Annotated in this window: 39 protein-coding genes; 29 read left to right on the plus strand and 10 right to left on the minus strand. The window is 64.7% G+C overall.

Features of this window, described 5'->3' with window-relative positions; genetic code table 11:
• The first annotated feature begins 280 nt into the window (after positions 1-280).
• Complete coding sequence (gene dnaE / locus B4C31_RS04070) at positions 281-3,835, plus strand: DNA polymerase III subunit alpha (RefSeq protein ID WP_291531439.1); 3,555 nt, start codon at positions 281-283, stop codon at positions 3,833-3,835.
• Positions 3,836-4,137: 302 nt separating this feature from the next.
• Positions 4,138-5,064: an AbaSI family restriction endonuclease gene (locus tag B4C31_RS04075; protein WP_291531440.1), complete on the plus strand. Its 927-nt coding sequence runs from the start codon at positions 4,138-4,140 to the stop codon at positions 5,062-5,064.
• 144 nt (positions 5,065-5,208) lie between these two features.
• Here B4C31_RS04075 and B4C31_RS04080 read toward each other — a convergent pair whose 3' ends face one another.
• Both B4C31_RS04080 and B4C31_RS04085 read right to left on the minus strand, forming a co-directional pair.
• The gene (locus B4C31_RS04080; protein ID WP_291531441.1) at positions 5,209-6,120 is read right to left on the minus strand and encodes a GIY-YIG nuclease family protein; all 912 of its coding nucleotides are present in this window, start codon (positions 6,118-6,120) and stop codon (positions 5,209-5,211) included.
• A 329-nt stretch (positions 6,121-6,449) separates the two neighbouring features.
• Entirely contained in the window at positions 6,450-7,088 is a 639-nt protein-coding gene (locus B4C31_RS04085; protein WP_291531442.1) for a TetR/AcrR family transcriptional regulator, read from the minus strand.
• Positions 7,089-7,206: 118 nt separating this feature from the next.
• On the opposite strand from B4C31_RS04085, the gene B4C31_RS04090 reads away from it, so the two are divergent.
• The 10 genes from B4C31_RS04090 (at position 7,207) to glnA (ending at position 17,914) form a co-directional block, all read left to right on the plus strand.
• Positions 7,207-7,866: a sugar O-acetyltransferase gene (locus B4C31_RS04090; RefSeq protein WP_291531443.1), complete on the plus strand. Its 660-nt coding sequence runs from the start codon at positions 7,207-7,209 to the stop codon at positions 7,864-7,866.
• A gap of 74 nt (positions 7,867-7,940) precedes the next feature.
• Entirely contained in the window at positions 7,941-8,531 is a 591-nt protein-coding gene (locus B4C31_RS04095; protein ID WP_291531444.1) for a DUF1349 domain-containing protein, read from the plus strand.
• Positions 8,532-8,846: 315 nt separating this feature from the next.
• Positions 8,847-10,772: a histidine-type phosphatase gene (locus B4C31_RS04100; protein WP_291531497.1), complete on the plus strand. Its 1,926-nt coding sequence runs from the start codon at positions 8,847-8,849 to the stop codon at positions 10,770-10,772.
• A 278-nt stretch (positions 10,773-11,050) separates the two neighbouring features.
• The gene (gene hisD / locus B4C31_RS04105; protein ID WP_291531445.1) at positions 11,051-12,442 is read left to right on the plus strand and encodes a histidinol dehydrogenase; all 1,392 of its coding nucleotides are present in this window, start codon (positions 11,051-11,053) and stop codon (positions 12,440-12,442) included.
• A complete protein-coding gene (locus B4C31_RS04110; RefSeq protein ID WP_291531446.1) occupies positions 12,439-13,605 on the plus strand; it encodes a histidinol-phosphate transaminase in 1,167 nt (388 codons plus the stop codon). Before hisD ends, B4C31_RS04110 begins: the two co-directional genes overlap by 4 nt.
• Positions 13,606-13,725: 120 nt before the next feature.
• Positions 13,726-14,325, plus strand: coding sequence for an imidazoleglycerol-phosphate dehydratase HisB (gene hisB, locus B4C31_RS04115; RefSeq protein ID WP_289604256.1), 600 nt, complete (start codon positions 13,726-13,728; stop codon positions 14,323-14,325).
• Positions 14,325-15,014: a hypothetical protein gene (locus B4C31_RS04120; protein WP_291531447.1), complete on the plus strand. Its 690-nt coding sequence runs from the start codon at positions 14,325-14,327 to the stop codon at positions 15,012-15,014. The genes hisB and B4C31_RS04120 overlap by 1 nt, the downstream gene beginning before the upstream one ends.
• Positions 15,015-15,070: 56 nt before the next feature.
• Entirely contained in the window at positions 15,071-15,718 is a 648-nt protein-coding gene (gene hisH, locus B4C31_RS04125) for an imidazole glycerol phosphate synthase subunit HisH (RefSeq protein WP_291531448.1), read from the plus strand.
• A gap of 66 nt (positions 15,719-15,784) precedes the next feature.
• Positions 15,785-16,513, plus strand: coding sequence for a bifunctional 1-(5-phosphoribosyl)-5-((5-phosphoribosylamino)methylideneamino)imidazole-4-carboxamide isomerase/phosphoribosylanthranilate isomerase PriA (gene priA, locus B4C31_RS04130; RefSeq protein WP_291531449.1), 729 nt, complete (start codon positions 15,785-15,787; stop codon positions 16,511-16,513).
• Positions 16,514-16,576: 63 nt separating this feature from the next.
• Positions 16,577-17,914, plus strand: coding sequence for a type I glutamate--ammonia ligase (gene glnA / locus B4C31_RS04135; protein WP_033507609.1), 1,338 nt, complete (start codon positions 16,577-16,579; stop codon positions 17,912-17,914).
• A 14-nt stretch (positions 17,915-17,928) separates the two neighbouring features.
• Here the strand turns inward: glnA and B4C31_RS04140 are convergent, their stop codons facing one another.
• The 4 genes from B4C31_RS04140 to B4C31_RS04155 all read right to left on the minus strand — a co-directional run bounded on the left by B4C31_RS04140 (position 17,929) and on the right by B4C31_RS04155 (position 25,385).
• Complete coding sequence (locus B4C31_RS04140; RefSeq protein WP_291531450.1) at positions 17,929-19,518, minus strand: DUF5067 domain-containing protein; 1,590 nt, start codon at positions 19,516-19,518, stop codon at positions 17,929-17,931.
• A gap of 70 nt (positions 19,519-19,588) precedes the next feature.
• Entirely contained in the window at positions 19,589-20,380 is a 792-nt protein-coding gene (locus B4C31_RS04145) for a hemagglutinin (RefSeq protein ID WP_414631840.1), read from the minus strand.
• A gap of 135 nt (positions 20,381-20,515) precedes the next feature.
• Positions 20,516-24,652 carry a DUF3418 domain-containing protein gene (locus tag B4C31_RS04150; RefSeq protein ID WP_291531452.1) on the minus strand — a complete coding sequence of 1,379 codons (4,137 nt, stop codon included), beginning with the start codon at positions 24,650-24,652 and terminating at the stop codon, positions 20,516-20,518.
• Positions 24,653-24,731: 79 nt separating this feature from the next.
• The gene (locus B4C31_RS04155) at positions 24,732-25,385 is read right to left on the minus strand and encodes a class I SAM-dependent methyltransferase (protein WP_291531453.1); all 654 of its coding nucleotides are present in this window, start codon (positions 25,383-25,385) and stop codon (positions 24,732-24,734) included.
• 249 nt (positions 25,386-25,634) lie between these two features.
• Between B4C31_RS04155 and hflX the strand changes: the two genes are divergently transcribed.
• The 3 genes from hflX to B4C31_RS04170 all read left to right on the plus strand — a co-directional run bounded on the left by hflX (position 25,635) and on the right by B4C31_RS04170 (position 29,525).
• Positions 25,635-27,134, plus strand: coding sequence for a GTPase HflX (gene hflX, locus B4C31_RS04160; RefSeq protein ID WP_291531498.1), 1,500 nt, complete (start codon positions 25,635-25,637; stop codon positions 27,132-27,134).
• Between the two features lie 202 nt (positions 27,135-27,336).
• Complete coding sequence (locus B4C31_RS04165) at positions 27,337-28,299, plus strand: L-lactate dehydrogenase (RefSeq protein ID WP_291531454.1); 963 nt, start codon at positions 27,337-27,339, stop codon at positions 28,297-28,299.
• A 278-nt stretch (positions 28,300-28,577) separates the two neighbouring features.
• A complete protein-coding gene (locus B4C31_RS04170; protein ID WP_291531455.1) occupies positions 28,578-29,525 on the plus strand; it encodes a cation diffusion facilitator family transporter in 948 nt (315 codons plus the stop codon).
• Between the two features lie 80 nt (positions 29,526-29,605).
• On the opposite strand, the gene lexA is transcribed toward B4C31_RS04170, so the two are convergent.
• The gene (lexA, locus tag B4C31_RS04175; protein WP_291531456.1) at positions 29,606-30,310 is read right to left on the minus strand and encodes a transcriptional repressor LexA; all 705 of its coding nucleotides are present in this window, start codon (positions 30,308-30,310) and stop codon (positions 29,606-29,608) included.
• A 156-nt stretch (positions 30,311-30,466) separates the two neighbouring features.
• Here lexA and B4C31_RS04180 point away from each other — a divergent pair, with 156 nt between their 5' ends.
• Both B4C31_RS04180 and nrdR read left to right on the plus strand, forming a co-directional pair.
• Complete coding sequence (locus B4C31_RS04180) at positions 30,467-30,853, plus strand: LysM peptidoglycan-binding domain-containing protein (protein ID WP_291531457.1); 387 nt, start codon at positions 30,467-30,469, stop codon at positions 30,851-30,853.
• Between the two features lie 42 nt (positions 30,854-30,895).
• A complete protein-coding gene (gene nrdR, locus B4C31_RS04185) occupies positions 30,896-31,348 on the plus strand; it encodes a transcriptional regulator NrdR (protein WP_291531458.1) in 453 nt (150 codons plus the stop codon).
• A 20-nt stretch (positions 31,349-31,368) separates the two neighbouring features.
• Here nrdR and serA read toward each other — a convergent pair whose 3' ends face one another.
• Together serA and B4C31_RS04195 are read right to left on the minus strand one after the other, a co-directional pair.
• A complete protein-coding gene (gene serA / locus B4C31_RS04190; protein ID WP_291531459.1) occupies positions 31,369-32,568 on the minus strand; it encodes a phosphoglycerate dehydrogenase in 1,200 nt (399 codons plus the stop codon).
• A 9-nt stretch (positions 32,569-32,577) separates the two neighbouring features.
• Entirely contained in the window at positions 32,578-34,857 is a 2,280-nt protein-coding gene (locus tag B4C31_RS04195; RefSeq protein WP_291531460.1) for a HelD family protein, read from the minus strand.
• A gap of 313 nt (positions 34,858-35,170) precedes the next feature.
• Between B4C31_RS04195 and mraZ the strand changes: the two genes are divergently transcribed.
• From mraZ to B4C31_RS04255, 12 genes are all read left to right on the plus strand, one after another.
• Positions 35,171-35,629: a division/cell wall cluster transcriptional repressor MraZ gene (mraZ, locus tag B4C31_RS04200; RefSeq protein WP_051912030.1), complete on the plus strand. Its 459-nt coding sequence runs from the start codon at positions 35,171-35,173 to the stop codon at positions 35,627-35,629.
• Positions 35,629-36,651 (plus strand): 16S rRNA (cytosine(1402)-N(4))-methyltransferase RsmH, encoded by a 1,023-nt coding sequence (rsmH, locus tag B4C31_RS04205; protein ID WP_291531461.1) that lies wholly within the window; start codon positions 35,629-35,631, stop codon positions 36,649-36,651. The genes mraZ and rsmH overlap by 1 nt, the downstream gene beginning before the upstream one ends.
• Positions 36,651-37,106: a hypothetical protein gene (locus B4C31_RS04210; protein WP_129238272.1), complete on the plus strand. Its 456-nt coding sequence runs from the start codon at positions 36,651-36,653 to the stop codon at positions 37,104-37,106. The genes rsmH and B4C31_RS04210 overlap by 1 nt, the downstream gene beginning before the upstream one ends.
• Positions 37,103-38,914 carry a peptidoglycan D,D-transpeptidase FtsI family protein gene (locus B4C31_RS04215; protein ID WP_291531462.1) on the plus strand — a complete coding sequence of 604 codons (1,812 nt, stop codon included), beginning with the start codon at positions 37,103-37,105 and terminating at the stop codon, positions 38,912-38,914. Before B4C31_RS04210 ends, B4C31_RS04215 begins: the two co-directional genes overlap by 4 nt.
• A gap of 25 nt (positions 38,915-38,939) precedes the next feature.
• A complete protein-coding gene (locus B4C31_RS04220; protein WP_291531463.1) occupies positions 38,940-39,818 on the plus strand; it encodes a UDP-N-acetylmuramyl peptide synthase in 879 nt (292 codons plus the stop codon).
• Between the two features lie 33 nt (positions 39,819-39,851).
• Positions 39,852-41,333 (plus strand): UDP-N-acetylmuramoyl-tripeptide--D-alanyl-D-alanine ligase, encoded by a 1,482-nt coding sequence (locus tag B4C31_RS04225; protein WP_291531499.1) that lies wholly within the window; start codon positions 39,852-39,854, stop codon positions 41,331-41,333.
• 49 nt (positions 41,334-41,382) lie between these two features.
• On the plus strand, positions 41,383-42,483 hold the full coding sequence (gene mraY / locus B4C31_RS04230; RefSeq protein ID WP_033509762.1) for a phospho-N-acetylmuramoyl-pentapeptide-transferase: 1,101 nt from the start codon (positions 41,383-41,385) through the stop codon (positions 42,481-42,483).
• A gap of 44 nt (positions 42,484-42,527) precedes the next feature.
• Positions 42,528-43,967 (plus strand): UDP-N-acetylmuramoyl-L-alanine--D-glutamate ligase, encoded by a 1,440-nt coding sequence (gene murD, locus B4C31_RS04235; RefSeq protein ID WP_291531500.1) that lies wholly within the window; start codon positions 42,528-42,530, stop codon positions 43,965-43,967.
• Positions 43,954-45,198, plus strand: a complete 1,245-nt coding sequence (locus B4C31_RS04240; protein ID WP_291531464.1) for a peptidoglycan glycosyltransferase FtsW — start codon at positions 43,954-43,956, stop codon at positions 45,196-45,198. The genes murD and B4C31_RS04240 overlap by 14 nt, the downstream gene beginning before the upstream one ends.
• An 80-nt stretch (positions 45,199-45,278) precedes the next feature.
• A complete protein-coding gene (gene murG, locus B4C31_RS04245; protein WP_291531465.1) occupies positions 45,279-46,463 on the plus strand; it encodes an undecaprenyldiphospho-muramoylpentapeptide beta-N-acetylglucosaminyltransferase in 1,185 nt (394 codons plus the stop codon).
• A gap of 46 nt (positions 46,464-46,509) precedes the next feature.
• A complete protein-coding gene (murC, locus tag B4C31_RS04250) occupies positions 46,510-48,075 on the plus strand; it encodes a UDP-N-acetylmuramate--L-alanine ligase (protein WP_291531466.1) in 1,566 nt (521 codons plus the stop codon).
• Positions 48,075-49,049, plus strand: coding sequence for a cell division protein FtsQ/DivIB (locus B4C31_RS04255; protein ID WP_291531467.1), 975 nt, complete (start codon positions 48,075-48,077; stop codon positions 49,047-49,049). Before murC ends, B4C31_RS04255 begins: the two co-directional genes overlap by 1 nt.
• Positions 49,050-49,127: 78 nt before the next feature.
• On the opposite strand, the gene dtd is transcribed toward B4C31_RS04255, so the two are convergent.
• Positions 49,128-49,613: a D-aminoacyl-tRNA deacylase gene (dtd, locus tag B4C31_RS04260; protein WP_291531468.1), complete on the minus strand. Its 486-nt coding sequence runs from the start codon at positions 49,611-49,613 to the stop codon at positions 49,128-49,130.
• Between the last annotated feature and the right edge of the window lie 40 nt (positions 49,614-49,653).

Raw genomic sequence — 49,653 nt, forward strand, 5'->3', positions numbered from 1 at the left:
GCACGAACGTGTCGAACGTCGCATTTTTATTCAAATGCGTCTGCGGATCCATGGGCGACCATGGATGGGGATCGGGGACGCTCCCGTGTTGATTCATAGGTGCCGTCGTCATCGTGACCAACTCCTTTCCGTTTTGCCGCATGCCCGCGGTTGTGGCGCTGTATGGTGCGCACCATTGTTGACTCACGCACGCGGAATCGGTACATATCTACCATCGGTGCGTGTCGGGTGGAGGCTGGAGAAACGGTTATCGTGGACCTACTGAGGTAAGGTGGAACTTATGGCTGGATCAGGTAGTGACTTCGTGCAACTGCACAACCATACGCATTATTCGTTGCTGGACGGTGCGTCCAAGATTCCCGACTTGGTGCGGCGCACCAAGGAGCTGGGCATGACGGCCGTCGGCATCGCCGACCATGGCAACATGCACGGTGCGTATGAGATGTGGAGCGAAGCCGTCAAGGTCGGCGTCAAACCGATCATCGGCATCGAGGCCTATACCACGCCGGAAACCGCCAGACAGGATAAGACCCGCGTGCATTGGGGCACCGAGGCGCAGCGCTCAGATGACGTGTCCGGCGGCGGCCTGATCGCCCACCTGACATTGTGGGCGGAAACCGATGAAGGCTTGAAGAACCTGTTGAAGGCATCCTCGGTGGCCAATCTCGAAGGCCGCGTGATGCGCTATCCGCGTATGGACAACGAGGTGCTCTCCACCTATTCCAAGGGTGTGATCTGCGGTTCGGGCTGTCCGTCGGGCATCATCCAGACCCGTCTGCGCCTCGGTCAGTTCGACGAGGCATTGCGGTATGCCGGCGAGCTGCAGGACATCTACGGTCGCGACAACTTCTATATCGAGCTGATGGACCACGGTCTGAAGATCGAGACCCAGGTGACCAATGAACTCCTGGAGATCGCCAAGCGGCTCAACGCGCCGCTGTTGGCCACGAACGACTCCCATTACGTGTTGGAGGAGGACCGTGGCGCACAGGACGCCATGCTGTGCATCAACTCCGGTTCGCGGCTGGATGATCCCGACCGTTTCAAATTCGACGGTTCCGGCTACTACCTGAAATCCGCCGAGGAGATGCGTGCGCTGTTCAAGGAACTGCCGGAGGCCTGTGACAACACAATCGAGGTGGCCGAACGCTGCAACGTGATGTTCGACGACGGCGAGGACGGCGCTTTCATGCCGCAGTTCGCCTGCCCGGAAGGCTGGGACGAGACCTCGCTGTTCCTCAAGCAGGTGGAGGAGGGCCTGGAGAAGCGCTACAAGGGCAATGTGCCGATGGATGTGCTGAAGCAGGCCGACTACGAGTGCGGCGTGATCTGCCAGATGCAGTTCTGCGGCTACTTCCTGGTTGTCTCCGACTACATCAACTGGGCGAAGAACAACGGTGTGATGGTCGGCCCCGGCCGTGGCTCCGCCGCAGGCTCGATGGTCGCCTACGCCATGGGCATCACCGAACTCGACCCGTTGCAGCACGGCCTGATCTTCGAACGGTTCCTGAACCCCGAACGTGTGTCCCTGCCGGATATCGATACCGATTTCGACCCAGAAGGACGCATGCGTGTGCTGGAATACGTGGCCGATAAGTACGGTCATGACAAGGTGGCCCAGTGCGTGATCTACGGCACCATCAAGACCAAGCAGGCGTTGAAGGATTCGGCTCGCATTATGGGGTACGAGTTCTCCGTCGGCGAGCATGTCACCAAGGCGCTTCCGCCGAGCAAGAACGGTAAGGACGCCAGCCTCAAGGAGATCTTCGACCCGACATCGAAGCGGTACGCGGAGGCTCGCGAGTTCCGTGAGATGTACGAGTCCGAACCGGACGCGCACCGCATCATCGATGAGGCCAAAGGCATCGAGGGCCTGATCCGTCAGACCGGTGTGCACGCCTGCGCCACCATCATGGGTTCCGAGCCGATCACCGACACGTCCCCGTTGCTGGAACGCACCGACGGCACGGTCACCACCACCTTCGAATACCACACCTGCGAAACGCTGGGTCTGGTCAAGATGGACTTCCTGGGCCTGTCCAATCTCACGGTCATCCGAGATACGCTGCGCAACATCGAACGCAACGGCAAGCCGGCCATCGACTACCGAGAGATTCCGCTGGACGACAAGGAGACCTACCAGCTGCTGTCGCGCGGCGATACGCTGGGCGTCTTCCAGCTCGATTCCGACGGCATGCGCTCGCTGCTCAAAAGCCTCAAGCCGGATAACTTCAACGACATCTCGGCACTGATCGCCCTATACCGACCGGGCCCGATGGATGTCGATTCGCACAACAACTACGCCAAGCGCAAGAACGGCCTGCAGAAGATCACGCCGATCCACCCGGAGGTGGCCGAGGCGTTGGCCCCTGTGCTGGACGAGACCTATGGTCTGATCGTCTATCAGGAGCAGGTGCAGTCGTCCGCGCGTATTCTGGCCGGATATTCACTCGGACGAGCCGACGTGCTGCGCCGAGCCATGGGCAAGAAGAAGCCCGAGGTGCTGGCCAAGGAGCAGGTGCCGTTCTTCGCCGGTATGAAGGAACACGGCTATTCCGAGGAGGCGGCGCAGGCCGTCTGGGACATCTTCGTGCCGTTCGCCGGGTACGCGTTCAACAAATCGCACTCCGCCGCCTACGGTCTGATCTCCTATTGGACCGCGTATCTGAAGACCCACTATCCGGTGGAGTTCATGGCGGCCCTGCTGCAGAACGAACGCACCAACAAGGACAAGACGGCGCTGTATCTGGGCGAGGCCAGGCGTATGGGCATCCAGGTGCTGCCGCCCGACGTGAACGAATCGGTGCTGGAGTACTCCGCCGTCGGCGATGTCGTGCGTTTCGGCCTGGGTGCGATCCGCAACGTCGGCGACCAGCCGGTGGCCGACATCATCGCCGAACGCAGCGGCCCGCGGGGCAAGTTCGTCAACTTCATGGACTTCATCCGTCGCGTACCGTTGAGCGCGTTGAACCGGCGTCTGGTCGAATCCCTGATCAAGGCCGGCGCCTTCGACTCCATCGACCCGAACCGCAGGGCGCTGTACCAGATTCATGAGGCGGCCATCGACTCGGTGGTCGGGCTCAAGCGCAAGCAGGCGGAGGGTCAGTTCGACCTGTTTTCCGATGTCGACGGTGGCGATGCCGAGGACATGGGCGATGCCGGCGTCACCGTGCCGGATGTGGAGGAGTGGGACAAGAAGACCAAGCTCAACTTCGAGCGCGAGATGCTGGGTCTATACGTCTCCGACCATCCGCTGAGCGGCATGCAGGCCGTGCTTGCCAGCCTGCGCGAGATGTCGATCGCGCATCTGATCGACCGCGCCAAGACCATGCCCGACCGCATGCAGGTCACCATCGCGGGCCTCGTGACCGGCGTGGACCGGCGCGTGTCCAAAAAGGGCAACGCGTGGGCCATCGTCACGATCGAGGACATGGAAAGCTCGATCCAGTGCATGTTCTTCGGCAAGGTGTACGAGGCGGCGGCCGCCGATCTGGCCATCGACACCGTGGTGCGCATCCGCGGCATGGTGGAGGTGCGTGACGAGAGCGTGAGCCTGCGAGCCACCGAGATGGATGTGCCGACGTTGGAGGCGGTGGACGAACGTCCGCTCGTCATCACGCTGCCGCAGGTGGCGCTCAACCGCGCCCATGTCATGCAGCTGGGGCAGATCCTGACCAATCACCCCGGCTACTGCGAGGTCAAGCTCGCCATCGTGGACGACAAGGGCAACGCGCAGGTGCTGACCTTCGGCGACCGGTTCCGCGTCAAACGCGACACCTCGCTGTTCGCCGAGATCAAGATCCTCTTCGGTCCCAGCTGCCTGCCTGCGGCGTAGCTGTACATGGTTTAGTTTGTTGGCGCAGATGCAGGTCTAGAGGGTCTGCATCTGCATTGACGGATACCTGATGGTTTGGCGTGGGGCATTATGGAACTCATCGCGTGGTGAACATAGACGCTTACTGCGGAAGCTTTGCAGTCGGTATACGGAATCGAATATGGCGTTGAAGTGTAATGAGGGATAGATTTGGTGCAATGACCGGAAAGATATCTGGTGTGCTGTTTGAAGCTTTTCTTCAAGCTGATACTAGAGTCTAATTTCTGAGGTCTATTTTTCGATGTTGAAAGGTCGTAATCATTATGGATGTTGCTGACTACAAATTGACATATCTGGTTCGCACGCTTTCTCGCACGAAGCGTAAGGATTATGAAAACTACGTCATCAATGCGGTGTGGAACCGACTCGGCATTCCCGATCTTAAGCCTGTCAGCCAGCAGCTGATTCGCAGAGACAACAGGCACCATTATTTGATTGATTTGTATTTTCCTCAGATCAATGTCGGCGTGGAGTGTGATGAGGCCTACCATCAAGGGCAACGGGAAGCGGATGATGCTCGCGATTACACCATCGGCAGGATTCTGTCTTCAATCACCGATGATGGGTATGAACCTAAACGCATTGATGTCTCTCAGCCGTATGAGGTGGTCGAACGGAAGATTGATGAGACGGTCGCGTTCATTCGAAGCAAGGTTGATGATGCACGGGAACGGGGGACATTTACGCCGTGGACGGGAGAGACACCTCGACGTGAGGATTTTCTTGACAAAGGTGTGATTGATATCAATGACGACATTTCGTTTCGAACTATAGCTGATGCCGTTAATTTCGTATGTGATACGGATATGAAGAGATACCAGATGTCAACTCCTCCGGCGAAATTGCCGGAAATGTATGATGGCCGATACAAATTCTGGTTTCCAAAGCTCGTGATTGACGGACATGCGGTGGCTGGTGGATGGAACAACCAACTTTCGTTTGATGGCGAGCGCATTTACGAGTACAACGAGAACATGGATGCGGTTGATGCTTTTACTCCTGACGATAACTCGGAGCGTCGCGTCACATTCGCAAAAATGCATGATGTAGTTACCGGCATGGAAAGATATCATTTCGCAGGAATTTTCGAGCGAACCTGGAACGATGCCGATGACGATGGTACTGCAAGAAAGGTTTGGCATCGCATCGCAACAACATGTAGGATTCGGAGCGGAATCTCATACATGTAGTTTCTGATCATAACCGGAAACGTTTATGGGCATATGTTGGCCATCGAAGAAACAGCTGCACGCCGTATGGCTGTGATGTTTAACGGGCAGTTGTGTTGACGCGGTGCCTTCCGATAGGTCACCGCATCAACACAGCCGGTTTCGCTAGTTGGCGTTCTTGCCCCACGGAGTTTTGTGGGTATCTTGGTAATCGTCCTCGTTGAGTCCTCTTGCGTAGGTGCCAAGTTTGTGTTTGAAGTTCGCTTCTATACGAATAACCGCATCACGTTTCAGGCGTGGATCCAGAATTTGCAGGACTGAGAAGCGGAACGAGTGATAGGCTTCCGGGTGTTTGGCTAGCAGCTCGTCTAGGAGCTTGTTGCCGTTCGTCTTGGTATCCGCATACCCTTTCCATCGGCTCCACAGCCCCTCTTCGGCGGTGGCCGATCCGATATAAATGCCTCCGTCCTCACCGGCGCAGGTGATGGCATAGATGGCGGCAACTCCGCTCATTGCTTTCTTCCATCCGCTGTAGAGCCATTCTTCATCCACGATGGACTTCAGCCTGTCGTAGGAAAGCACTAGGTCGTCAAATCCCGGGAATTTCTCGCCTTCGTCGATGCGAAGGATATGGCCGATTCTTTCGGGGGCTTCTTCGGCAGGATGCTTCCAGCCTTGCCGTCCGCCGCTTCGCCATTCAACAACCAAACGTCCTTGTAGTTCCTTGAAATCGTCCAGTTCCTCAAGGTCGTACAGGTAATCTTTGCTGGGATTCCATTCGACGGGGTACCCCTCCGGCAGATTCTTTTCAGTCAACAGTTCTGATCCGTGTTGCTTGAAGAACCAGAGCAGTCTGGCACCGTTTGTCCCCTCTTCATCGAACACCGCCCAATAATCGCGATTCTTTCCTCCGAATCTGTCGTCCGGTTGGACTCGTGTGAAATTCAGCAGTTGTTCCAGTCCGTGTTCACGGCAGATGCGGGCTTTATCGTTTCCTTTCACGTGTTTGATAAGGAATACGTGGTTGGGGTCGTATCCATTGGCCTTCAGTAGATCGTTGAAGTGCATCCCATTCATCACTTGCCTCCGTGCACGATGTATGTTGGACTTTTTTATTATTCGCGGGGAGGGGGACGTCTTGTTGCCGGTTTTCTGAGTGAGACAGAATTTTGCGCTTATCATCGACCATCCCTGGCGGCCGGTTGGACAATTCAATTGCAAGCGTGACTGCAATTATTCGCGAATATGTGCCGGAAGTCCTCTTCATTTGGGGGATGAGTTTTGACGATCGGAGTGAACAAATTCGACCTACGGCTTTGTTCAGCTTTCCTCATGAGTAAAGCTTCGACAGTCTGAATATTGTTCGGCCCCAGCTGTCTGCCCGCGGCGTAGCCGGGTGCTAACGATCAGACGGCTCTGGTGAGGATACGTGCGATGGCGTCGCGCGCATCCTCACGCGTGCGTTCCACGGAGGGGTGTGGGACGGCCATCGCTCGGTGGATGGTGATGCCTTCGATCACGTCATCCAAGAGTTTTGCCGTTTGCGGGTCGAAGAACGACGCCATGGAAGTCAGGACGGTTTCGGTCCACTCTGTCATGATGTCACGGAACTGCGGTTTTCGCGCGGCGACGGCGTAGAGTTCCAGGTTGATGACCATGTCCCGGTGGGTGCCCAACAGGTCGTCGGCGATGGTTTCGGCGATCGCCTCGCAGGCGTCGTCCCTGGTGCGCGCCTGTTCCATGCGTGTGCGGAATCGTTCGGCCGCCTGCCGTGCGTAATGGGAGAACGTCTGAAAGATCAGGTCGTCGAATCCGTCGAAATGGTAGGTCATCGACCCCAGCGGCACGTCGGCCGCTTCGGCGACGATGCGGTGCGAGGTGCCCGCCACGCCGCGCTCGGCGATGACGTCAAGGCAGGCGTCGATGATGCGCTGTTTACGATTCGGGTCGGAGCGTCGCGCACGGCGAGCGGATGTGGCCGTGTGACGTTCTGCTGCGGGAATCGTTGCGTGATTATCGGTTGTCGGCGTGTCCTGACGTTGCATAAGTACAATCGTACACAACAGATTATGTACGAACGTACATAACTGGAATGCAGTGATATGCCGGACGGTATGTCGATACATACGTGACGGCGGTGTGAACGTTGTGATGGAGGCAACAATGACGCAGATGATGGCTGATACCGCCGATATGACCGAAATCGGCCGCGGCGAGTGGATGCGGATGGTCAATGGCGAGGTCTATGAGGATACGAATCCGGAGATTGAGCGCAAGCGCGCTCAGGCCAAGCGTTTGTTCACCGAGTACAACCGCACCGATTACGAGGAGGTCCAGCATCGTCGGGAACTGATGGAGAAGCTGTTCGCCTCCGTCGGCGAGGACGTGTTCATCGAGCCGAATTTCCGCTGCGAGGTCGGGCGCAACATCACCATCGGGTCGCATGCCTACATCAACTACGACTGCGTCATGCTCGACAACGGTCCGATCGCCATAGGCGATTACGTGTGGATCGCCCCGATGGTCGGACTGTTCGCTGTGAACCATGCCCTCGACTTCGAGGAACGAAAGGCGGGCGCATGCCGGGCCAAGCCGATCGTTATCGGTGATGGTGTCTGGCTCGGCGGGCATGTGACGGTTCTTGGTGGTGTCGCCATCGGCGAGGGGGCGGTGATCGGCGCCGGTTCCGTCGTCACGCGCGACATCCCGCCGCACACCATCGCCGTGGGTAATCCGGCTCGCGTGGTCCGCGAGATCACCGAAGCCGATCGCACGGGGTACATCGAGCGGCTTCGCGCCCGTGACGCGGTGGTCAAGGACTGATTGGCGATCATCACCTGTATGGCTCGGCCTTGATGCAATGTGACCGGAATATCAGTGATAGGGAGGACAACGCAATGGAATTCCAGTGGCTCAACGAATCGGAGATGACCGAACTGGACGACGTGATCAGCATCTTTGCCCCGGAGCACACCGATTTCTTCTGCAACAGCGGCGCCGAGGCGGAGGAAGGCGATGCGGTACCCGACTCGCTGTGCAACGCGCCGTTCTACTACACCGAGGTCGAGGGCGATTTCGTGCTGCGCGTCAAGGTATCGCACGATTTCAAGCAGACCTATGACTCCTGCTCGATCATGGTGTTCAAGGATATGACCCATTGGGCCAAGGCCTGCTTCGAGCTGACCGACTTCGGCACCCGCGCCATGGTCAGCGTGGTGACCAAGGGCGTCTCCGACGACGCCAACGGCCCCAACGTGGACGCCGACGCGGTCTGGCTGCAGATGTGCCGCAAGGGTGACGCCTTCGCCTTCCACTATGCGCTGGACGGCGAGCATTTCTACATGATGCGCTTCTTCACGCTCGACGCCGGCAAGGTGGCCAAGGTCGGTCTGCTGGCGCAGGCGCCGACCGGCGAGGGCGGCGAACGCCGTTACGAGCACCTGTCGATCGAACATCGCACCGTGGCCAATATCCGCATGGGGGAGTGATATCCGTCTTAGGAAACCGTGATACGGCGGCCTGTTGCGAAGATGGCGTCCCGCGAGGATCGTTTCCTTGCGGGACGCCATCACGTTGTTACTCCCGGGAAGTAAGCGTAATGCTTCGTGGATATCATGAACTGTTCACCATGGCGTAACCCCTATCCCGCGTTCCTCGAACCGGTTCGCTGACAAAATGGGGTTGTCCGTTGCACGGCCCAGCCGACAGGGGCCGCGGTTCGATTCGATGATCCGACGGGTGCGGGCGCGATGTGCGCCCGGAAAGAGGGACACAAGGAGACCATTGTGAACAAGCAGTCGAAGATGCGTCGGGCGTTGGGTTCGGGCGTGGCCGGTGTGGCCGCCCTGGCGATGTTGGCGACGGGCACGGCCCATGCCACGAACACGTACTACAGCAGCAAGCAGCCGTACATCGTTCCCCAGCAGGCACTCCACATGAGCTATTCCGCAGCGCCGGAAGGCTATGCGATCACCTACACCGAGATGCTCGCCCGCCACGGTTCCCGCGGCCTGTCCAGCTACAAGTATGACGCTTTGCTGATGAAGATGGCTGAAACCGCCAAAGCCGAAAATGGTTTCGTCGACAAAGAGACCGGTGAGGAGTTCATCAAGAATCTGGAAGCGATCACCGCGGCCAATGTGGACAACGGCTACGGCATGCTGACCGGCCAAGGGGAATCCCAGCATCAGGGCATTGGCGAGCGTGCCTATAAGCGCAACCAGACGTTGTTCGACCAGGCCGCTGCCGATGGCGAGAAGATTGAATACGAGTCTTCCGGTGAGGCCCGCGCCACCGAATCCGGCGAGAACTTCAAGAAGGGATTCGACCGGGCATCCAACGGCGAGCTTGCGAATTCCTACGTCACTCCATCCAATCCGACCGGTCAAAGCACAACCGGCATCTTCAACGCCTCGCCCAACACCTTGTATTTCCACAAGGTTGAGAATCCTGACGGCAACGATAAAGAAGATGATCCCAACAATCCCGAGGATGCCTACGATATCGCACAAAGGTATGAGGACTTCATTGATGCGGACTCTGTGAAAAGCTACATCGATGCGGTCGAAGGCTATGAGAGGTCGGAACAGATCTCGCGCGATTTGCTGTCAACTGTGTTCAAGACCGAGTTTATCGACAAAATCGGCACCGACAAGGACCACATGTGGTACAACACCATTGACGGCAAGCCCTATGACGACGAGGATGAGAATCTGATTGAGGACGGCACCAGCGACCATTACATCGGCAATTGCGCCCCCAATGCGAAGCCGGATGACAAGGACGCTTGCGGTGAGGCTTCCAAGAGCATTGAATCCGTGGTTGATGCCGCGATGGATCTGTACAACCTGTATATCATCGCTGCTGATATGACCGAGGAGAATGCCGGCTCCCACACCTTCGACTTTGACTGGTATTTCGCAGATATCGATGATCCGACCGAGGGAGAGACTTTTGCATGGATTCTGGATGCCGAAGATTTTTATGAGAAGGGTCCCAGCGTGGCTGGTCAGACCGAGACCTACCGCATCGCCCAGCCGCTGCTCGACGACTTCTTCAACTCGATCGACGATCGCGTGGACCGCGGCACAACCGCCGCAACCTTCCGTTTCGCCCACGCCGAGACCATCATACCGTTCGCCGCGTTGATCAAAGCTCCAGGCTCCGAAGAACAAATTCCGCAAAACAAGATCTACGACCCGCTGGGCTTGCTCGGAGACCGGGGATATCAGAGCAACTGGTATGGCGAGTCCGTCACCCCGATGGCGGCCAACATCCAGTGGGATGTGGCCACCAAGGACGGCATCGATCCGGAGACCGACAAGGCCTACACCCCGCTGGTCCGCATGCTGTACAACGAGACCGAGGTGCCGTTCAACGCCTCCTGCACGCCGGTGGCCGAAGGCTCCACCTGGTACAAGGAATCCGAGCTGAAGAGCTGCCTGGGTTTGGAGGAGAAGCGTGTCCCGATGGACGAGGAACCGACCATCACGGTCGATACCGACACCTCGGGCGATCAGCAGCAGGACGGCAACGCCGACGACCAGAGCCAGAACACCGGTGACGGCGTTACCGGTCCGTCGGATTCCACCAAGAAGCCGACGGCCGCCGACCAGCCGAAGACGATCGCCAAGACCGGCTCGGCCATGATCGTTCCGGCCGTGGCCGCGGTGGTGCTGATCGCCGCCGGCGTCACGTTGGTGTTCGTCAGGCGCGCCAAGCGGCACTGACAGTGATATGAAGGAGGCGTCCGGGCGTTCCGGACGCCTCCTCTCATATCCGACATGCTGACATGGTGGCGGACCCACCCCGAAAGTTTGCCGACGTTGGCGGAACCTGGCCGAAGTCGGCAAACTTTTTTTTGGGGGGGGGGGGTATTCGCCAACGTGCCGGTGTGCCGGGTATCGAATCCGGGCCTGCGGCCGATACCCGGCTCCGGTCCGTGGGCTCATCTCACGATTCGGCTGGTAAAACGCCCACGGCAAGCCGGTTGTTACGATAGGCAGGTATGAATACCCCTACGATGCGAATCATTGATCTGCGAGGCAAGCGCCTCACCCGTGCCGAGATGCTGGCTGCCATGCCGCGTGCCGAGATGGGCACCGACGAGGCCACCGAACTGGTCCAGCCGATCCTCGACGATGTCAAGGCCCGCGGCGCCGCGGCGCTGCGCGACTTCGAGGAGAAGTTCGACCATGTGCGTCCCGAGCATCTGCGCGTGCCCGCCGAGGCGATGACCGCCGCGCTTGAGGAGCTCGACCCGGCCGTGCGCGCCTCCATCGAGGAATCCGTGCGCCGCTCGCGCGCCGTCGCCGCATCGCAGGTTCCCGAGGACTTCCACACCGACCTGGCACCCGGTGCCCGCGTGGCCGAACGCTGGATCCCCGTGCAGCGCGTCGGCCTGTACGTGCCGGGCGGCAAGGCCGTGTACCCGAGCTCGGTCATCATGAACGCGGTGCCCGCCCAGGCCGCCGGCGTCGAATCGCTGGCCATCGCCACCCCGCCGAAGACGGCGGACGGCCTGCCGGACAAGACCATCCTGGCCACCTGCGCCATCCTCGGCGTCGATGAGGTGTACGCGGTGGGTGGCGCCCAGGCCATCGCCATGTTCGCCTACGGCGCCAAGGGCACCGAGCCGCAGGACGGCGAGGTGCTGTGCGAGCCGGTCGATAAGATCACCGGCCCCGGCAACATCTTCGTGGCCACCGCCAAGCGCATGGTGTCCGGCATCGTCGGCATCGACGCGGTCGCCGGCCCCACCGAGATCGCCATTATCGCCGACGCCGGCGCGAACCCCGAATACCTGGCCGCCGACCTGATCGGCCAGGCCGAGCACGACGAGCTCGCCGGCTCCGTCCTGATCACCGACAGCGAACAGATCGCCGCCAAGACCCAGGAGAGCCTGAACCGCCGCGTGCCGCGCACCAAGCACGCCGAACGCGTCGCCACCTCGTTGACCGGCCGCCAGTCCGGCATCATCCTGACCGACGGACTCGACCAGTCCATCGACGCGGCCAACGCATACGCCGCCGAGCACCTGGAGATCCAGACCGCCGACGCGGACGCCGTCGTCAAGCGCATCCGCAACGCGGGCGCCATCTTCCGCGGCCCGTATTCGCCGGTGCCGCTGGGCGACTACATGTCCGGCTCCAACCACGTGCTGCCCACCTCCGGCACCGCGCGCTTCGCCGCGGGCCTCGGCGTGCACACGTTCATGAAGCCGGTGGAGGTCATCGAATACGACGAGGAGGGCCTCAAGGCGCTCGCCGCACGCATCAACACCTTCGCCGTCTCCGAGGATCTGCCCGGCCACGGCGAGTGCGTGCTCACCCGTTTCGTCGCCGACCCGTACGACAAGGCGACGCTGGACCAGCAGGAAATCGAGGCCGGCCTGAAATGAGCGAGTCGATCCCCGCAAGCCTGCCGCTGCGCAACGATCTGATCGGCGAGGAACCGTACGGCGCCCCGCAGCTCGACGTGCCGGTGTGCCTCAACGTCAACGAGAACCCGTACGCGCCCGACCCGGCCGTCTGCGATTCGATTGCCGCGCGGGTGCGTCAGATCGCGCCCACGCTGAACCGGTACCCGGACCGCGAGCACATCGAGCTGCGGCGCGCGTTCGCCGCGTATCTCAAGCGTGAATCCGGCGTGGACCTGAGCGTGGACCAGCTGTGGGGCGCGAACGGCTCCAACGAGATCATGCTGCAGGTCTTCCAGGCGTTCGGCGGCCCCGGCCGCACGGCCTTGGGCTGCGATCCGACGTACTCGATGTACCCCGAGTACGCGCGCGACACGTTCACCGCATGGCGGGTCGCGCACCGCAACGAGGACTTCACGTTGAATGTGGAGCGCACCATCGCCGCCATCAACGAGATCCATCCGGCGATCGTACTGCTGACCAGTCCGAACAACCCGACCGGCACCCCGCTGGACATGGCGGACCTCAAACGGATTCTCGACGCCTGCCAGGCCGCCCCCGTGGCCGGCACGGGCGAGGGTGTGCACCCGGTCGTGGTAGTGGACGAGGCCTATGTCGAATTCCGCAACCCCGGCACCCCCTCGGCCGTGACGCTGATCGCCGAGCATCCGAACCTGGCCGTCAGCCGCACGATGAGCAAGGCCTTCGCCTTTGCCGGTGCACGCGTCGGTTACATGGCCGCCAGCAAGGGCATCATCGACTGCCTGCGCATCGTGCGCATGCCCTACCACCTGTCGGCCATCACCCAGGCGGCCGCGCTCGCCGCGTTCGAACACACCGACGAGCAGCTGAGCCGCGTGGGCCATCTGCGTGATATCCGTCAGCAGACCGCGGCATGGCTGAAAACCCAGACGTATCAGGGGCGGCCGCTTGAGGTGGCCGAGTCCGAGTCGAATTTCCTGCTGTTCGGCGGTCACTTCGCCGACCGCGACCGCATCTTCCGGGAGCTGCTGGACCGCGGCGTGCTGATCCGCGTGGTCGGCCCCGAAGGGTGGCTGCGCGTCTGCATGGGCACCGACGAGGAGATGGCCCGCTTCCGCACGGCGCTCGCCGAAGTGCTGGCGGAGTCCCGGGACGCGGACTGAGCGGATTCGGACCCGGCGGCGTTACGCCGACGGCACACACGCCGCACTATGCTGAAGGAAGCACCGTACACGGCCGATGGGCAGGGCCCGGCGCATGCCGGCAACCCGGAAGGAGCAACGATGGCACGTACCGCAACAATCGTGCGCGAAACCAGCGAGTCGCGCATTGAACTGACGCTGAACCTGGACGGCACCGGCAAAACCGACATCAGCACCTCCGTGCCGTTCTACGATCACATGATGACCGCGCTCGGCAAGCATTCGCTGATCGACCTGACCATCCGCGCCACCGGCGACACCGACATCGATGTGCACCACACCGTGGAGGATACGGCCATCGTCTTCGGCGAGGCGTTGCGCCAGGCCCTTGGAGACAAGCGAGGCATCCGCCGGTTCGCCGACGCCACCGTGCCGTTGGACGAGGCACTCGCCAAGGCCGTCGTCGACATCTCCGGACGGCCGTACGTGGCGTGCTCCGGCGAGCCCGAAGGCTTCGAGTACGCGATGATCGGCGGGCATTTCACCGGTTCGCTGGTCCGTCACGTCATGGAGTCGATCGCGCTGCATGCCGGCATTTGCCTGCATCTGCAGCTGCTGGCCGGCCGCGATCCGCACCACATCGCCGAAGCGGAGTTCAAGGCCGTGGCCCGCGCGTTGCGCTTCGCCATCGAGCCCGACCCGCGCGTGGACGGCATCCCGAGCACGAAGGGGGCGCTGTGATGAGCGAGTCGAATCCCGACGAGTTCAAGGATGACGGACCCTCGTTCAGCGACGAGGAACTGGAGGCGGCCCTGGCCGGATTCGAGGCGGAATTCCGGGACGAGGCCTCCTGCACGGATTCCGCTGCACAGAACGAGGATGGCGGCCCGCTGCCCGACGGCGTGACGGTTCCCGATGACGCCTCCGAACTGACCGGCTCGTTCGACGACGAGCTGGAGGGGTTGCTCGGCAACAAGGCCAAAACCGCCATGATCATCACGCAGCTGGCCTCCGCCGACCTGCTGGCCGCGTTCTGCCAGCTGGCCGATGTCTCGGCCACCTGTCTGGAGGACGCGCAGGGCGCGGTGGCGGTGCTGCGCAACCTGGACGGCGACGGCCCTGAAGCGGCCGCCAAGGATCTGACCTGCGTGGTGGCCGGCATGCCGGCCATCCTGGCCGTCAACCGCGCCGACAAGCTCGAAGCCACACTCTACGTGAAAGGGCAGCCCGGGCAGACCTTCGCCCCGCCGATCCTGTTCACCCAGACCCCGCCGTTCGTGGAGGATCTGATGCTGGGCATCGGCACGGTGGACGGCGTAATCGCACAGGGCGTGCACACCGTGGATTCGGGCAGCTTGGACCGTGAGGCCGCCATGAAGGTGATCGCCCAGCATACGCGGTTCGGGCGCGGCTCCTCGAAGATTCAATAATCGTGGCACGCGCACGGTGGCTGGCTCCATCGGCGTGGACAGTGAAAGGATGAAGCATGACCTCGGTGGTGGTGTTCGACTACGGCTTCGGCAATGTCCGGTCGATGGTGCGCGCGTTGGCGAATCTGGATCTGGACGTGACGCTCACGTCTGATTACCGGCAGTCGCTGGAGGCCGACGGGCTGGTGGTGCCGGGCGTCGGTGCGTTCGCCGCCTGCATGGAGGGCCTGCACAAGGTGCGCGGCGACCGCGTGGTGACTGACCGTCTGCGCCTCGGACGCCCGGTGCTGGGCGTATGCGTGGGCGAACAGGTGATGTTCCAGCATGGCAGCGAGCACGGCGTGCCGGCCGCCGGCCTGGGGTTGGTCGGCGGTACGGTGGGGCCGTTGGATGCGGATGTGGTGCCCCACATGGGATGGGACACGGTCGAGGCCCCCGAGAACAGCACGCTGCTGGACGGACTGGATGGGGCGCGGTTCTATTTCGTGCATTCGTACGCCGCCGCCGAGGCCGCGCCGCTGGGGCCGGACGACGCGCCGGTCGATTTCGGCGACGCTCCTCAGCATGTGGGATGGTGCACATACGGCCGCAGCCGGTTCGTGGCCTCCTATGAGCGCGGGCCGCTGTTCGCCACGCAGTTCCATCCCGAGAAATCGGCGGAAGCCGGCGCCCGGTTGCTGCGCAACTGGGTGGGCATCCTGTAACGGTCGCCGGTTGGCGCCAATCGCATTGTGGATCAGACCCCTTATCGAAATCGAAAGGATCACATCATGGCTTTGACCCTGCTTCCCGCCGTCGATGTACGCGACGGCAAGGCCGTGCGTCTGCGTCAGGGCGCGTCCGGCTCGGAAACCGACTACGGCTCCCCTCTGGAAGCCGCCCGTGCGTGGGTGGAATCCGGTGCCGAGTGGATCCATCTGGTCGACCTGGACGCCGCCTTCGGTACGGGGAACAACCGCGACCAGCTCAAGGCGATCGTGGCCGAGCTGGGGGAGCGCGTCCATATCGAGATGAGCGGCGGCATCCGCGACGACGACAGCCTCAAGGCCGCGTTGGAGGCCGGGGCCGCGCGCGTGAACATCGGCACCGCCGCACTGGAGAACCCGGAGTGGACTGCTGACGTGATTCGCCGCTACGGCGACCGTGTGGCCGTGGGGCTGGACGTGCGCGGGCACACGCTGGCCGCCCGCGGCTGGGTTAAGGAGGGCGGCGACCTGTTTGAGACGATGGCCTTCCTCGACTCCGTGGGCTGCTCGCGGTACGTGGTGACCGACGTGGCCCGCGACGGCATGATGAGCGGGCCGAACCTTGACCTGCTGCGCGAGGTGGCCGAACGCACCGACGCCAAGGTGACGGCGTCCGGCGGCATCTCCTCGCTGGATGATCTGAAGGCCATCAGACAGCTTGCGCCGTTGGGTGTGGATTCGGCGATCCTCGGCAAGTCGCTGTACGCGCGCGCCTTCACGCTGCAGGAGGCGCTGGAGGTCGCCGCGGCCTGACACGGCTGTACCTGCGACGCGTGTTAACACGATGTGACACAAACCCGTGGGAGGATGGTGGACATGGATAGACAGCAAGAGTTTGCGCTGCGCACCGTTGAGGAGCGCGATGTGCGGTTCATCCGCCTGTGGTTCACCGATGTGCTCGGCACGTTGAAATCGGTGGCGATCGCCCCGGCGGAGTTGGAGGCGGCGTTCGAGGAGGGCCTTGGGTTCGACGGTTCCGCCATCGAGGGCATGACCCGTGTCTCCGAGGACGATATGATCGTCAAGCCGGATCCCTCCACGTTCCAGATCCTGCCGTGGCGCGGCGGCCCGCAGGGCACCGCCCGCATGTTCTGCGACGTGCTGACCCCGGACGGCGAGCCCTCGCTGGGCGACCCGCGCCATGTGCTCAAGCAGTCGCTGGCCAAGGCCAAGGAGAAGGGGTTCACGTTCTACGTGCACCCCGAGATCGAGTTCTACCTGTTCGAGAACCAGGAGGATTGGTCGCAGCCGCCGACCCCGATTGACGGCGGCGGATACTTCGATCATGTGCCGCGCAGCTCCGGCATGGATTTCCGCCGGGCCACCGTGAACATGCTCGAACAGATGGGCATCTCGGTGGAATACTCGCACCATGAGGGCGGCCCCGGCCAGAACGAGATCGACCTGCGGTACGCCGACGCGCTCACCGCGGCGGACAACATCATGACCTTCCGCACCGTGGTCAAGGAGATCTCGCTCGAACGCGGCATCTACGCCAGCTTCATGCCCAAGCCGATGGCCGACCAGCCGGGATCCGGCATGCACACCCATCTGAGCCTGTTCGAGGGGGATTCCAACGCCTTCTACGAGGCCGGCCAGGAATTCAACATGTCGCTGACGGCCCGGCAGTTCGCCGCCGGCATCCTATATCACGCGGCGGAGATCTGCGCGATCACCGACCAGTACGTCAATTCCTACAAGCGCCTGTGGGGCGGCAACGAGGCGCCGAGCTACATCTGCTGGGGCCACAACAACCGTTCCGCGCTGCTGCGCATCCCGCAGTACAAGCCGGGCAAGGGCAATTCGGCCCGCATGGAGTTCCGTGCGCTCGACCCGGTGGCCAACCCGTACCTGGCATACTCGGTGCTGCTGGCCGCCGGTCTGGACGGCATCGAGCAGCAGCTGACGCTGGGCGAGCCGACCAGCGACGACGTCTGGGAGCTCACCGACGCCGAACGCCGCGCGATGGGCATCCAGCCGCTACCCGAGTCGCTGGACGAGGCGTTGAAGATCATGGAGAAGTCCGACTTCGTGGCCGGCGTGATCGGCGAGCACGCGTTCGAGTACTTCCTGCGCAACAAGCGCCAGGAGTGGAACGAGTACAGCCACCAGGTCACCCCGTACGAGCTGAAGACCTACCTGCCGCGGCTGTAGGCGGTCTGTCGAGTTCAGCCGAATTCGGACGAGCGCTCCACCAGCACGGTGTCGTCGTAGTCGACGATGCGCGCGTTCACCGTTCCGGTGGTGCGCGGCAGCTCGTAGGCGATCGTGACGGTGGCCTGTGCCCCCGGTAGCACCGAAAGGTATTTCGAACCGTCCTCGTACCCCGTCGGGGGTTCGCTCAGATAGGCGGTCTCAAGCTCGGTGCCGTCGAGCAGGGCCTGGATGTCGCCGAGCCAGGACAGCGAGATGGGGTCGTCGGAGCGGTTGATCCACCGATAGGTGACGATGACCGTGTCCTGTCCCTCGTAGGTTTGAGGCCCCAGCGCGATGTCGTCGATTCGCACGTCGGCGATGACGGTGTCGTCCCAGTCGCGGACCGTCGTCATGCCGTCGGTGTCCGTGGCCTCCGGCACCTCCGGCAGCTCGGAGGAATCGATCTGCGTGAACGGCGCATCGGGCGTGTCCTCGCCGATCTCGAACGCCGATCGGATGGTGGTGTCGCCGGAATAGTCGCTGAGTCTGACATCCAGCGGTGTGGTGTCGTCACGCAGCGTGTAGGCCATCGTGATGGTCGCCGTGGCATCGGGCAGGATCTCATTGATCGATGCCGACGGGTCGTATCCGGCCAGCACGTCGGCATCGTCGCCGACATACAGATAGGTATCGCGGAGTCCCACGCCGTTCTGGAACACCTCAAGATCGCCCATCGAACTGAGCGATGTGGCGACCGATCCCTCGTTGGAGGCCTCCAACTCGATGACGACGGTGCGGGCGTCGAGGTCGTCGTGGATGCCTGCGTACGCCCGGGTGATTGTGAACGACATGCGTTCGTCATCGTAGTCATCGGCCAGCGTGCCTGTTCGCTCGAATGTCTCCGGTTCCGGCTCCGTGTAGTCGTGGTCGTCCTCGTCATCGGGGGACCATGAGAACGACCCCCGCAGCGAGCCGGAGGATGTGTTGCGCTGCGCCATGATGACGCCGATCACCGAGGCCGCCACGATGATCATGACGACCACCGTTACCGTGATGGCAACGGTGACTGTGCGACGGGAGGACCCCGTCCGTGATGATGCGGCGGACGGGGTGCGGGACGCCGTGGGCGTGGGGCGGCCGGCGCCGTTGGAGGCACCCGGTTTCGGTAAGCGGATGGATTGGATCAGGACGATGATCGCTCCAAGGATCAACAGGACGCTGAACGTGTTGCTGAGTATCGTGGCGATAACCAGCAGGAGGATCGCAACGCCCAGCTTGGCGGCCAGCGGACGCTTGGTCTGCTGCTTGGGCCGGTTCGCCGCGTTGACCACGGGATTGGTGGTGGGACGTGCGGTACCGGCCGGCTGCGATGGCGGGATGTTCGGCTGCGGATATGATGCCGGAGGCTGACCCGTGTGGTAGTAGGCCTGCTCGATATGCTCCTGCTTGCGGTGCTCGGCTCGCTTCTGCGCCTTGCGGCGGCGTTCCTCGCGCTGGTGCTGCCTGGTGTCGATCTGCGATTCGCGTTCGACCACGGTGCTGGGGTCGACGTAGTCCGGAGCTTCGTCCACATCGAATGGCGAGACATAATCATCGGTGTTGCGGTTGCCGAACAGGCCCATGGGTGCTGCCCTCTCTCATCGCCGAGCGGTTATACCCCCATTGTACGGGGGAGCGGGGCATGGAGTCGCATTACTGGCGTGGATTGCCGAACCAGTCGGTGTAGATCAGCGAGAAGTTGCGGTTGCCGTAGGAGGAACAGGCGTCGCCCTCGCCGGTTCCGGCCTCCAACGCGGCCTGATTCGGCTGATAGGGCGTGTAGACATAGAGCAGTGCGGTCGCGTTGTTCTCGATATAGACCTGGCTGCCGCCGCAGGACGGGATGGGGCTGTACTGCACGTAGTTGAACCGTCCGGCGTGGTAGGCGTAGTCGTCGGGATGGTTCAGGTAATAGCGGTAGCGTCGGGCGGCGCCGTATACCTGGTTGAAGAATCCGGCGTACGCCGGATCGCAGTTCGCGTCGTCCGGGCAGCTCAGCCCCATGGCGGCGCGGATCTGGAAATCGGTGGGGGCGGTGGCGGTGACCAGATGCTGTTCCTTCTGTAGCATGGTCAGCAGTACCTTCTGGCTGATGCCGCAGGCCCGGGCGGATTTGTCGATGACGGCGGCGGCCGATTCGTCGGTTGCACCCTCATAGGCTTCGCACAGCTCGTCGGCCGGATGGGATTCGGTATCGAAGCGCATCGAGGCCAAGGCGCCGCCCCGCTGGTCCAGGAAGGCCTGCACCTCGGCCTGGCTCATCGCATGTTCGTTGAAGAACTGGCCGTCGGAGATGATATTGCCCGGATTGAAGCCGTAGCGTTGCGCGGTGGCGTCCTGCGCCGCCGTGGCGGCATCCACCTCACGGCGCCATCGGACGAACGTCGTCAGGCCGACGACCAGGGCGATGACGCAGATGACGGCCACCAGCGGCACCAGAATCATCGCCAGGCGCTGCCTGAAGCGCGCCCGCTTCCATGTGCGCAGCCATCCGCGGAAGGGCTTGCGAGCATTGGACTTTTTCCGTGTCGTCTTGGTGCGGCGTCGTTTGGAAGATGAGCGTTGATTCATCGGCGTTCCCTACTGAAGCGCTTTGCGGATGCGTTGCAGGCTCACGGGGCCGGAGGTGCCGAGCTCCTGTGCCCAGAGCGAGACGTAGAACTCCTCCAGCATCCAACGGGCCGTGTCCGCCTGCTTGGTCAGCGACTCATGCCGCGGGCCGGCCGGTTCGGCCTTGGCCCTGGACACGGCGGCATCCACGAGCTGTCGGGCCTCGTCGGCCTCCCAAGCCCAGCGCACATCACGGTTCTTGTCGGCCTTGGCCTTGTTCAGGCGCAGCAGGTCGGCCTGCAGATACGTGGCCAGGCGCGGCAGCGAGGCCGGGGGCGTGGCGCCGACGAACCCGGAGTACACGAGCGTGGCGATGTGTTCGCGGATGGACTGCAGCACCGAGAGCATCGGCAGGTCGGCGGGACCGGAGACGGCCTTGTCGACCTCGGCGTAGCGTTTGAGCACGGCGATCACATCATGCGCAACCGCGTATACGGTGTCCTCGAACACCTGGGCGATGTCCGCCACGGCTTCGGCCAGCGCGGCGTCGTCGGCGAGATCGTCGATGTGCGGCAGCAACCGTTTGACGGCGGCCAGCTGCAGATCCTCGACAAGGTCCTTGGTGGACCGATACGGCGCGGAGGCCAGCATCAGCGCCTCGGCCCCCAGCCAACGTGAGGAGACGCGCTCGGATGGCAGCCGCAGCGCGTCCAACGCGCCACGCCACAGCATGGCGGCCCGGGATTCGGTGGTCGCCCCGGCCTTCTGCAGCAGATTCGCCTGCTCGACCAGCTTGCCCTGATCGCCGGCGGCGCGGGCCTTGCGCTGCACCATCTGCCGGGCGGAGGACTCGGCCTCCTGCGCGAACCGGCGTTGCAGGGCGTTGAGTTCCTTGCCTGTGCCCAGCGTCTTGACCGGTCCGCGGGCATGCCGGCGACCGCGTTGGTTCTTCGCCGGCGGCAGCTGCTGCTCCACGGCAAACGTCATCCGCAGATACGGCGTGAGCCTGGCCATGAGATCCGGGCCCAGCACCTCGGGGTGAATCTGCGCGCCGACCGTGTGGATGGCGGCCTGCGTGAACACATGCGCGAAATCCGGCCAGGCGGCGCCACCCGTGCCGGGGACCACCTCCACCGGCGCGTCCTCGGGCGGCAGATTCGGCTTCTGCCGGTCGCCCGAACCGGGCAGATCCGGATAATGCTCGTCGATCCATGCGCGAATCTTGCGGGCCGTGTCCGGTGCCGGCACGAACTGTACACGCAGCGCCTTGGGCAGCGCCTTGATTAGCCCCACGATCAGCTCGTCCAACAGGCCCGGCACATTCCAGCTGAACTGCTCCGGAGTCAGGCGGGAGAGCGCCTTCAACGGGATGTGCACGGTCACTCCGTCGTCCTGCGCCTGCGGATCATACACATAGCTCAGCTTCAGGTCGATCGGCGTGCCATCGGTGCCGAGCGTATGCCACTGATCCGGGTAGTCGGCCAGACTCACCGACTCCGTATCGGCCAGGCGCTCCACCTTCTCCGGATCGAAATCCAGCAGGTGCGGATCGTCGTCATACGCGGTCTTCCACCATTTGCCCAGATCGGCCACCGAGGTCACGTCGTTGGGAATCCGCGCGTTGTAGAAGTCGAACAGGTCCTCATCGCTCACCGTGCCGGCCAGCTGACGCGTGCGGCTCGCATCCTCCGCGGCCTCCTCCAACACCTCCAGGTTGCGCTGGACGAATGCGTCATGCTGGAACCGCTGCTGGATGTCGCCCTCCACCAGTCCCTGGCGGATCAGGAAGTCGCGCGCCTCGGGCGGGTTGATCCGCCCCCACTGCACGGTGCGGTCCTGCACGATCGGCAGGCCGTACAGCAGCACCTTCGCGCTCGCCACGGCCGAACCGCGCGAACCGGACCAGTGCGCCTCGGCGTAGGTGGTACGGGTCAGGTTGCCCGCCAGCGGCTCCGCCCACGCCGGGTCGATGGCGGCCGAATACCGCGCCCACAGGCGGCTGGTCTCCACCAGCTCGGTGCTCATGACCCACGGCGGCGTGGACTTGGCCACGCTGGAGGCCGGGAACAGCGCGAACCGCGTGCCGCGCGCGCCCTGATAGTCGTTCTTCGCCATCTTCTGCGCGCGCTTCATCGCCCGCGCCTTCGACGCACCCTTGAGACCAGCGAAATCCGAGGCCTTCGGCTCGCGCAGCACCTGCATGCCCATCATCGAAAGCAGACCGGCCAGCATGGAGGTGTGGATGCCCTGCGCATCCCAGGAGCAGCACAACGCGTGCGCCGCCTGCTGGTTGATCGGCAGCTGGCGGATCTTCAGATCCGGGCGGGAGATCGGGATCGGCTCGCCCACCTTGAACTTGAACTCGCGGCACATCTCGGTCAGCTGCGTGACCAGATCCTTCCACTGGCGCATGCGAAGCCAGCTGAAATACTCGGTTTTGCAGATGCGCCGCAACGCCGAGTTGCTGGGGTTGCCGTCGGCCTGGAACACGCGGTCCCAGATGTTCAACGCGGTCAGGAAGTCGCTGGACGGGTCGGCGTAACGGTTGTGGATGCGGTCGGCCTCGTCGCGGTTCTCCTCCGGGCGCTCGCGCGGATCCTGCAGGCTCAGGAACGCCACCACCACCAGCACGGCGGCCAGCGTGTTCGGCGTGGTCGAGCGCGCCGCCTCGATCACCATGCGTCCCAGACGCACATCGATCGGGATGCGGGCCAGCTGGCGGCCGATATGCGTCAGCATCACGCCGCCCTGACGGCGGGCGATGGCCTTGAGCTCCACCAGCTCGTTGAAGCCGTCGGAGACGGCCTTCATATCCGGCGGGTCGATGAACCCGAACGTGGTCACGTCCTCGGCGGTGCGGGCCACGCCGACGCTGAGCATGTGCAGCACCACCGCACCCAGCGAGGTGCGCAGGATCTCCGGCTCGGTGAACCGCGGCCGCGTCTCGTAGTCCTCGCGGCTGTACAGGCGGATGGCGATGCCGTCGGCCACGCGGCCGCATCGGCCGGACCGCTGGTCGGCGCTGGCCTGGCTGATCGGCTCGATCGGCAGACGCTGCACCTTGGCGGTTTTCGAATACCGGGAGATGCGGGCCGTGCCCGGATCGACCACATACCGGATGCCCGGCACCGTCAGCGAGGTCTCGGCCACGTTCGTGGCGATGATGATGCGCTGATGCGTATGCGCCTCGAACACCCGATGCTGTTCCTTGGCGGACAGCCGCGCGAACAACGGCACGATCTCGATGGCGTCCGGACGGCGCATATCGGCGGCGCGCGGCCCGTAATGGTGCCGCAGGGCGGCCTCGAACTCGTGGATGTCGCGCTCGCCGGAGGCGAATACCAGGATGTCGCGGGGGCCGGCCGCATGGCTGGAATGGATGACCAGCTCGGCGCAGGCGCGGGCCACGGCGGTGGGCATGTCGATTGGGGTTTCGCGCTCGCGGCCCCGGCCTTCCCGTTCGGAGGCGGTCGGTGCGGCCGACAGCTCCGCATACGCCTGTTCGCCGGGCATCGCGCCGGTTTCGAATCCGGGCACGGACCGCATCAGCGCGGGCGCGGTGCCCAATGGCTCGTAGACGATCTGCACCGGGTAGGTGCGTCCGGACACCTCGATCACCGGCACCGGCGCGTGCAGCGCGTGTTCGAAATGCTCTTGGAACTTGACCGAGTCGATGGTGGCGGAGGTGATGATGAGCTTCAGGTCCCGGCGGCGGGGGAGCAGCGCCGTCAGGTAACCGAGCAGGAAGTCGATGTTGAGGCTGCGCTCATGCGCCTCGTCGATGATGATGGTGTCGTACCGGCTCAGCTGCGGGTCGCGCTGGATCTGCGCGAGCAGGATGCCGTCGGTGACCACGCGCAGTCGGGTCTTCGGGGAGCTTTCGTCGGTGAACCGCACCTGATAGCCGATCTCGTCGCCGAGCCTGACCCCCATCTCGGAGGCGATGCGTTCGGCGACGGTGCGTGCAGCCAAGCGGCGGGGCTGCGTGTGCACGATCTGACGGCCGTGCGAGCCGCGGCCGAGTTCGAGCAGGATCTTCGGCAGCTGCGTGGTCTTGCCGGAACCGGTCTGGCCGGAGACGATGACGACCTGCGAGGTGCGCACGGCCTGCGCGATCTGGTCCTTGGCCGCGCTGACCGGCAGCTCCTTCGGATACTCGAACCTCATAACCCTTCTTCCGCTTCCGCTCACCTCTGCGCGCGCATCCCGCGCGTCCTACGTTCCGTGCGGCATACGGGACCGGGATTCAGGCCTGCCGCAAAATCTCAATGATACGGAAGCCCTTGGAGCTGGCGTATTTGCTCACCGCGAACCCGCTGCCCAACGCTCCGGCCAGCCAGGGGATCAGCGAATCGGCGCCCAGGTTCCGCTGCACCACCAGATACGCCGCGCCGCCGGCGTTGAGCCGCGGCAGCCAAGTCATCAGCAGCGTGTGCAGCGCTTCCTTGCCGATGCGGATCGGCGGGTTCGACCAGATTGCGTCGAAGGTCGTCCTCTCGGGCATCGGTTCCGCGCCGGGCACCTGCTGGTCGGGCAGCGGTGCGCCGGACTTGTCGGTCTGCACGACGTGCACGCGCCCGCAGCCGTTGCGTCTGGCGTTGCCGGCCGTCAGATCCAGCGCGCGTTCGTTCACGTCCACGGCCCATACGTCGGCTTCGGGCGACTCTTGGGCCATCGCAACCGCCACGGGGCCCCAGCCGCAGCCCAGATCCAGGAACGTGCCGTGTTCGGGCAGCTCGGGGGCGTGGCGCAGCAGCACCGAGGTCCCCAGATCAAGCCGGGAGCCGGAGAACACGCCGTTCGAGGTTTCCATGGCGGCTTCGAACCCGCGCAGCGTCACATGCAGCATGCGGCGCGCATCCTGCGAGGCGGGTGCCGCCGAGAAGTACTGTTCGCTCATTGTCGTCGATCCATCCTTGTCGTGTCGTGGGCGATGCCGGCCCGGACATCCGTCTAGCTGATTGTACGCCGGTGAGGGGAGGGCGCATCGGCGGGCGCCGGGTTGCACGGCCGGCGGCGGTGGCGGTGGCGTGCGGGCCGTCGCCGTGCACGGCCCCGATGTTGTCGGCGTGAATACGGATAATGGGGCGTTGACCTGAACCATGACTCGACGACGATGGGTGGATGTTTGACTGAACTCAACGAAGCGATGATCGACGGCGGCCAGGCGCCCGCGGAAGACGGGCGTCCCGACGCGCGCCGCGACGTGCTGTCCGAACAATCGGAGGTACTGCTCGACGACGACCGGCGCGGCTCGGGGGTCGCCGCTGACTCCGACGAGCTGTGGGAGGAGCGCGAGGGGCGCAACGCCCTGAGGCACGTCGTCGGCCTGGGTGAGATGCAGGATGTCACCGAGGTCGAATACCGCAAGGTGCGGTTGGAACGCGTGGTCTTGGTCGGCGTCTGGTCGAGCGCCGTCACCACGCAGGCCCAGGCCGAGGAGTCGCTGCGTGAGCTCGCCGCGCTCGCCGAAACCGCGGGCGCCGAGGTCTGCGACGGTCTGTTGCAGCACCGGTACCGCCCCGATGCGGCCACGTACGTCGGTTCCGGCAAGGCCAAGGAGATCGCGGGCATCGTGGCGCGCGAGGAGGCCGACACCATCATCGTGGACGACGACCTGCCGCCGAGCCAGCGCCGCGCGTTGGAGGACGTCACCAAGGTCAAGGTGGTGGACCGCACCGCCGTGATCCTCGACATCTTCGCCCAGCACGCCACCAGCCGTGAGGGCAAGGCGCAGGTGGAGCTCGCCCAGTTGCAGTACATGCTGCCGCGACTGCGCGGCTGGGGCGCCTCGCTGTCCCGGCAGGCCGGTGGACGGGCGGCGGGCGCCGACGGCGGCATCGGCTCCCGTGGCCCGGGTGAGACGAAGATCGAGATGGACCGCCGTGTGATTCGCAACCGCATCGCCCGGCTGCGCAAGCAGATCGCCCAGATGGCCCCGACGCGCGACGTCAAGCGCGGGTCCCGCCGTCGGTTCGGACTGCCCACGGTCGCTGTCGTCGGGTATACGAACGCCGGGAAATCGTCGTTGACGAACCGTCTGACCGGGTCCGCGGAACTTGTGGAGAACGCGCTGTTCGCCACCCTGGACACGGCCGTGCGTCGGGCGCGGGCCAAGGACGGCCGTCTCTACGCCTATGTGGATACGGTCGGGTTCGTGCGCCGGCTGCCCACTCAGCTCATCGAGGCGTTCAAGTCTACGTTGGAGGAGGTCGGCGAGGCCGATCTGATCCTCCATGTCGTGGACGGCTCGCATCCCGACCCGTTCTCGCAGATCGACGCGGTCAACGAGGTGCTCTCCGACATCGAAGGTGTGGGGGACATCCCCGTCATCATTGCGTTCAACAAGGCCGACATGATGGACGAGGCCGCGCGCGAACGCATCGCCGCGCTTGCGCCCGAGGCGCATATCGTCTCCGCGGCCACGGGGGAGGGCATCGAGGCGTTGCGGGCGCAGGTCGAGTCGATGCTGCCGACGCCGAACGTGCATGTTTCCGCGCTTCTGCCGTATACGGCAGGCTCGCTGCTGTCCCGGGTGAGGGAATACGGCAAGGTCGAAAGCGTGGAATACCGCGGCGACGGTGTCATGCTTGAGGCCGAGGTCGACGGCGTGCTGGCCGCGCAGATCGTGGAGCGGTCGATCGGCTGACGTGCGGCCGCATGGGTGGGGGGGGGTGCCCGTTATGCGCGGGAACGTGCCAATTATGCCTGCGAACGTGAGCAACATCACAATCCGTGGTATCGTATGTCGTTTTTGAAACGTCACATAGTGTGGATAAAGTAGCAGTGTTGTCAAGAAGAAACCCGGGCGCTCCCCGGGGGTTTGCATTCCGCTAAGAGAGGTCAACAACATGGTGGATTCCCCCATTAAGCCCACAAAGCTCGCCATTATCGGTGCCGGAGCCGTCGGCTCCACGCTGGCCTTCGCCGCCGCCCAGCGCGGTGTGGCTCGAGAGATCGTCCTCGAGGACATCGCCAAGGACCGCGTCGAGGCCGAGGTACTCGATATGCAGCACGGCTCCAGCTTCTTCCCGACCGTCTCCCTGCAGGGTTCCGACGACGTGGAGATCTGTCGTGACGCCGACATGGTCGTCATCACGGCAGGCGCCCGTCAGAAGCCCGGACAGACCCGTCTCGATCTTGCCGGCGCAACCATCAACATCATGAAGTCCATCATCCCGAGCGTGGTGAACGTGGCGCCTAACGCCATCTACATGCTTATCACCAACCCGGTGGACGTCGTCACCCATGTCTCGCTCAAGCTGTCCGGCCTGCCGTCCAATCAGATGTTCGGCTCCGGCACCAATCTGGACTCCGCCCGTCTGCGCTTCCTGATCGCGCAGCAGACCGGCGTCAACGTCAAGAACGTGCACGCCTACATCGCCGGCGAGCACGGTGATTCCGAGGTTCCGCTGTGGGCGTCCGCCACCATCGGCGGCGTGCCGATGTGTGATTGGAAGCCGCTGCCCGGCCATGAGGCGCTCGACGCCGACAAGCGCGAGGAGATTCATCAGGAGGTCAAGAACGCGGCCTACCGCATCATCCAAGGCAAGGGCGCGACCAACTACGCCATCGCCATGTCCGGCGTGGACATCATCGAGGCCGTGCTGCATGACGCGAACCGCATCCTGCCGGTCAGCTCGATGCTGGACGACTTCCACGGCATCTCCGATGTGTGCATGTCCGTGCCGACCCTGATCAACCGCCAGGGCGTGGACTCGCGCATCAACACCCCGGTGTCCGACCGCGAGCTCGCCGCGCTGAAGCGCTCCGCCGAGACGCTGAAGGAGACCGCGGCCAAGTTCGGCTTCTGACAGGCCGTCCGCCGTTATCCGTTTCCCGAGAAAGCCCCGACAAATGTCGGGGCTTTCCGCGTTGAGGCATGGGCGTACCGGGCGAGGCTCGGGTTGCATGCCGTCAGCCCCGCTATGCGGCGGCATGTCCGCGGGGGTGGGGCGCATACCGTCCTGTGATCTGCTTATTGAGAATGATAAGCATATTGAATTGGCTTTATATCAACGAAAACCTTTATTGATATATTGCAATTCTCAATAAAGCCGTCTATGGTGGGAGACGGATTGGAGGAACGGGAATGGCGCATGTGCATGGAAGTGGAAGCGTGCCCGATGGGGTCTCGCCTGACGGGAGAGGGCATCAGCGCCGTCTGGTGGCGACGCTGGCGCTGACCGGATCGGTGTTCGTGGCGGAGGTGGTCGGCGCGATCGTCACCGGGTCGTTGGCGTTGCTGGTGGACGCAGGCCACATGCTCACCGACATGTCCGTGCTGGCGGCATCGGCGCTCACCGCAGTGCTGATGCGCCGCCGGCCGAATGGCACGCGCACGTGGGGTTGGTCCAGACTGGAGGTCATCACGGCGGCCGAGGGCGCCACGGTGCTGCTGTTCGTAGGGGTGTATGCGTTGGTGGAGGCCGGCATGCGCCTGTTCGGCGGACGCAGCGAGGATGTGCACGATGTGCGCCTGTTGCTGTGCTTCGGCATTCTCGGCTTGGCGGCCAACTGCGGGTCGATGCTGGTTTTGGCGGCGAACCGCAAGGACAATATGAACATGAAGGCGGCGTTCCTGGAGGTGCTCAACGATGCGTTGGGTTCCGTGGCCGTGGTGGTATCCGCCGTGGTGATGATGGTGACCGGCTGGTCCGGGTTCGATGCGGTGGCCGGTGGTCTGATCGCGTTGCTGATGATTCCCCGCGCCGTACGGCTGCTGATTTCGGCCGGCCGCGTGCTGCTGGAGGAGACGCCCGAGGGGCTGGATCTGGATGAGGTGCGCCGTCATCTGGAGGGGGTGCCGCATGTGGTGGCCGTGCATGACCTGCACGCCAGCACCGTGGCGACCGGCATGCCGATCCTGACAGCGCATGTGGTGGTGGACCGCGATGTGACGATGCGGCAGGCCGGCGACGTGTTGGCGCGGATGCAGGATTGCCTGCGCGAACATTTCCCGGTGTCGATCGGGCATACGACCTTCCAGTTGGAGCCGGAGGGGTACGATTCCCCGAGCGCCGAACAGCTGCACACGTAGTCTGCAAGGCGATCGGGCAGCTTGCGATACGCGCGTGGCCCGTATGGTCGCTCAATGCTCATGCGGGCCGTCGGCTGCGCCTACAGTTTGCGCAACACGGTGACGACCTTGCCCATGATCTGGGCGTGGGTGCCGTCGATGGGGGAGTAGGCGGGGTTGTGCGGGATGAGCCAGATGTGGCCGTTATCCTTGCGGAAGGTCTTGACGGTGGCCTCGTCGTCCAGCAGCGCCGCGACGATGTCTCCGTTCTGGGCCGTGTTCTGTTCGCGAATGACCACGAAGTCGCCGTCGCAGATCGCGGCGTCCACCATCGAATCGCCGTGCACCTCCAGCATGAACAGGTTGCCGGTGCCGGTCAGGCGTTCGGGCAGTCGCATGACGTCGTCGACATGCTGTTCCGCGGTGATGGGCACACCTGCGGCGATGCGTCCGACCAGCGGCACGTCGCGCGACGCCGTGATGGATTCCGGGTTGTCCTGCGGCAGCGGGAACGGCACGATGGTGGCCGTCGGTGTGGGGGACTCCTCCTCGACCAGTTCGATGGCGCGGCCCTTGTTGGCGTTCATGCGGATAAGGCCCTTGTCGGCGAGCACCTGGAGCTGATGCTTCACCGACGAGGGGCTTTTCAGTCCGGATGCCTCGCCGATCTCCCGAAAGGATGGGGCGAAGCCGTGGGCGGCGACATGCGCCTTGATGGCGTCCAGCACCTTGCGCTGGCGGTCGGTCAGCTGTGCGCTGCCTGACTCGGGCGCAGGGGGTTTCGGGGTGGAGGGGGCGGTGCCCATGGCTGCTCCTTTCGTTGCGGTTGTTTCCAGCATAACGTGAAAACCATGTGAAATCAAACATCTGTTCGAGTTTGCGAGTTGTGATTGTCGAACATCTGTGCGAGAATCAGAACAGATGTTCGATAGAACGCATGTTCGAAAGGAATGGTGGTAGCCATGGTGATCGAAACAAGGATTGCGGACACCAATGCTGCGGCGGGGCGTCGTGCCACTGTGAGGGCGGAACATCATACGCGTGGCGCTGTGGCTACGCGGCATGGGCGGTTGACGGTGCGCGGACGCGTGATTGCGGTGGTACTGTCCGCTCTTCTGGCATGGGGCTGCCTCGGCATGATCGGCGCACGGGACGCGCGGTCGGACTTGGGCGCCATGCAGGTGACGACGTACACGGTTCGTCCGGGGGATACGCTGTGGGTCTATGCCTCATCGATCACGCCGGAAGGCGGCGACGTGTCGGAAACGGTGGAACAGCTGAAGGCGCTGAACAACCTCCCGTCGTCCGCGTTGCAGACAGGGCAGCGCATCGTGGTGCCATTGGCATAGCGACACGCGTGGAATCCACCCGTTCGGGGTATTCTTGAGGCCATGCACTGTCCGTTTTGCCAAAACCCCGATACGAAGGTCGTCGATACGCGTATCAGCGATGACGGCCACTCGATTCGCCGCCGTCGTGAATGCACGCATTGCGGGAAGCGGTTCACCACCGTCGAATCCACCATGTTGCTGGTATTGAAGAATTCCGGCAATGTGGAGCCATTCGACCGCAACAAGGTCATCTCCGGCGTGCGCAAGGCCTGTCAGGGGCGCCCGATCAACGAGGACGATCTCAAGGCATTGGGGCAACGTGTGGAGGAGGACCTGCGCTCCAGGGGGCTGGCCCAGGTCAGGTCCGAGGATGTGGGCCGTGCGATCCTGGAACCGCTACGCGAACTCGACGTTGTGGCGTACCTGCGGTTCGCCAGCGTCTATCAGAATTTCGATGGCCTGGAGGATTTCCAGCAGGCCATCGATCAGTTGAAGGCGCGTCAGGCCGAATAAACGCCGATCGCCGGCAGCGATCAGCGGATCACGCGTGTGCGAATCGTGCCCTCAATCGCCGCGATGGCGTCCATCGTCGCGTCGTCCGGCACCTGCGACACATCGGTGACCACATAGCCCAGCGAGCCCTGCGTGCCGAGCGACTGCGCGGAGATGTTGATGTTCGCGTCGCCGAGCACGTTGTTCATATCGGCCAGCACGCCGGGCAGGTTGGCATGCAGGTGGATGATGCGGGCTGCACCGGCGCAGTCGCCGAGGGCCAGCTGCGGGAAATTCACCGACAGTGACGTGGCCCCCTTGGTCCAGTAATCCTCAAGCCGCTGCGTCACGAAATGACCGATGGATTCCTGGGCCTCCAGCGTGGAGCCGCCGATATGCGGCGTCAGCACCATATTGTCCATATCGGCCAGCGGCGTGAGGAACGGGTCTCCGGTCTTCTTGGGCTCCACCGGCCACACATCCACCGCGGCGCCGGACAGATGTCCCGAATCCAGATGTCGCTTCAGCGCGTCGAGGTCGGCCACGAATCCCCGGGAGCAGTTGATGAAGATCGCGTCCTGCTTCATGGCGGCGAACTGGTCCTCGCCGAAGAACCCGATGTTCGACTTGCGCCCGTCCACATGCAACGTGACCGCATCGGACTGTTCGAGCAATTTCTCCAGGGTGTCGCAGCGGTGGGCGTTGCCCAACGCCAGCTTCTCGTCAATGTCATAGAACACCACGCGCATGCCCAGCGCTTCGGCCAGCACCGACAGCTGTGCGCCGATGTTGCCGTAGCCGATGATGCCCAGCGTCTTGCCCCGCACCTCATGCGATCCGGACGCCGACTTGTCCCACAGCCCGTGCTTGAGATGATGGGTGTGGGCGGGTACGCGCCGCATCAGGCAGATGATGTCGCAGATCACCAGCTCGACCACGGAACGCGTGTTCGAATACGGCGCGTTGAACACGGCCACGCCGTGCGTGCCCGCATACTCCAGATCGACCTGGTTGGTGCCGATGCAGAAGCAGCCGACGGCCGAAAGCCCGGGGCGGGCGTCGATGACCTTGCGCGTCACCGAGGTCTTGGAGCGGATGCCGAGCAGATCCACGCCGTCCAGCGCGTCGATCAGCTCGTCCTCGTTCAGTGCGCCCTTGAGCGTGACGACGTCGAACCCGTGCTTGCGTAGGGACTCGGCCGCGAACGGATGAATATTCTCCAATAACAGTGCTTGAGGCATAACCCCATGCTATAGCGGCAGCTCGGATTCGTCCGCGTTTGTCCGCAGTATAAGCAGACGCTGGGTCGGCCGGGTCATCGCCACATACAGGTCGGCCGCCGCGGTCAGGCGCGAGGGGGCCTCCTGGTCGATCGCCGCGGGTTGGACCACCATAACCGCGTCGTATTCCAGACCCTTGACGTCCTGTGTGGTGCAGACGCACACCTGCTCGTCCCACGCGTTCTGCGCATCAAGACGGGCGAACTCCTGCTCGCTGAACGCCTCCTGCAGCGCCATCCGCACCGTCTGGCGGAACGCGGCGAGCTGCGCCTGCGGCACGATAACCGCCACCCGGCCCGTGCCGTCCGACGAGACGAAGCGGTCGGCCAGTGCCACCACCTGCTGCGCCACGGCGGCATGCAGCTCGGCTTCGGTCGGCATGGTCAGCCGCTCGACCGAGTCGGGCATCGTGCGCACCGCGTTCACCGTGGAGATGTACAGGCCTTCGGAACGGGCGAACCGAGACGCCAGGTCCGAAACCTCCTGCGGGTTGCGGTAGTTGATCGTCAGCTCGTTGAGGTCCCAGTTGTCCTCGCCGAAGAGCCGGTCCATCGTGTGCCGCCAGGCGCGTGTGCCGCCCAGCGCCGAGGTCTGCGCCACATCGCCCACGATCGTGAACGAGCGCGAAGGGCAGCGGCGGATCAGCATACGCCAGTCCATCGCGGTGAGCTCCTGTGCCTCATCCACCACGATGTGCCCGTACGTCCATTCGCGGTCGGCCGCGGCGCGCTGTGCGGTGAGCTCCGCATCCATGCCGTTGATCTGGTCGACGAGCATCTGCGAGGTCACGATGCCGGAGCCGATGCCGGCCTGAGCCAAGGTGTCCCGCGCGTACTGCTCCTCCTCGGCGCGCTGGGCGTCGGCGGCCGCCTTGCGGGCCGCCGCGCGCGGGTCGGGGCCGAGCAGCTCCATGGCCTCGTCCAGCAGTGGGATGTCCGACTGGGTCAACGCGGCGCCCTTGTCCCGGGTCAGCGCGGCGATGTCGTCATCGGACAGCCACGGGGCGAACCGTCGCAGCTGAGCCGGCTTGGAGAACAGCTGGTCGATCAGCCACGGGCCGGTCATCGGCAGCCAGGCCAGATTCAACGTGTGCCTGACGGTGTCGTTCATGCGCAGCTGCTGCATGACGTCGGCGAGCTCCGGCTGCTCCGGGGTGTAGTCGAGCTGTTCGACGTACCGGGCGCGCAGGGCCTCCAGCATGCTGCGGACGAAGGTCTCGCGCGCCTTGTTATGCGGCTGGCGTGTGCGCCGCGCGTCAGCGATGGCCTGTTCGACATCGGAGGGCTTCATGGCGACCGCGAACCCGTTGATGCGGACCACCGGCAGGGTGCGGGGCACGCGTTCGCGCGCGGCGACGGCGTTGGCGATGGCCTTGGCCATGCGCTGCTCGCCCTTGAGCTGGGCGGCCCGGGGCGTATCGGTGGCGGTGGCGTTGAATCCGGGGATCAGGTCGGCGATGGTGCGGCTGACCACGCCGGTCTCGCCGAGCGAGGGCAGGACCTGATCGATGTAGTGCAGGAACGCCGAGCTGGGGCCGATGACCAGCACGCCGGAGCGGTCGAGCATGCTGCGGTGGGTGTACAGCAGGTAGGCGGCGCGATGCAGCGCCACCGCGGTCTTGCCGGTGCCCGGGCCGCCCTGGACGACGACGGCATGGCCGAGGTCGGAGCGGATGATGCGGTCCTGTTCGGCCTGGATGGTGGCCACGATATCGGTCATCTTGCCGGTGCGCCGCGAGCTCAGCGAGGCCAGCAGCGCGCCCTCGCCGGTCAGCGTGCCGGCGGACGAGGCCTTGCCGACCTGCTCGGAATGCACGTCGAGCACCTCATCCTCCACGCCCACCACCTCGCGGAAGTTCAGCGTGATATGGCGACGCATGACGATGTCGCCGTGGTGCGAGGGGGTCGCCTCATAGAACGGGCGGGCGGCCTCCGCTCGCCAATCCGTCAGGATCGGCTCATGCGTCTCGCTGGACAGGCCGATGCGCCCGATGTAGCGGCGCTCGCCGGCGGTGTTGTCGAGCCGGCCGAAGATCAGGCGGTCCTCCACGGCGCGCAGCTGCGTCAGACGGTCCTCGTACATGGTGGCGAACGAATCGCGTTCGGTGCGCTGGGTGGGGGAGCCGTGCGAACCGGCGGCCCTGACGGCGTCGAGCCGTGCGCGAGCCTGCGCGCGCAGGGCGTCGAGGCGACCGTAGGCGCGGTCGACGGTGTGCTGCTCCTCCTGCAACTGTTCGGCGTAACCCGGCATATGTACTGTCCCTTCCTCCGAAAACTCAGGCAATCCAATGTACCGCAAGGCCGCTACGAATCGTCCGGATTGCGGCGGGTGACGCCTGTGAGGCGGCCCGCCGCGGCGTCTGTCTCGCCGATATGCGTCCTCAAGTGGGAAAACCATCGGAAAAGGGTAAGTGTTTTGTGGATAAGTGGGGTTTTGTGGAAAGTCGTGGGGTAAAGTGGTGAAGCGACCCAGGTCGGAGTGTACCCAATGCCAGGCTGAAGGAGGTGGGGCTGTGAATGACGACGTCTTTGCACAGCAGCAACCTCCCGCAGGCGGTGATGACATGGATATGCTGCAACTGCCGCCGTTGCTGCTGGGCACGTTCACGCCGAAGATCGATGCGAAGGGACGCATGGCGCTGCCGGCCAAGTTCCGTTCCATGCTCGGCCGTGGTGTGGTGTTGGCCCGAGGGCAGGAGCGGTGCGTGTATCTGCTGCCGATCAGCCAGTTCCGGCATATGGCCATGCAGATCCAGCGCGCTTCGGTGGGGGACAAGGACACCCGCGACTACCTGCGTGTGTTCCTATCGGGCGCATCCGACCAGGTGCCCGACAAGCAAGGCCGTGTGCTGGTGCCGCAGATTCTGCGGGATTATGCGGATCTGGGGGAGGACATTGTGGTGATTGGCGTGGGCACGCGTGCCGAGATCTGGAACCGTGAGGCGTGGCAGACGTACCTGGCGGAGAAGGAGCAGCGCTACTCCGATATCGAGAACGACGTACTACCGGCGGTGGAATTCTGATGAACGACTATGCAACCATCCATCAACCCGTGCTGCTCGAACGCTGCGTCGAGCTGGTCGCGCCGGCGCTGGACCATGACGGCGCCGTGGCCGTGGACTGCACGCTCGGGCTGGCCGGACATACCATCGCGTTCCTCAAGGCCGCGCCGCAGGTGCGCCTGATCGGCATCGACCGGGACGCCGAGGCGTTGGCGATGGCCACCGAACGCGTGCGCTCGGAGGGGCTGGCGGACCGGTTCACCCCGGTGCATGCCGCGTTCGATGCGTTCTCGCAGGTGCTGGACGACGTCGGCGTGAAGCGTGTGGACGCCGTGTTCATGGACTTGGGGCTGTCGAGCCTGCAGATCGACGAGACGGAGCGAGGGTTCTCGTACAGCCACGATGCGCCGTTGGATATGAGGATGGACGTGTCGCAGCCGTTGACGGCCGAACGCGTGCTCGCGGAGTATGACGAGCCGGCGTTGACGCGGATCTTCAGAACGTATGGCGAGGAGCGGTACGCCCGGCAGATCGCCAGGCGGATCGTCCAGCGGCGGGACAGGGAGCCGTTGCGCACATCGGCGCAGTTGAGCGCGTTGGTGGACGAGGTGATCCCGCAGGCGCATCGGCCCGCGGGCAATCCGGCCAAGCGGGTGTTCCAGGCGTTGCGCATCGAGGTGAACGGCGAGCTGGACAAGCTGGCGTCCACGCTGCCGCAGGCCGCGAACCGGCTGGCCGTGGGCGGCCGTCTGGTGGTGGAGTCGTACCATTCGCTGGAGGACAAAACCGTCAAGACGTTCATGGCGCAGGGACTGGTGGCCGATGTGCCGCCGGGCCTGCCGGTCATCCCTCCCGACGCCCAGCCGTTCTTCAGGGATCTGACCCGAGGCGCGGTCAAGGCCGATGAAGGGGAGATCGCACATAACCCGCGTTCCGCATCCGTGCGGTTGCGGGGCGTGGAACTGACGCGACCGATTCCGCAGCGATGGCGACGCACCTTCGCGTCCGCCGCGGAGCCGCGATACTACGAAGGGGGACGATGATGGCTGCACAGGCACGAAGCGTGCATTCCTCGGCGGCGCCCGCGGGACGCCCGGACCGGGACGGCACGCCGCAGTCGCGTCCGCAACTGCACGTGGTCAACGGGCAGCGGGCCGGGGCCGGCTCGGCGGCGCGCGGTTTCAAACGTCTGCTGGAGTGGACCAGAACGAAGACCACGCCGCTGCTGCATATCACCATCGCCATCGTGTTCCTGGTTGGCACCCTGCTGGGGGCGTTGGCCCTGCGCACGCAGATGGTCGAGATCTCCTTCGAATCCAGCCAGGTGCAGACGCGGATCGAGCGGTTGAGCCAGGACGTGGAGGAGCGCCAGACGCAGCTGGACATGCTGAAGGCGTCATTGCCGGAACGTGCGCAGGAGATGGGCATGGTCCCGCAGGAGGGATCCATCTCCATCGATCTGAACGGATATCAACCCAGTGAAGGTGGAACGCAATGAGACGCGGACAGATGAGGGCCGGCAGGTATAGCGGGTTCGCCAAGCGGTGCATGGCCATCGGTGTCATTCTGGCGTTCATGGCCGTGGCATGCCTCGGGCGGCTGATCGGCATCCAGCTGCTGGACGGTCGTTCCACCGCGCAGGCGGCCACCCAGAGCCGCACCACCACGGTGCCGATCAGCGCCAAGCGCGGGCGGATCCTGGATACCAACGGCAACGTGCTCGCCCAGAGCGTGGAGCGCTACACGCTGCTCGCCGACCCCTACGCGGCCTCGCTGTTCGAACCGGTGGCCTGCGGGTCGAACCAGGCCAAGTCGCTGGGGTACTGCCACCAGATCGACGACCAGCCCGTCGGCGCCACCGGCGCGGCCGCCGTGGCGCGTCTGCTGGCCACGGTGCTGGACGGTGTGAACGCCATGGAACTCGGCGCCAAGCTCGATGGCGTCAACCGCTATCAGGTGATCCAGCGGGACATCACCCCCGAGCTCAAGCGCAAGATCGACGACCTGCATCTGGCCGGCGTGGTGTGGTGCGAGCTGAGCAGCGATCGCATCTACTCCACGGGCACCCAGCTGGGCGCGTTGCTGGGCGGTGTGGACGATGAGGGCAACGGCGTCAACGGCATCGAGCAGATGATGAACGACGAGCTGACCGGCACCGACGGATACGAGGTGTATCAGCAGGGCAACGGCGGCGAGCAGATCCCGGGCACGATGACCGACTCCGAGGCGGCCGTGGACGGCAGCGACGTGACGTTGACGATCGACCAGGACGTGAACTGGTACGTCAAGAAGGTGCTGCAGGAAGGCAGGGAGGAGTTCGGCGCGGCCTGGGCCATCGGCGTGGTACAGGATCTGCAGACCAACGAGATCATCGCCCTGGAGGACACCGACGAGATCGAGGCGGGCAGCGACGACGCCAAACTCAACGTCTCCCAGGCGGTGAGCGAGACCTTCGAGCCCGGGTCGATCGGCAAGGTCATCACCATGGCCGGACTGCTGCAGACCGGTCTGCACAAGGCCACCGACCAGTTCACGGTGCCGTACAGCATGACCAAGAACGGCCAGGAGTTCCACGACGCCACCAATCATGGCAGCGAGCATTGGACGCTGGCGGGCATCCTGCAGAACTCCTCGAACGTCGGCATGGTGATGGCGGCGGAGAACTACACCAACGAGCAGCGCTACGAGTTCCTGACCAAGTTCGGCATCGGACAGTCCACCGGGCTGGACCTGCCCGGCGAATCCGACGGCATGCTGGCCGGCGCCGACGTCTGGGACGGCCGTACCCGGGACACGGTGCTGTTCGGCCAGGGGTACACGGTGAACGCGCTGCAGCTGACCAATGTGGTGGCCACCATCGCGAACAAGGGCGTGCGGCACCAGCAGTCGCTGATCAAGTCGGTGACCGATGCGCAGGGACGCGTCACCTCCGAGGAACACGGGGACGCCGTGCGCGTGGTCGACGAGCAGGTGGCGGCGGATGTGCTCAACGCCATGGAGTCGGTGGCCGAGGAATACGACAACGTGGCCAAGGTGGACGGCTACCGCGTGGCCTCGAAGACAGGCACCGCCGAGGTCGCCGGCGCGGACGGCCGTCTGACCTCGATCGTGTGCGACTGGTCCGGCATCATCCCCGCCGACAACCCCCGCTTTGTGGTCACCGTGGTGATCAAGGACCCGCAGAAGGGCGGATTCGGCGGTCTGACCGCCGGCCCGCTGTTCGCCAGGATTGGTGAATTCCTTATGCAGAAATATGAGGTGGCCCCCTCGTCTCCGCGTACCGATGCTATTCCGGTGGATTGGTGAATTCGCTGGAGGAAAGGCTGGGCCGATGAGTGTGGTGAGCGGTTCCGGTGCATGCCGGATGACGTTGGGGACCTTGGCTTCCCGGTACGGATATGAGCTGGTGCCGCCGTCCGCGGAGGGCGTGACGGTGACCTCGCTGGCGGATGATGTCGATTCGGTGATTCCCGGCTCGCTGTATGTGCCTGCGGGGTCGGTGAATATGGAGCGGCTGGAGCACGCCGCCATGCGCGGCGCGTATGCGGCCTTGGTCCCGCAGGCGTTGCGCGGGGCGGTCGACAGGTTGTCGATGCCGCTGGTGCTGGGGGAGTGCGATGACGCGCGCCTGGCCGCGATGGCCCAGGAACTGACGGGCGCCAAAACATTGGCGATGTTCGCCTGCTACGGCGAGGAGGCCGGGCAGGTGCAACGGCAGGTGGAGCAGCTGTCCGAATTCCTGCATGTGCTCGGCAATCCGGTCGGCGTGATCAGCGCGGCGGATACGCAGTCGTTGGAGCAGTACATCGGGTTGCAGTATCCGTTGGGGGTTCTGGATGTGCAGCGTGTGCTGTCGGTGTGTGCGGAGGATGGCGCGAACGCCGTGATCGTGTCCATGGACGAGCGGACGTTGCGGCACGGCGCGCTGCATGCGGTGGGTTTGGACGTGTTCGGCGTCGATGACGTGCCCGACTCCCGTCTGCGCGAGGCCTGCGCGACGGCGTGCGACCGGTACGGTTGCGTGATGGACGAGCGCGGCAAGGCGGTGGGCAGAACCGCCGAGTCCGATGCGTTGGCGCGTCAGGCCGACGAGGGCGAGCACGGCGGGTCGTGGGAGGTGCTGTCATTGGCCATCGCCATGGCCATGGCGGCCGGTGTGCGCCGTGCGAATATCAGGAGCGCGTTGCGTGTGTCCAGGGAACTGTCCTGAAGGAGAGGAACGAATATGGCTGTGGAATCCACGATGATGCCGATGACGCTGTCCGAGATCGCCGAGACGGTCGGCGGCGGGCTGGTCATCCCGGAGGGCGTTGCCGCCACGCCGCAGACCATGGCGACCAGTGCCGTCACCGATTCCCGCGAGGTCGGTGAAGCGGGCGTCTTCGTTGCCATCGCCGGCGAACGGGTGGACGGCCATGACTTCGTGGGGCGCGCCGCACAGAGCGGCGCCGCCGTGGCGTTGGTGGCGCATCAGGTGGACGCCCCGATGGCGCAGATCGTCGTGCCGGACACGGTGGCCGCCCTGGGAGCCTTGGCGCAGCACAACATCGAACGTCGCCGCGCACTGGACACGCCGTTCACCATCGTCGGCATCACCGGCTCGGTGGGCAAGACCACCACCAAGGACATGCTGGCCGCGCTGCTTGGATCGATGGGGGAGACGGTCGCCCCCGTCGGCTCGTTCAACAATGAGATCGGCCTGCCGTTGACCGCGTTGAAGGTCGGCCCGGACACCAGGTACCTGGTGGCGGAGATGGGCGCCAATCACGTCGGGGAGATCGCCCGACTGACCACCATCGCGCCTCCGGACATCGCCGTGGTGCTGAAGGTCGGCGTGGCCCATCTGGGCGAGTTCGGCTCGGTGGAACGCATCGTGCAGGCCAAGAGCGAAATCGTGCGCGGCCTGGCCGACGGCGGCGTGGCCATCCTCAATGCCGATGATGAGCGCGTGGCCTCCATGAGCGCCCAGGCGCCGGGAGAGGTGCTGTGGTTCGGCGTGCAGGACGAGCGGGCCCTGGCCTCCGGCTGCTCGGCGCGTGACATCGGCACCGATGCCTTGGACCGTCCCCGCTTCACGTTGTCCACGCCCGATGGCGCCGCCACGGCGGTGCGCTTGGGCATCTGCGGACGCCACAACGTCATGAACGCGTTGGCGGCGGCCAGCGTGGCATTCCGACTGGGCATGCCGCCGGCTCGCATCGACGAGGTACTGGAGGGCCTGACGCGCATCAGCCCCCATCGCATGGCGGTGTCGACCGTCGAGCGCAGCGGTGCCTCCTTCACCCTGATCGACGACTCGTTCAACGCGAACCCCGATTCGATGCGCGCGGGTCTGGACGGCCTGATGGCGTGGGGTGCCGGGGAACAGACCGCGCCGTACCGTGTGGCCGTGCTGGGGGCCATGCTGGAGCTGGGCGCGAACGATCTGGAGCTGCATCGCGGCGTGGGCGAATACGCCGCCCGGTGCGGCGTGGACGCCGTCGTGGCCGTCGGCGGCACCGCCGGCGCGCATCTCGACGCGCTGGCCGAAGCGGTCGCACAGGGGGCAAAGCGCGCGCAAACGGGCACGACCCCGGCGCACCCGTCGATAGACTGGGTGCATGACGCCGATCAGGCCGATGCCGCGGTCGTTCGTCTGGCGCGGGAGCACGGGAATGCCGTGGTGCTGCTCAAGGGGTCGCACGTCTCCGGGTTGAGCGCGTTGGCCGAACGCTGGACCGCATAGCGGTCGGACGGACCGGGAAAGGGAATATGACGCGAATGGAGTACCGCAGGTGATTGCACTCATTATCGGAATTCTGGTCTCACTGGTAGTGACGATCGTCGGCACGCCGCTGCTGATCAGGCTGGTCCACAAGCTGCACTACGGCCAGTACATCCGGCAGGATGGTCCCCAGTCGCATCAGGTCAAGCGCGGCACCCCGACGCTGGGCGGCGTGGTGATCAACCTGGCGATCGTGTGCGGCTGGCTGGCTTCGGCCATCTACCGGCATATCGTATCCGGCGAGGCGTTCTCGCTGTCGGCCATGCTCGTGCTGTTCGCCATGCTGTCCATGGGCGTGCTGGGCTTCATCGACGACTTCGCCAAAGTGCGCAAGAAGCAGAACGAAGGCCTGTCCGTGGCGGGCAAGTTCATTGGGCAGTTCATCTTCGCCACCCTGTACGCGGTGCTGGCGCTCATCATCCCCACCCGGTCCGGGTTCCCCAGCGCCCAGGCGGGCATGAGCTTCATCGAGGAGCCGTTCTTCAGCTTCGAATTCGCGGGCAGGATCGTGGCGACCGTCCTGTTCGTCATCTGGGTCAACTTTCTGATGACCGCCTGGACGAATGCGGTCAACCTGACCGACGGGCTGGATGGGCTGGCCACCGGCTCGTCGATGATCGCATTCGCCGGATACGGCGTGATCGCGTTCTGGGAGAGCTACCATCTCAAGGGAGCTGGCCATGAGGGGTTCGCCTACGCGGTCTCCGACCCGCTGGACCTGACCATCATCGCGCTGTGCGCCGCGGTGGCCTGTTTCGGTTTCCTCTGGTACAACTCGAACCCCGCCACCATCTTCATGGGGGACACCGGCTCGCTGGCTCTGGGCGGGCTGTTCGCGGCGATGTCCATCGCCACGCACACCGAGTTCCTGGCCATCATCGTCGGCGGTCTGTACGTCATCGAAGCCCTGTCCGACGTCATCCAGGTCGGCTATTTCAAGCTGACGCACAAACGCGTGTTCAAGATGGCGCCGATCCACCACCATTTCGAGCTGCTCGGCTGGACCGAAGGCAAGGTGGTGGTGCGGTTCTGGATGGTTGAACTCATCTTCGTGCTGGTCGGCCTCGTAGTGTTCTACGGCGACTGGGTGGCACGGTCCGGTCTGGTGTGAGGCCCGTGCGTGCAATGGGCCGCGGGCATGGGAGGACAATGAATATGCAGAGGAACGATTGGTCGGGCATGACGGTGGTCGTGGCCGGTCTGGGCGTGTCCGGGCGGAGCGTGGCCGAGGTGCTGGCGCCGCGCGTGGCGCGGGTGATTACGGTGGACGAACATCGGCCCGAGGCGGATGTCCATGCGTTCGACGACGTGGACTGGGCCGGGGTCGACCTGGTGGTGACCTCGCCGGTGTTCAATCCGCGCACCCCGTTCATCCTGGAGGCGCAACGCCGGTCCATCCCGGTGATCAGCGAGGTGGAGTTGGCCTGGCGGCTGCGCGTGGACAGCGACCGGACCGGCGCGCCCGCGGCATGGATCGGCATCACCGGCACCAACGGCAAGACCTCGACCACGGAGATGACCTCGCAGATGCTCAACGCCTGCGGGTGGCACGCGCCGGCCGTGGGCAACATCGGCAAGGCCGTGTCGCATGCCGCCGTCGACGCCTCCTACGATGCGCTGTGCGTGGAATTAAGCTCGTTCCAGCTGCATTTCACCGATTCGCTGGAACTGGACTGCGCGGTGATCACCAACTTGGCTGCGGACCATCTGGATTGGCACGGCGGCATGGACCGGTACGCCGCCGATAAGGCGAAGGTCTATCACCGCGTCAAGCGAGCCCTGGTCTACAACGCCGACGACGCGCGCGTCACCGAACTGGCCCGGCGGGCGCAGCCGGCCGACGGATGCCGAATGGTGGGGTTCACCCTGCACGCGCCCGATGAGGGGCAGATCGGCATCAGCGACGGTTGGATTGTGGACATGAGCGGCGTGGCGGGTACTCCCGCCGGACAGGCGCTGCGCATCGCCCAGGTCCGCGACTTCCCGCACCTGTGCGAGCCGGACGGTACGGTATACCCGCATCTGCTGGCCGACGCGCTGGCGGCCCTGGCGCTGGTGCTGGGATTGGGCGCTGATCTGGATCATGCCGTGCAGGCGTTGCGCGACTTCACCCCCGGAGGCCACCGCATCCAGACCGTGGCCGTCCGGCACACCGCCGAAGGCGATATCCGTTTCGTGGATGATTCCAAGGCGACCAACGCCCACGCGGCCGCGGCGTCCCTGGGCAGTTTCGGTTTCAAGAGCGTGGTGTGGATCGCGGGAGGCCTGGCCAAGGGCGGAAGGTTCGAACAGTTGGTGGCCGATCAGGCGGCGCGTATCAAGGCGGCCGTCATCATCGGCGCGGACCAGCTCCCGATGACCGAGGCCTTCGCCGCCAGCGCCCCGGATATCCCGCTGACCCTCATCGACCCGTCGGACAACGAGACCGTGATGCGGCGTGCCGTCGAGGCGGCCGGTGCCTACGCCGCCCCGGGTGATGTGGTGCTGATGGCCCCGGCCTGCGCATCCATGGACCAGTTCGTCTCCTACGCCGACCGAGGCGACCGGTTCGCCGAGCAGGCTCGGGAATGGGTGAGCACCCATGCCGAAGCCTAGACAGATTCGTTCCGCATCCTCGGACCGCGCGAAGGGCACGGGAAAACCGAGGAAACGAGAGGCGGCGGAGGGGTTCCAGCGGTATACGGGCTGGCGCAGCCTGCTCAACCCGCTGTGGTGCTACCACGGCTTCCGGGTGGCGGTGCTCGCGCTCACCTGCTTCGGCGTGATCATGGTGTTCTCCAGCTCGTCCGTGGATATGGTCTCCCAAGGCGCGTCCCCGTGGCGGCAGGCGCTCAGCCAGGGCGTGTATTGCGTGATCGGATTGGTGATGGCCTTCATCGCCATGCACGTGCATTGCCCGATCTACCGCCGACTGGGCATTGCGGGCATGGGCTTTTCGATGGTGCTGCAGGCGCTGACGCTGACGCCTCTGGGCATCACCCAATACGGCAACACCGGGTGGATCGGCATCCCCGGCGTGTTCACGCTGCAACCCGCCGAGGTCATGAAATGCGCGCTGTGCATCTGGCTTCCCTCCGCCATGATCGCCGCACGCAAACGGTATGAGCGCGAGGGCGTCAAGGCGTATCGGGCTCCCGGGATCGTGTATTTCGTATGCCTGGGACTGGTCATGCTGGGCAAGGATATGGGCACCGGCATGATCATCGTGGCCATCGGCATCGTGGCGTTCCTGATCGGCGGATTCCCGCTGAAATGGCTGCTCGCCGGCATGGCCGTGGTCGGTGCGGCCGCCGCGGCGTTCGTGATCTCGAGTCCGAACCGATTGAACCGAGTCCTCGCCGCCTACACGGCCTGCACCGGTTCGGACGCGCAGGACGTGTGTTACCAGTCCATCCACGCCCGGTACGCCATCGCCTCGGGGGGACTGCTCGGCGTGGGCATCGGCAACTCCCGCGAGAAATGGAACTACCTGCCCGCCGCCCATAACGATTTCATCTTCGCGATCATCTGCGAGGAGACCGGATTCATCGGCGGGGCGCTGGTGATCTTGCTGTTCGTGGTCATCGGATGGTGCCTGATCGCCATGGCGCTGCAGATGCGGGACCGGTACGCCTCGATGGTGCTGATCTGCATCGCCGCCTGGCTGGTGGGGCAGGGGCTGGTCAACATCGCCGTGGTCGTCGGCCTGCTGCCGGTCATGGGCGTGCCGATGCCGTTCGTCTCGGCGGGCGGCTCCTCGCTGATTATGTGCCTGGCGGCGGCGGGGGCCGCGGTGAGCATGATGCGGGAGCATCCGCAGGTCAAGGCCGAGCGGGTCAAGGCGTGACGCGCGGACATGGACATTGCGGGCAGGAACCGCTGCCGAATGCCTTGCCGGGGCCTGCCCGTGGACTAAGCTCGTATGCTATGAGCAATCGAATGCACCGCATCGTATTGGCCGGCGGCGGTACGGCCGGACATGTCAACCCGCTGCTGGCGGTGGCCAACGCCATCCGGGCCAAGGACCCTTCGGCGGATATCGCGGTGATTGGCACGGCGGTCGGCCTGGAGCGCGACCTGGTCCCGCAGGCGGGATTCGAACTGGAAACCATCGAGAAGGTGCCGTTCCCTCGCCGCCCCAATATGGCCGCGTTGCGGTTCCCGATGGCTTGGAAGCGGGAGACGGCCAGGACCAGGCAGATCCTGGAACGTCATCAGGCCCAGGTGGTGGTGGGTTTCGGCGGGTACGCCTCCGCCCCGGTGTACGCATCGGCGCATGCCATGCGGATCCCGATCTTGATCCACGAGCAGAACGCGCGCGCCGGCATGGCCAACAAGCTGGGCGCCCGTTGGGCCGACTACATCGGCACCGCATACGAGGGAACGGGGCTGAAGGCGCGTCGGGGTGCCGTGATCGAACGGGTGGGGCTCCCGTTGCGCCCGGCTATCGCGCAGCTGTGCGAGCGGCTGGAATCCGACCGTGAGGGCGCCCGCCGTCAGGCGGCGGAACAGCTGGGCCTGGACGCGAACCGTCCGGTGGTGGTGGTGACCGGCGGCTCGCTGGGCGCCGCCAACATCAACCGCGCCGTGGCGGCCTCGGCCTCATCGTTGCTGCAGCATGCGCAGATCGTGCATCTGACCGGCAACGGCAAGGCGGACGAGGTGCGTGAACTGGCCTCGGTCAGCGCGGGGGATGCGGCCATCACCGGATTGGACGCCTCTCACGCTGGGGACGGGGACTACCATGTGGCCGAGTATCTGGAACGCATCGATCTGGCGTTCGCCTGCGCCGACCTGGTGATCTGCCGTTCCGGCGCGGGCACGGTGAGCGAGCTGACGGCGTTGGGCCTGCCGGCGATCTACGTGCCGCTGCCGATCGGCAACGGCGAGCAGCGTTTCAACGCGCAGCCCGTGGTGGAATCGGGAGGCGGCATGATGGTGGCCGACCGCGAATTCACCAAGGAATGGGTGGTCGACCATGTGCCGGGATTGCTGGCCGACAGCGGCCGTCTGTCCGGATTCGCCGAAGCCGCATGGCGTTACGGCATCCGCGACGCCGCCGAGACCATGGCCTGCCGCGTGCTGGAGGCGGCGGAGCGTCAGGCCGCGTAGCGCAGGGGAAAACGCAGAACCAGAAACAGTGCAGGAAGGACTTCCAGTGTCAGAACAATCAGCCGTCGAGGCAACCATCGAGCTCGATCCGACCCGTCCGGCCTTCGGACCCGACGAGCGGATCGGCGATCTGGGTCGGACACATTTCATCGGCATCGGCGGCGCCGGCATGAGCGTGCTGGCCGAGATGCTGCACGAGCAGGGCGTCGTCGTCGACGGATCCGACCGCGAGCCAAGCCTCAAAACCGATCGGCTACAGTCGCTGGGCGTCACGGTCCAGTTCGGGCAGCGCGCGCAGAACGTGGCCGGCGCCGAAACCGTGGTCTATTCGAGCGCCATCAAGCCGGACAATCCGGAGATTGTGGCGGCGCATGCGGCCGGTGCCCGCATCGTGCATCGCAGCGACATCCTGGCCCTGCTGATGGCCGCCAAACGGGCCGTCACCGTGGCCGGCGCGCACGGCAAGACCACCACCAGCTCGCTGCTCGCCCACATCCTGGTCAACGCGGGAACCGGGGAGCTCGCCGACCCCAGCTACGCCATCGGCGGTTCCATCCAGTCGCCGGACGGCACGAACCGTGACGGCGGCCATGCCGGACACGGCGTGGTGCTGGTGGCGGAGGCCGACGAATCCGACGGCAGTTTCGCCAAGTACCGTCCCTCCATCGCCATCGTCACCAACGCGGAACCTGACCATCTGGACCATTACGGCACGGCGGACCGGTACCACCGGGCCTTCGTCGACCACATCGGCCACGCGAGGGACGCGGTTGTCATGTGCGCCGACGACGAAGGCTGTCTGGAGGTCCTGCGGGCCGTGGGCGCGGACGTCGCCGGACGGGTCGTGGTCTACACCACCCAGGATCCCGATACGCTGGGCGACCTCAACGGTGCGGTTGCGGTCCGCATCGAATCGGAACGGGAACGCGAGCGCACCGGTTGCGAATGCTTCACGCTGCGCATCCCGCCGGCGCTGGCCGACGGCGCGGAGCTGGAGGTGCCCGTGGAACTGTCCATCCCGGGTATCCATAACGCGCGCAACGCTGCCGCCGCCATCATCGCAGCGGGGATGCTGGGCATGCCGTACGAGCATGCCGCACAGGCCGCCGCCTCGTTCCTGGGTGCGGCGCGCCGCTTCCAGGTGTGCGGGTGCGTGAACGGGGTCACCGTCGTGGACGACTACGCCCACCATCCCACCGAGATCGCCGCGCTGCTCGACGCGGCCCGGCGTCGGTATCCGCAATCCCGCATCCATGTGCTGTTCCAGCCGCACCTGTACTCGCGCACCCGGATCTTCGCCGCGCAGTTCGCACAAGCGCTCTCGAAGGCCGACGACGTGATTGTGGCCGGCATCTTCCCCGCACGTGAGAAGCAGGAGGACTTCCCCGACGTCTCGGCCTCGACCATCGTCCAGGCCGCGGGCGCGGACCGTTGCGCGGATGCGGGGGAGTGGATCCGCGCCGTCGAGGATATGCGGCAGGCCGCCGTGCGCATCCTCGACACCGTTCGGACGGGGGATGTGGTGATCACCGTCGGCGCCGGCGACATCAACCGGATGGACGACGTGCTGCTGCATGAACTGTCGGCGCGCGCCGGCGGGATGGAATCCTGATGGCGGGGCGACGGGTCGTCTCCGGTGCGGCGGACCGCAAGCCTGCGGTGGCGCCCGCTCGTTCGGCGCGGTCCGTGCGCTCGACGGAGTCGTCCCCGAAACGCAGCGGGCAATCCGATCCCGGTGAATTCGTCGACGTCAGGCGCCTGCAGGGCGAGGACCTTGTCGCCAAGACGCTGAACCAGACCCGCGGGCCGCTCGGCGTGGTCACGCGTCCGAAGGTCGTGGATTTCCGCGCCCGTCTGAAGGAACGCCGCAAGGCGACCGCGCGCGTGATTCTCCTGCGGGCGGTCGCCGTAACCGCCGCGCTGGCCGCCGTGGCCGCCTTGGTCTGGCTGCTGTTCTTCTCCCCGGTGTTCCGGCTGGAAACCGGCGGCATCCAGGTGTCCGGCGGCAACGAATGGGTCAGCGAGGAGCAGATCATGCAGATCGCCGGCAAACAGACCGGCAAATCGCTGCTCCTGGTCTCCAGCGACGACGTCATCGACCAGCTGGACGACATCCCCGGCGTCACCGAGGCCAAGGTGAGTAAGCAGTTCCCCGACCGTCTGCGCGTTACGGTCCGGGCCCAGCGGCCCGCCGCCATGCTGCGCGACTCGGACGGGTCCATGACCGCGGTCGACAGCAAGGGGCGCGTGCTCAATTCCGTCGGGAACGTATCGGTGGAAGGCATTCCGGTGGTGGATGTCGGCGATGTCGACCAGGGGCTGTCCGACCAGGCGGTGCACGAGACCCTGTCGATCCTGGGACGACTGGACGAGTCGATGCGGCAGCGTATCTCCTCGGTGAGCGCGCAGACGCAGGATTCGATCACCACGGTGCTGGATGGCGGCAACTACACCATCGTCTGGGGCGACTCCTCCGACCTGAAACTGAAGAAGGCCGTGGTCGACAAGATCATCAACGACCCCAACGTCATTGGGGACAAGCACCAGGTGGATGTCTCCGCGCCGCTGCGTCCCATCATCAAGTAGCTTCGGCGGGGCATGTCCGGCAGACGTGCCCCGCCCCTCGGAGGAAACCGGGGGCGGGGGCGGGATGATGCCGAATCCTTAGCGGGGCCGGGCCATCACCGCCGTATCGAGCGGGATGGTCACCGGGCCGTCGTTGGTCAGCGACACCCGCATATGGGCGGCGAACCGGCCCTCCCGGACAGTGAGCCCATGGCCGCGCAACGCCTCGTCGAGGCGCAGCCAGACGTCCCGCGCATGGTCGGGCTGCCCGGCCTCCACGAAACTCGGACGGTTGCCCCGCCGCACGTCGCCGTACAGCGTGAACTGGGAGATGGACAGCACCTCGCCGCCCACATCGAGCACCGAGCGGTTCATCCTGCCCTCGTCGTCATCGAAGATCCGCAGATTGGCGATCTTGCGGGCCGTCCAGCTAATCTGCTCGGGCCCGTCGTCATCGCTGACCGCAACCAGCAGCACCAGTCCGGGGCCGATTCGCTGCGGTTCGAAGGAGGCGTCCGGTTCGCCGGTCGCCGCGTCGACCACGTCCACACCCGCCGAACTCACGCGTTGAATGACCACTCTCATACCGGCCATCATACCTGCTTCGGCGCGGATAAGGCGGGCG

The sequence above is a fragment of the Bifidobacterium sp. UBA4282 genome (genome assembly GCF_002394995.1).
GTDB classification, from domain to species: domain Bacteria; phylum Actinomycetota; class Actinomycetes; order Actinomycetales; family Bifidobacteriaceae; genus Bifidobacterium; species Bifidobacterium pullorum_B.

Excerpts from the sequence above, each read along its gene's own strand:
- dnaE (WP_291531439.1), top strand. The coding sequence starts at position 281 with ATGGCTGGATCAGGTAGTGACTTCGTGCAACTGCACAACCATACGCAT.
- B4C31_RS04075 (WP_291531440.1), top strand. The coding sequence starts at position 4,138 with ATGGATGTTGCTGACTACAAATTGACATATCTGGTTCGCACGCTTTCT.
- B4C31_RS04080 (WP_291531441.1), bottom strand. The coding sequence starts at position 6,120 with ATGAATGGGATGCACTTCAACGATCTACTGAAGGCCAATGGATACGAC.
- B4C31_RS04085 (WP_291531442.1), bottom strand. The coding sequence starts at position 7,088 with ATGCAACGTCAGGACACGCCGACAACCGATAATCACGCAACGATTCCC.
- B4C31_RS04090 (WP_291531443.1), top strand. The coding sequence starts at position 7,207 with ATGACGCAGATGATGGCTGATACCGCCGATATGACCGAAATCGGCCGC.
- B4C31_RS04095 (WP_291531444.1), top strand. The coding sequence starts at position 7,941 with ATGGAATTCCAGTGGCTCAACGAATCGGAGATGACCGAACTGGACGAC.
- B4C31_RS04100 (WP_291531497.1), top strand. The coding sequence starts at position 8,847 with ATGCGTCGGGCGTTGGGTTCGGGCGTGGCCGGTGTGGCCGCCCTGGCG.
- hisD (WP_291531445.1), top strand. The coding sequence starts at position 11,051 with ATGAATACCCCTACGATGCGAATCATTGATCTGCGAGGCAAGCGCCTC.
- B4C31_RS04110 (WP_291531446.1), top strand. The coding sequence starts at position 12,439 with ATGAGCGAGTCGATCCCCGCAAGCCTGCCGCTGCGCAACGATCTGATC.
- hisB (WP_289604256.1), top strand. The coding sequence starts at position 13,726 with ATGGCACGTACCGCAACAATCGTGCGCGAAACCAGCGAGTCGCGCATT.
- B4C31_RS04120 (WP_291531447.1), top strand. The coding sequence starts at position 14,325 with ATGAGCGAGTCGAATCCCGACGAGTTCAAGGATGACGGACCCTCGTTC.
- hisH (WP_291531448.1), top strand. The coding sequence starts at position 15,071 with ATGACCTCGGTGGTGGTGTTCGACTACGGCTTCGGCAATGTCCGGTCG.
- priA (WP_291531449.1), top strand. The coding sequence starts at position 15,785 with ATGGCTTTGACCCTGCTTCCCGCCGTCGATGTACGCGACGGCAAGGCC.
- glnA (WP_033507609.1), top strand. The coding sequence starts at position 16,577 with ATGGATAGACAGCAAGAGTTTGCGCTGCGCACCGTTGAGGAGCGCGAT.
- B4C31_RS04140 (WP_291531450.1), bottom strand. The coding sequence starts at position 19,518 with ATGGGCCTGTTCGGCAACCGCAACACCGATGATTATGTCTCGCCATTC.
- B4C31_RS04145 (WP_414631840.1), bottom strand. The coding sequence starts at position 20,380 with ATGATTCTGGTGCCGCTGGTGGCCGTCATCTGCGTCATCGCCCTGGTC.
- B4C31_RS04150 (WP_291531452.1), bottom strand. The coding sequence starts at position 24,652 with ATGAGGTTCGAGTATCCGAAGGAGCTGCCGGTCAGCGCGGCCAAGGAC.
- B4C31_RS04155 (WP_291531453.1), bottom strand. The coding sequence starts at position 25,385 with ATGAGCGAACAGTACTTCTCGGCGGCACCCGCCTCGCAGGATGCGCGC.
- hflX (WP_291531498.1), top strand. The coding sequence starts at position 25,635 with ATGATCGACGGCGGCCAGGCGCCCGCGGAAGACGGGCGTCCCGACGCG.
- B4C31_RS04165 (WP_291531454.1), top strand. The coding sequence starts at position 27,337 with ATGGTGGATTCCCCCATTAAGCCCACAAAGCTCGCCATTATCGGTGCC.
- B4C31_RS04170 (WP_291531455.1), top strand. The coding sequence starts at position 28,578 with ATGGCGCATGTGCATGGAAGTGGAAGCGTGCCCGATGGGGTCTCGCCT.
- lexA (WP_291531456.1), bottom strand. The coding sequence starts at position 30,310 with ATGGGCACCGCCCCCTCCACCCCGAAACCCCCTGCGCCCGAGTCAGGC.
- B4C31_RS04180 (WP_291531457.1), top strand. The coding sequence starts at position 30,467 with ATGGTGATCGAAACAAGGATTGCGGACACCAATGCTGCGGCGGGGCGT.
- nrdR (WP_291531458.1), top strand. The coding sequence starts at position 30,896 with ATGCACTGTCCGTTTTGCCAAAACCCCGATACGAAGGTCGTCGATACG.
- serA (WP_291531459.1), bottom strand. The coding sequence starts at position 32,568 with ATGCCTCAAGCACTGTTATTGGAGAATATTCATCCGTTCGCGGCCGAG.
- B4C31_RS04195 (WP_291531460.1), bottom strand. The coding sequence starts at position 34,857 with ATGCCGGGTTACGCCGAACAGTTGCAGGAGGAGCAGCACACCGTCGAC.
- mraZ (WP_051912030.1), top strand. The coding sequence starts at position 35,171 with ATGGATATGCTGCAACTGCCGCCGTTGCTGCTGGGCACGTTCACGCCG.
- rsmH (WP_291531461.1), top strand. The coding sequence starts at position 35,629 with ATGAACGACTATGCAACCATCCATCAACCCGTGCTGCTCGAACGCTGC.
- B4C31_RS04210 (WP_129238272.1), top strand. The coding sequence starts at position 36,651 with ATGGCTGCACAGGCACGAAGCGTGCATTCCTCGGCGGCGCCCGCGGGA.
- B4C31_RS04215 (WP_291531462.1), top strand. The coding sequence starts at position 37,103 with ATGAGACGCGGACAGATGAGGGCCGGCAGGTATAGCGGGTTCGCCAAG.
- B4C31_RS04220 (WP_291531463.1), top strand. The coding sequence starts at position 38,940 with ATGAGTGTGGTGAGCGGTTCCGGTGCATGCCGGATGACGTTGGGGACC.
- B4C31_RS04225 (WP_291531499.1), top strand. The coding sequence starts at position 39,852 with ATGATGCCGATGACGCTGTCCGAGATCGCCGAGACGGTCGGCGGCGGG.
- murD (WP_291531500.1), top strand. The coding sequence starts at position 42,528 with ATGCAGAGGAACGATTGGTCGGGCATGACGGTGGTCGTGGCCGGTCTG.
- B4C31_RS04240 (WP_291531464.1), top strand. The coding sequence starts at position 43,954 with ATGCCGAAGCCTAGACAGATTCGTTCCGCATCCTCGGACCGCGCGAAG.
- murG (WP_291531465.1), top strand. The coding sequence starts at position 45,279 with ATGAGCAATCGAATGCACCGCATCGTATTGGCCGGCGGCGGTACGGCC.
- B4C31_RS04255 (WP_291531467.1), top strand. The coding sequence starts at position 48,075 with ATGGCGGGGCGACGGGTCGTCTCCGGTGCGGCGGACCGCAAGCCTGCG.
- dtd (WP_291531468.1), bottom strand. The coding sequence starts at position 49,613 with ATGAGAGTGGTCATTCAACGCGTGAGTTCGGCGGGTGTGGACGTGGTC.